Origin of the sequence: Pelotomaculum propionicicum, assembly GCF_048984525.1 — a bacterium.
GTDB lineage: Bacteria > Bacillota > Desulfotomaculia > Desulfotomaculales > Pelotomaculaceae > Syntrophopropionicum > Syntrophopropionicum propionicicum_A.
This window is the reverse complement of record NZ_JBMGJC010000013.1, coordinates 57,672-102,143: the sequence shown is the minus strand read 5'-3', so window position 1 is coordinate 102,143 and position 44,472 is coordinate 57,672. Positions and strand designations below refer to the sequence as shown.

The 44,472-nt window shown below is 46.0% G+C and carries 35 protein-coding genes and 1 riboswitch (1 of these 36 cut by a window edge); of the genes, 19 read left to right on the top strand and 16 right to left on the bottom strand.

Annotation, left to right across the window (positions count from 1 at the left end):
* Nucleotides 1–774: 774 nt before the first annotated feature.
* Nucleotides 775–2,214, top strand: coding sequence for a group II intron reverse transcriptase/maturase (gene ltrA / locus ACOBQJ_RS14300; protein WP_421072448.1), 1,440 nt, complete (start codon nucleotides 775–777; stop codon nucleotides 2,212–2,214).
* A gap of 115 nt (nucleotides 2,215–2,329) precedes the next feature.
* On the opposite strand, the gene ACOBQJ_RS14295 is transcribed toward ltrA, so the two are convergent.
* From ACOBQJ_RS14295 to ACOBQJ_RS14285, 3 genes are all read right to left on the bottom strand, one after another.
* Entirely contained in the window at nucleotides 2,330–3,292 is a 963-nt protein-coding gene (locus ACOBQJ_RS14295; RefSeq protein ID WP_421072447.1) for an alpha/beta fold hydrolase, read from the bottom strand.
* A gap of 72 nt (nucleotides 3,293–3,364) precedes the next feature.
* Nucleotides 3,365–4,483, bottom strand: coding sequence for a helix-turn-helix domain-containing protein (locus ACOBQJ_RS14290; protein ID WP_421072446.1), 1,119 nt, complete (start codon nucleotides 4,481–4,483; stop codon nucleotides 3,365–3,367).
* Nucleotides 4,484–4,580: 97 nt separating this feature from the next.
* Nucleotides 4,581–6,416: an APC family permease gene (locus ACOBQJ_RS14285; RefSeq protein WP_421072445.1), complete on the bottom strand. Its 1,836-nt coding sequence runs from the start codon at nucleotides 6,414–6,416 to the stop codon at nucleotides 4,581–4,583.
* 107 nt (nucleotides 6,417–6,523) lie between these two features.
* Nucleotides 6,524–6,761, bottom strand: a riboswitch (cyclic di-AMP (ydaO/yuaA leader).
* A gap of 463 nt (nucleotides 6,762–7,224) precedes the next feature.
* On the opposite strand from ACOBQJ_RS14285, the gene ACOBQJ_RS14280 reads away from it, so the two are divergent.
* Both ACOBQJ_RS14280 and ACOBQJ_RS14275 read left to right on the top strand, forming a co-directional pair.
* A complete protein-coding gene (locus tag ACOBQJ_RS14280) occupies nucleotides 7,225–8,550 on the top strand; it encodes a radical SAM protein (RefSeq protein ID WP_421072444.1) in 1,326 nt (441 codons plus the stop codon).
* A gap of 36 nt (nucleotides 8,551–8,586) precedes the next feature.
* Nucleotides 8,587–8,895, top strand: a complete 309-nt coding sequence (locus ACOBQJ_RS14275; protein WP_421072443.1) for a hypothetical protein — start codon at nucleotides 8,587–8,589, stop codon at nucleotides 8,893–8,895.
* 91 nt (nucleotides 8,896–8,986) lie between these two features.
* Here the strand turns inward: ACOBQJ_RS14275 and sfsA are convergent, their stop codons facing one another.
* Nucleotides 8,987–9,676, bottom strand: a complete 690-nt coding sequence (gene sfsA, locus ACOBQJ_RS14270) for a DNA/RNA nuclease SfsA (RefSeq protein ID WP_421072442.1) — start codon at nucleotides 9,674–9,676, stop codon at nucleotides 8,987–8,989.
* A gap of 413 nt (nucleotides 9,677–10,089) precedes the next feature.
* Between sfsA and ACOBQJ_RS14265 the strand changes: the two genes are divergently transcribed.
* The 4 genes from ACOBQJ_RS14265 (at nucleotide 10,090) to gatB (ending at nucleotide 14,735) form a co-directional block, all read left to right on the top strand.
* The gene (locus ACOBQJ_RS14265; protein WP_421072441.1) at nucleotides 10,090–11,253 is read left to right on the top strand and encodes a stalk domain-containing protein; all 1,164 of its coding nucleotides are present in this window, start codon (nucleotides 10,090–10,092) and stop codon (nucleotides 11,251–11,253) included.
* A 262-nt stretch (nucleotides 11,254–11,515) separates the two neighbouring features.
* Nucleotides 11,516–11,800: an Asp-tRNA(Asn)/Glu-tRNA(Gln) amidotransferase subunit GatC gene (gene gatC / locus ACOBQJ_RS14260; RefSeq protein WP_421072440.1), complete on the top strand. Its 285-nt coding sequence runs from the start codon at nucleotides 11,516–11,518 to the stop codon at nucleotides 11,798–11,800.
* 14 nt (nucleotides 11,801–11,814) lie between these two features.
* Complete coding sequence (gene gatA / locus ACOBQJ_RS14255) at nucleotides 11,815–13,275, top strand: Asp-tRNA(Asn)/Glu-tRNA(Gln) amidotransferase subunit GatA (RefSeq protein WP_421072439.1); 1,461 nt, start codon at nucleotides 11,815–11,817, stop codon at nucleotides 13,273–13,275.
* A gap of 17 nt (nucleotides 13,276–13,292) precedes the next feature.
* The gene (gatB, locus tag ACOBQJ_RS14250) at nucleotides 13,293–14,735 is read left to right on the top strand and encodes an Asp-tRNA(Asn)/Glu-tRNA(Gln) amidotransferase subunit GatB (protein WP_421072438.1); all 1,443 of its coding nucleotides are present in this window, start codon (nucleotides 13,293–13,295) and stop codon (nucleotides 14,733–14,735) included.
* 160 nt (nucleotides 14,736–14,895) lie between these two features.
* Here the strand turns inward: gatB and ACOBQJ_RS14245 are convergent, their stop codons facing one another.
* The 3 genes from ACOBQJ_RS14245 to ACOBQJ_RS14235 form a co-directional block, all read right to left on the bottom strand.
* Complete coding sequence (locus ACOBQJ_RS14245) at nucleotides 14,896–16,845, bottom strand: serine hydrolase domain-containing protein (protein ID WP_421072437.1); 1,950 nt, start codon at nucleotides 16,843–16,845, stop codon at nucleotides 14,896–14,898.
* A 21-nt stretch (nucleotides 16,846–16,866) separates the two neighbouring features.
* Entirely contained in the window at nucleotides 16,867–17,445 is a 579-nt protein-coding gene (locus tag ACOBQJ_RS14240) for a TetR/AcrR family transcriptional regulator (RefSeq protein WP_421072436.1), read from the bottom strand.
* 158 nt (nucleotides 17,446–17,603) lie between these two features.
* A complete protein-coding gene (locus ACOBQJ_RS14235) occupies nucleotides 17,604–18,959 on the bottom strand; it encodes a response regulator transcription factor (RefSeq protein ID WP_421072435.1) in 1,356 nt (451 codons plus the stop codon).
* Between the two features lie 228 nt (nucleotides 18,960–19,187).
* On the opposite strand from ACOBQJ_RS14235, the gene ACOBQJ_RS14230 reads away from it, so the two are divergent.
* Nucleotides 19,188–21,251: a hypothetical protein gene (locus tag ACOBQJ_RS14230; protein ID WP_421072434.1), complete on the top strand. Its 2,064-nt coding sequence runs from the start codon at nucleotides 19,188–19,190 to the stop codon at nucleotides 21,249–21,251.
* Nucleotides 21,252–21,513: 262 nt separating this feature from the next.
* Here ACOBQJ_RS14230 and ACOBQJ_RS14225 read toward each other — a convergent pair whose 3' ends face one another.
* Complete coding sequence (locus tag ACOBQJ_RS14225) at nucleotides 21,514–22,884, bottom strand: hypothetical protein (RefSeq protein ID WP_421072433.1); 1,371 nt, start codon at nucleotides 22,882–22,884, stop codon at nucleotides 21,514–21,516.
* Nucleotides 22,885–23,330: 446 nt separating this feature from the next.
* Here ACOBQJ_RS14225 and ACOBQJ_RS14220 point away from each other — a divergent pair, with 446 nt between their 5' ends.
* The 11 genes from ACOBQJ_RS14220 to ACOBQJ_RS14170 all read left to right on the top strand — a co-directional run bounded on the left by ACOBQJ_RS14220 (nucleotide 23,331) and on the right by ACOBQJ_RS14170 (nucleotide 36,935).
* Nucleotides 23,331–24,227 (top strand): YveK family protein, encoded by an 897-nt coding sequence (locus ACOBQJ_RS14220; RefSeq protein ID WP_421072432.1) that lies wholly within the window; start codon nucleotides 23,331–23,333, stop codon nucleotides 24,225–24,227.
* 18 nt (nucleotides 24,228–24,245) lie between these two features.
* Complete coding sequence (locus ACOBQJ_RS14215; protein ID WP_421072431.1) at nucleotides 24,246–26,084, top strand: polysaccharide biosynthesis protein; 1,839 nt, start codon at nucleotides 24,246–24,248, stop codon at nucleotides 26,082–26,084.
* Between the two features lie 25 nt (nucleotides 26,085–26,109).
* A complete protein-coding gene (locus ACOBQJ_RS14210) occupies nucleotides 26,110–27,465 on the top strand; it encodes a UDP-glucose dehydrogenase family protein (protein ID WP_421072430.1) in 1,356 nt (451 codons plus the stop codon).
* A 53-nt stretch (nucleotides 27,466–27,518) separates the two neighbouring features.
* Nucleotides 27,519–28,487: an NAD-dependent epimerase/dehydratase family protein gene (locus ACOBQJ_RS14205; RefSeq protein WP_421072429.1), complete on the top strand. Its 969-nt coding sequence runs from the start codon at nucleotides 27,519–27,521 to the stop codon at nucleotides 28,485–28,487.
* Between the two features lie 44 nt (nucleotides 28,488–28,531).
* On the top strand, nucleotides 28,532–29,677 hold the full coding sequence (locus ACOBQJ_RS14200) for a glycosyltransferase family 4 protein (RefSeq protein ID WP_421072428.1): 1,146 nt from the start codon (nucleotides 28,532–28,534) through the stop codon (nucleotides 29,675–29,677).
* Entirely contained in the window at nucleotides 29,659–30,291 is a 633-nt protein-coding gene (locus tag ACOBQJ_RS14195) for a sugar transferase (protein ID WP_421072427.1), read from the top strand. Before ACOBQJ_RS14200 ends, ACOBQJ_RS14195 begins: the two co-directional genes overlap by 19 nt.
* Nucleotides 30,292–30,327: 36 nt before the next feature.
* Nucleotides 30,328–30,906 (top strand): YdcF family protein, encoded by a 579-nt coding sequence (locus ACOBQJ_RS14190; RefSeq protein WP_421072426.1) that lies wholly within the window; start codon nucleotides 30,328–30,330, stop codon nucleotides 30,904–30,906.
* A gap of 34 nt (nucleotides 30,907–30,940) precedes the next feature.
* Complete coding sequence (locus ACOBQJ_RS14185; RefSeq protein ID WP_421072425.1) at nucleotides 30,941–32,050, top strand: lipid II:glycine glycyltransferase FemX; 1,110 nt, start codon at nucleotides 30,941–30,943, stop codon at nucleotides 32,048–32,050.
* On the top strand, nucleotides 32,047–33,003 hold the full coding sequence (locus ACOBQJ_RS14180; protein ID WP_421072424.1) for an NAD-dependent epimerase/dehydratase family protein: 957 nt from the start codon (nucleotides 32,047–32,049) through the stop codon (nucleotides 33,001–33,003). The genes ACOBQJ_RS14185 and ACOBQJ_RS14180 overlap by 4 nt, the downstream gene beginning before the upstream one ends.
* 196 nt (nucleotides 33,004–33,199) lie before the next feature.
* A complete protein-coding gene (locus ACOBQJ_RS14175; protein ID WP_421072423.1) occupies nucleotides 33,200–34,360 on the top strand; it encodes a DegT/DnrJ/EryC1/StrS family aminotransferase in 1,161 nt (386 codons plus the stop codon).
* A gap of 331 nt (nucleotides 34,361–34,691) precedes the next feature.
* Nucleotides 34,692–36,935, top strand: coding sequence for a stalk domain-containing protein (locus tag ACOBQJ_RS14170; RefSeq protein ID WP_421072422.1), 2,244 nt, complete (start codon nucleotides 34,692–34,694; stop codon nucleotides 36,933–36,935).
* A gap of 13 nt (nucleotides 36,936–36,948) precedes the next feature.
* Here ACOBQJ_RS14170 and ACOBQJ_RS14165 read toward each other — a convergent pair whose 3' ends face one another.
* The 8 genes in view from ACOBQJ_RS14165 to ACOBQJ_RS14130 are tightly spaced (at most 54 nt apart) and all read right to left on the bottom strand, a layout consistent with a single transcriptional unit that may run on beyond the window.
* A complete protein-coding gene (locus tag ACOBQJ_RS14165; RefSeq protein WP_421072421.1) occupies nucleotides 36,949–38,841 on the bottom strand; it encodes a hypothetical protein in 1,893 nt (630 codons plus the stop codon).
* Complete coding sequence (locus tag ACOBQJ_RS14160) at nucleotides 38,831–40,144, bottom strand: lipopolysaccharide biosynthesis protein (protein ID WP_421072420.1); 1,314 nt, start codon at nucleotides 40,142–40,144, stop codon at nucleotides 38,831–38,833. The genes ACOBQJ_RS14165 and ACOBQJ_RS14160 overlap by 11 nt, the downstream gene beginning before the upstream one ends.
* 29 nt (nucleotides 40,145–40,173) lie before the next feature.
* Entirely contained in the window at nucleotides 40,174–41,178 is a 1,005-nt protein-coding gene (locus tag ACOBQJ_RS14155; protein ID WP_421072419.1) for a GNAT family N-acetyltransferase, read from the bottom strand.
* Nucleotides 41,156–42,217: a polysaccharide deacetylase family protein gene (locus ACOBQJ_RS14150; protein ID WP_421072418.1), complete on the bottom strand. Its 1,062-nt coding sequence runs from the start codon at nucleotides 42,215–42,217 to the stop codon at nucleotides 41,156–41,158. The genes ACOBQJ_RS14155 and ACOBQJ_RS14150 overlap by 23 nt, the downstream gene beginning before the upstream one ends.
* A gap of 26 nt (nucleotides 42,218–42,243) precedes the next feature.
* Nucleotides 42,244–42,828 (bottom strand): hypothetical protein, encoded by a 585-nt coding sequence (locus tag ACOBQJ_RS14145; RefSeq protein WP_421072417.1) that lies wholly within the window; start codon nucleotides 42,826–42,828, stop codon nucleotides 42,244–42,246.
* A gap of 30 nt (nucleotides 42,829–42,858) precedes the next feature.
* Nucleotides 42,859–43,488, bottom strand: coding sequence for a PIG-L deacetylase family protein (locus ACOBQJ_RS14140; RefSeq protein WP_421072416.1), 630 nt, complete (start codon nucleotides 43,486–43,488; stop codon nucleotides 42,859–42,861).
* Nucleotides 43,489–43,525: 37 nt separating this feature from the next.
* Entirely contained in the window at nucleotides 43,526–44,191 is a 666-nt protein-coding gene (locus ACOBQJ_RS14135; RefSeq protein ID WP_421072415.1) for a WbqC family protein, read from the bottom strand.
* A 54-nt stretch (nucleotides 44,192–44,245) separates the two neighbouring features.
* Nucleotides 44,246–44,472, bottom strand: the final stretch of a protein-coding gene (locus tag ACOBQJ_RS14130) for a DUF354 domain-containing protein (RefSeq protein WP_421072414.1). Its footprint extends 865 nt past the window's final position; the window shows 227 of its 1,092 coding nt (coding positions 866–1,092); the start codon falls outside the window, past its right edge; its stop codon occupies nucleotides 44,246–44,248.

The window sequence follows — 44,472 nt, the reverse complement described above, 5'->3', positions numbered from 1 at the left end:
GCAGTATGCTCAACGATTTGCACAGTACACTTGATAATGTTAAATCACACTTGGTAAGCCGTATGCCTTAATAGGGCACGTGCGGTTTGATGAGGGGGAAGCCATAAGAGTGGTTTCCCTACTCTATGTGCGACAGGCAGTCGCACCTGTCCCAAAATATTTTGGGACAAACTCATGCTATAGAGGAAGCGGCCACGATACAGAAGTAAAAACGGGCCGGGAGTCTGGAAGCATGAGGGTTCACGGAGGTGGAAGTCCTCCCCTGGGGGTGCTGGCGCGAACCAGGAAGCTTAGTCTAGGGCAGTATCGCGAGGTGCTGTCTGAAGGAGACGTGGAAGCCGAGAGGCCCATAAGCGGCTTGGCAGACCGAAATGCGAAAGCGTGAAACACGGCGGCTGGGCAAGTTGGTGACTGTGCGCACATAACGGGAAGCCCGCCTAAAAAGGGTGACACCTGCTCAAATGAGCCAGCCGGGCAGGATGTAGCTTGTCAAGTGATGGTGTTTGGTATGTCAAGAAGGAAGGTGAGATGACCCTGTGAGATCTCCAGCCAGACCTGCAAAGGGTGGCGGCATATAAGGCTAAGCCGAAGTTGACGTTGCGGCTGGAGAAGTCAGACGGCCTCATAGTACGGAAGTAAGCCGCAGACCAAACTGCAGCCGAACGAAAGGGGGCCGACCTGTGTGGCTCCAACTGGACTCACGTGTAATGGAAACGGTAACGTAACCTCGGTAGAAACGAACCGGATGAACACGGGAAAGGTGAGGAATAAGACGTGAACAAGGAACTCAAACTCAAGTGGCACAGCATTTACGGACAAATCCTATTCGACCGGAAACTCACGGCGGCATGGCGGAAAGTTGAAGAAAACGGCGGCGCCGGAGGGATAGACGGAGAAACCATTGAAAGCTTCAAGGAACACGAAGAAGAAAAAATAGTAGATCTTCTGCAAAGGCTCAGAGCCAAGACATACAAGCCGACAGCAGTGCGCCGTCAATACATACCCAAGAAGAACGGCAAACTGCGCCCGCTGGGCATACCCAACATAGAAGACAGGATCGTACAACAAGCCGTAGTAAACGTGCTCAGCCCCAAATGCGAAGAGCACATATTCCACAAATGGTCCTGCGGATACCGGCCGAACCTGGGCATCAAACGGGTGATGCAGATAATCCTGTGGAACATCGAAACAGGATACAACCATATATACGACTGCGACATCAAAGGCTTCTTCGATAATATCCCACACAAGAAACTGATGAAAGTGCTCACCAAATACATCGCAGACGGGACAGTGCTGGACATGATTTGGGCCTGGCTCAAAGCCGGGTACATGGAGGAAGGAAAATTCCAACCCACTGAATCCGGCACGCCTCAAGGCGGCGTAATATCTCCTCTTTTGGCCAATCTTTATCTTAATGAACTCGACTGGACACTGGAAGAGCACGGAGTACGGTTTGTCAGATATGCCGACGACTTTCTCTTGTTTGCCAAAAGCAAAGAAGATATTGAGAGAGCAGCCGAAGTGGCCAGGACGGCTCTGGCCGGGTTAGGGCTCGAAGTCTCCATGGAAAAGACACGGTTTGTAGACTTTGACAAAGATGACTTCAACTTTGTCGGCTTTAGCTTTAAACACTGGAGAGAGCGCAAAAAAGACGGACAGGCATATTTCATCGTAAGGCCTACCGAAGCCAGCTTCAAAGACTTTAAAGCCAAAATAAAAGCCAGGACAAGGAAAACCCTCACCCTGAGCAAGGACAAATGGCTGGAACAAGTGAACCCTGTAATACGGGGTAAAGTCAATTACTTTCTCAATATCTATCAGGCGATCAAAGAGAACGAGAAATACGGGCAAAAGAGTCGCTGTTTTCACAATTCCTACGGCAAAGAACTAGAAGCCATAGACGCATACACCCGCCAAAGGTTAAGAGTAGCTATGATCCATGACCATCCGAGCCAGAGGAAAGGACACGTCATGAAAACCAAATGGAATAACGAGTTTTTCGCCCGCATAGGACTGATTCCCTCCAGGTGGCTCTATTACAGTAAACAATTCGGCTATACTTTAGAACAATATATCCAGCGTATGACAGAGAAGGCTAAGATTCATCTGGAACACAAAGTACAGAGGGCAAAAGAAAAAGGCCAGGAGTATTATACCCCTGACCTGGTTCGTAAAATGCAGTATGCTCAACGATTTGCACAGTACACTTGATAATGTTAAATCACACTTGGTAAGCCGTATGCCTTAATAGGGCACGTGCGGTTTGATGAGGGGGAAGCCATAAGAGTGGTTTCCCTACTCTATTTTTTTTTGTTTTGGGAGGCTGTCAAAGGCTTGGTTGTTTTAGGAAAGTACTTGTTGCATCATAAATCTCTGTAACATTAGTCTGATAAATAAAATGAGAGCCATCCATAATTTTTGATTCAGCGTTTGCTCCCAATCTATTTAAGTGATCTGTTTGATATTCTGCTCCTGCTTTTTGTGACGTTTGTGAGGATATAAGTTTCAATACCGGAATTTCTTGCGGGAAAGCTATTGCATTAACCTCGTTGATATTGTCAAGCATACGATAAGACTGATCAATAATAGTATCGTTGAGGACATGATTAGCAAACAATTTATAGTCACTGATTTCTTTTTCGGTGTATCCATTTTCGGCTTTTTGGGCAGGAGGCATCAATCCATATGCAATGCGTGTTAATCCACAAGCTTGCTGCAGCTTGCCTAATCCGTATAAGAATTTGGGCGGATTTTTAGCTCCTGTTTTTACTGTTGATGTTGTGTCCAGCATAATAATCGCAGACACTTCATCAGGATATTTGGCGGCATAATATTCGCTGTAGATGCCGGACGCGGAATGAGGCATTAAGACATAAGGCGCCTTAAAGCCGGCCAAAGACAATGCGGTTCTGGTTTCTTCCGTATAGTTTTCATTTGTCCTTGGCGTGTCTGTCTGGCCGCTGAAACCGATACCGAAATATTCGATGCAAACAACAGTATATTCTTTAGAAAGCTCTCTCATCAGCGGGCCAAAGTCCGCACTTGGCAGAGATACTCCAAAACCCGGCAGTAACACAATGGTTTTCTCGCCATTGCCCATAGAATACACATGCATCTTTCGACCGTTTACTTCTACTAACTGTCCGTATGGTGAGACAGCTTCAAGCTCATTTGAGAAAAATATTTTGTTGATTGCAAATCCGATTATATTAAGGCCGACTATGATTCCCAGGATAATTGCTAAAACAGTCATAACCTTTTTACCTCTTGTCGTTTTAATTTTAGCCATTTTGCTCACTCCCTGCAGGTGCTAATATAACATAAATATCTCTGGCTCTTCTTACGTTTGAAGCTTCCGGATTTACTTAATCTTCTCAGCAGTTGCTTGCAGCTTTTCGGCGATATTCTTAAAACGCTGCTCCTCAGATAGCACGGAGAAAGCCGGATTATGAACGATCACCTCAGCCATGCTTTTCCTGACCGTTTTTTCATCCCGCGGAAGACCGCTCCCAAGGTCAAGTTTATCAAGCCAGCCGTCCAGAAGATCAAAAAAGGCGTCGCCGTGCAGGGTCAGGGGATATATATCGCTTGTTGCGATCTGTGCATACTGCTGCAGCATATCAAGCGCCTGATCATGATTATTTTGAATAATATAACCCTGAGCGGCGGAAATATAAAGGCCGGCCAGGACGGCAGGGTGCAGACGCTTCATGTCAAACGCTTCCGCCACAACAAACGCGCGCCGCAGCGCCTCGTCAAATTTGGCAGGGTTATCCGTACACAGCATAAGGTAAGCCGGGAAAAAATTGAACAGAACTACGATATTCTGATAAATGCCGACCTGCAGCACTGCTTTTGCCTCGTCAGCGCGTCCCGTCATTTGGTATGCGGAGGCCAAAATTGATTCGGGCGGCAGCGCAGGCGCAAATGTTCCATCCAACAGCTCCAGCGCGGTATTTGGATCGCGGAGGGCAAGGCTGCACAGAGCTTCCATATACAAAGCCTGCTTTGTGAGCGATATATCGTCGCTTTCCTCCTTGACCCGGATAAAAAGGGTCCTGGCTTCCTCAATTAAAGATGCCGAGCCCTGCGGGTCCTTCACCAACTCAACATGGTTAATCATCAGTATTCCCATTTGCAGCAGCAGCGGAAAGCAGGAATAGTATTTTTTGTTGATAATGCGGCAGTCTTCCATCACTGAATCGAACGGCTTTTTTGTAAAATCAGAGGACAGTTTCCGGTACAGCTTTCGGATATCCTCTTTTGTCATTTGTGGCTTATAATCCATCAATTCATCAATGCTGATGTTAAAGTAAGCCGCCAGCTGCGGGAGAAAGGTTACGTCAGGATAACTCTGCTCTGTTTCCCATTTTGAAACGGACGCCTTGGAAACCCCGATGTAATTTGCCAGCTCTTCCTGGGTAATACCCTTTTCCTTGCGTTTTTTTACCAGCACTTTTGCAATATTAATCTCCTTCATATGCCTCACCTCTGTTTATATTTTAGTTGGCAGGCTGGAGTAAATCAATGGATTGGAAGTTGATTTGGGTTGAATAATTCAACCTGTGCGATACTTTTTATTTTTCAAGTTGATAAGGAACCACGGTAACGACTACATTTTTTCTAAACACCAGCAAATTTCTTAATAATAATCCAGTCTGGTTGTGAAGCAGGCGATGCCACCACCTGTGTGTCTCAAATTCCGGTACAAGTATAGTAATGTAATCGTTCGGCCCTTTTTTACTCTCGACCTTTGCAATGAACCTGAATAGCGGGCCAAAAATAGAGCGGTAAGGAGAATATAATATAATAAGCCTCACTCCCGGATTCCAGCTATTCCATTTCTCTTCAATTTTTTTGGCAGATTCTTTGTCAGTCGCGACGAATACAGCTATACTCTGATCGGAAATTTCTTTGGCATATTTCAGAGTGTTGGCTACGACTCGTGTGACCCCGGCTATTGGTACTATAACAATGTTGCGTCCTCCTGAAGGAGTGATTAAATCATAAGGCGGTAATGCAAGCTGTGACTGCATATCCTTGTAATGGCTGTTAATACGCTTAAAAATAAAAATAATAAGCGGTATAGCTATTAGGATTAACCAGGCCCCATATAGGAATTTGGCCACCATAATGATTAACACGACAATTCCAGTTATAATTGCTCCGAAGCAGTTTAAAAATGCCCGTGCGAACCAGCATGAATTCTTTTCCCTATGCCAATGTACCACCATGCCGGCCTGGGAAATGGTAAAAGACAGGAAAACTCCCAGGGCGTATAGGGAAATGAGATGTTCCGTATTGCCGTGGTAAATAACTATAAAAACGGCGGCGATGATGCTTAAAAGGATAATCCCGTTGTTAAAGGTCAGCCTATCTCCTCTGTTGGCAAGATAGCGGGGCATGTACTTGTCCCGGGCCAGCAGGGAAAGAAGGGGGGGAAGCCCGTTATAGGCGGTGTTGGCAGCCAGGTATAACACGAGCATTGTCGCGAGCTGGATATAATAATACATAAAGTTCCTGCCGAATGTAGCCTCGGCAAGCTGGGACAGCATCGTCACATTCTCTACTGGCAACAGATGATTATGAATGATCAATAGAGTTATGCCTGCGAACATAACAACAAGTATAGAGGACATCATATACGTGGTTAATTGAGCATTCTTCACTTCAGGCGGTTTGAACATGGGAATCCCGTTAGAAATCGCCTCAATACCGGTCATCGAGCTGCAACCACTGGCAAACGCCCGTAAAACTAAATATATTATCGTCCAGTCTAAGGGTTGCCTCTCCAGTGATGTCTGAGGAATAATCACTGTGGTGCTGCTGATAATATGAAATATGCCCGCAGCGACCAATGCCAGGATGCCGAAAACAAAAGCATAAGTTGGAAAGACAAATGCATTGGAGGACTCCCTGACGCCCCTCAGGTTGATGAGCATTAGTATTCCGAACAAAACAAAAAGGTTTAAAGTCATCCTGTGGTCAGTGAGAACCGGGAAAGCCGATATAATAGCGTCTGTACCGGAAGATATACTAACCGCCACGGTGAGGGTGTAATCTATAAACAGGGATGCTGCTGCCGTAAGTGCCGCTAATTCTCCAAAATTCTTTTTGGCTACGGAATATGAGCCGCCTCCACCCGGATTAACCTTGGCGACTTGAGAATACGAGAGTGTTACTATTCCCATAAGCACTATGATAGCAACCGCCACCAACCACGTGTACCCATAGGTTATTGCCCAGGGAACTGTCAGAATTAATACAATCTGTTCGGGGCCATATCCGATAGAGGATAGCGGATCAGAAGAAAAGATAGACATGGCCTTCCATTTAGGCAGTTTTTCCCTGGTTATTTCCTCGTTGTGTAATGGCTTACCGAACAATAATCGTTTTATTTTATTGGCCATCATTGGACCCTCCATAAATAATCCAATTTAATTTGGTTATTCAGTTGTCCCATAAAACAAAAAGCTCGGGAAATGCAAAGCAATCCCAAGCTAAAAAATTACATAATTAAACACCCTTCCTTTCAACGCTTACGAGGTTAGCTGACGGGTTCGGGCCGAAAGAGTTAGCCCTACCTTTTGAGTCGTGGGGTCGTGGGTCGTGAGATCCGGGCATTCCTCACGGGTAGCAGGCCCCATAAGCAATCCTTAGTTCTCACATCTCACGTCTCATCTCTCACGTCTCAAAGGGATTCACCCCAAAATATTGGGTCCCCCGCTTCCCTGACGGGAATTCAGCGATTATACAGAATGACTGTATATATTATATTCCTTCTCTTTAAAAAGGAAAGACAATTTTATTTTTTTGACTTAACTATTCGTCCAATTTAAATCATAGCAACAGTAACAGAGGACTCTGTCAGCATAACCGATTCGAACCCCTGGCCATTAAATCACCCGAATTCTGATATGATAGGTAATTCCTGCTATAGTCCATATACCCCGTATTTATTCTGGATCTTAAAAAACCCTCATTAAGCGCATCCCCTTAAAAAATTAATCACCCCCGTATAATCTGGTGAGGAATGATAAGCTTTTTTATTGTCCGGACCAGGTATGTTATTAACAACTCATGCAAAAAGTGCTATATTCAAATTAGTCAAATCAATTATTCATATAAAACCTAAATAGGTGTTTATAACAATAAAAAACTTACAATAATGTTGTCTCTAACCCGTGCGCTCATAATAGGGCCGCAAGGAGGTTAAATGTCTTGCGCACATGGAAATTATCAAAATATACAGTTGTATTTAGGGGTATATCCGGTGAAGGTATTTTCCATAACAGTTTTATGGGGGCCCTGGCCGTGGTGCCTGAAGCTGAATTTGAGGAAATTGAAGGCCTGCTTCGAACTGAGCTGACCGAGGACGATATTCAGAATAAAGCTCTGAATGAGCTTTGCCGTAACGGTTTTTTCGTTCCAACACATATTGATGAAAAAGTCTTTGTCGATAATATCTTAACAAAAGAAAACTGCAACCGTTTTTTTGATATTGTCATACTCCCTCATGAAAACTGTAATTTCAGGTGTACATATTGTTATGAAACACATGAGCGGGGCAGGATGGAAAGATCGGTGGTTGAAGGATTAAAAAAGTTTGTTGAATCTAAATCGGCGGAATACCCGGGCATAGAAGTCCGCTGGTTTGGTGGCGAACCTTTGTTGGCTATGGATCTAGTTAGTGAACTGTCTGCTTCATTTCTGCACAGCTGTCAAAAAAATAATGTTTGCTACCGAAGCAATATAACAACCAACGGTTACCTGCTGGTTCCCGAAACTTTTGATTCCCTTTTGAAGTGCGGGGTCCATGATTTCCATATAACACTGGACGGGCCGGCAGAAGCCCATGACAAGACCCGCAAGCTGGCTAACGGAGGAAAAACTTTTGAAACAATTTTCCGTAATTTAATTTCCGTAAAGAACCGGGAGGGAAATAATTTTAAAGTATCCATAAGGGTGAATTTCAATGATGACTCGTTAGCCCTGATGGATGGTTTCTTTAATCTAATGTCTCAAACATTCGGAGAGGACAGCAGGTTTGGTCTGTATTTTCGCCCGATAGGAAAATATGGAGGGCCGAATGACGAAAACTTCGAAGTTTGCGATTACAATGCCGCAAAATTAGTTGAAGTGGACCTTGGCCATAAATATGCCGGGTACGGAGCTTTGGATAAGTTAGTCAAACATAGCCTGCAGTCACACGGCCAGGTTTGCTACGCGTCCAGGGCTTCATCCATAGTGGTGGGATCTGACGGAACGGTATATAAATGCTCTGTAGACTTCGAGAACGAAAATAACAAGGTTGGTAAACTATTACCCGACGGGAGGCTTGATTTAAACTCATATTGGGATTTATGGGTCAGTAAAGATTTCAGTGAACATGAAATGTGCAATGAATGCCCTATTTATCCATTGTGCCAGGGTAAATACTGCCCAAAGAAATCAATCATTCTAAATAAGCCAATTTGCCCGATGACAATCTCCACTTACTCCCGATTGATTCAATTGGCAACAAGCGGCAAGGCCAAATTTCAATAAGCTTAAACAAAATACATGGAGGGAGGTGAATCCTATATGGATGAAAAAAAGCTGGACGAGATTAAAAAAGCCACCCAGAAAATAGTGGAAAATTCAATGATTCTATGGAATGCCCGTATTGATATGCTTTATGAAAAAGGGAAAATTGAAGACATTTTTTCCTATACCAATGTGCACGGGTGCGATGGGCCGATGAATGTATGCGGATGCGGAGGGCCAACCCCCAAGTGCGGCTGCCCTTCCGATACAGGTATTTTTGATTATCTTGACAAAATCAATGAAATTAAACAAACCGTTGTTGAACTGAAAGGTGAAATCTCTGCCCTGAAAAAACCAACAAAATAGGAATGTGTATATTGTCCGTTTTAAGCATGTGGTATTGCATTGGCGGGAAACCATCGTTCAATTGAATGGTGGTTTCTTTTACGTTTTTTTGTCACTTATCTGTTATCCGGACTTCTACCGAATTCCCGGCTGCGATGCTGTTTTCCGTGACCTGGCAGTCAAGCGCCAGCACCCGGACGCCCTGGCCGGCAGCTTTCCGGAGCGCTTCACCAAAGGCGCGGTGGGTGGCCCAGTTTGGCTCAAAATAGAACACATCTTTCATTTGTACAATAAAGACCGCATAGGCCTCAAATCCCGCTTTAACACAGGCCGCCAGCTCGTTTAAGTGCCTGACTCCACGTTGGGTGGGTGCATCAGGGAAACGGACCACGCCGTTATCCTCCAGTGTTACTCCCTTGACCTCCATAAATGCTTTGCGGTTATCGCCTTCCACATAAAAATCAAACCGTGAGCCGCCAAAATGCTGCTCGGGCTTTAGAAGCGTAATATTCTGAAACAGCCCTCCGTTTTGCAGCCATTCGGCAAACACCTTATTTGGAGCGCTGGAGTCTATATTTATAAGCCGCTGCCCCTTGTATACTGAAATAAGATCGTATTTTGTTTTACGGGTAGGTGAGACATTTTCCCGCACCAACACAGGGGCACGGTGGGTCAGCAGTTCCCGGCAGCGGCCGGTGTTTTTCACATGGCATATTTCCATCCGGCTGTCTATTTCGATATGGGCAATAAAGCGGTTGGGGCGGTCCAGGAAGAACCCCTGCCTGATATTGTCATAAATCATTGATTACCTTTCCTGTTAGAAGTTTTTTGTCACCAGTATATTACCAGCCTCTATAAATCTCAACTGTTCCGGCGCCAATCCATTGTGAGATCTCGTGCCCCCCTATAACCCTATTTAATTTTAAAAAGCGAGTTTCTAAAGCTCGCTTTTTGCCTGTTTAACATTGGATACCAGGGATTGTTAACAAAGTGCCGCAAAACGCCAGAAATAAACGGTTTGAAATAAAAGCAAACATAATGATCACAAATGTGTGAATCGATCTTAAGCTGTAATAGTTTAGACAAAATAATGCAGGAAATAACAAAGTGGCATGGAATTACACTATGTTACCAAAAAATTAAAGTTTGTTAATTCACCTATGTGATTAACAAAATTATCTGCAGCCATAATGTCAAAAAAAAGGAGGTTTTTTTATGAAGAAAGCAGTATTAATTGTTACCCTCAGCTTGTTGCTTATTACTGCGATGGGATTCTCGGTGTGCTCTGCCGCTATTAGTCCAGGGTTGATCACACCACTTCCCCCGGTGCAAATTATCGATCCGCCCATAAAAACAATAATTCTTGCCCCGTCCGATCTGGCTGCAACGCCTGATGCGACCTCTGTTGAATTAAAATGGAAAGACAACTCCACTAATGAATCCGGTTTTGAGGTGGAGCGGAAGAGTGCTGATGGTTCCTTTGAAAAAATAGCGACAATTGGGGCAGGAACCACTACCTATACGGATAGTGGATTGGCGCCGGATCAATATACATACCGGGTAAGGGCAGTGACTTCATCAGCCTCCAGTCAATATTCGAATGAAGCGACCGCCGCCTTATTATCAAGCGATGTTCTCATACGGCCACTACCCCTGCAGCCAACCCTGCCTTCTTTGCTCAAGCCGGCAGCGCCAGGCAGACTTAGTGCTGTAGCTCTGTCTGGATCTGAGATATCTCTTTCATGGGTGGATTCATCCGTTAATGAAAGCGGTTTCAAATTGGAGAGAAAGATGGGGAAAGGGGATTACGCAGAAATTGCCATAGTTCCCAAAGATACCACCACATACAAAGACACCGGCTTGCAGGATAATACGGTTTACAGCTACCGCGCCCGCGCTTTTAATAACAATGGCGCCTCTCTTTATTGCGAAGAGGTTACAGTTGAAACCCCCACCATTATTTATTCCCAGCCGGTAGAAGGTCTGGATAAAGTTATTAAATACCGCATCGGACAGAACAGCTATACAGTTAACGGAGTAGTCCACATAATGGATGTGGCTCCAGTCATAATCAATGACCGGACTTACTTACCGATTAGATATGTGGCTGAACCGCTTGGGGCAACAATTACCTGGGATGCCTCTCTTCAAAAGGTTACGTTCATTTTTAACGGCACAACGGTTGAGATGATAGTCAATAGCAATATGGCTATGGTAAATGGGGTAGATACCCCAATAGCCGCTGACCCTGCGATCACACCTTTGCTGATTTCCGACAGGGTGCAGGTCCCGGTAGCCTTTGTTGCTAACAGCCTGGGCTGTGATGTGGCCTGGGACGTGGCATTGCAGGAGATCACTGTCACTTACCCCAAGCAATAAAGTGGTATACATATTGCAATTGGTAAATCTAAGCGAGTTGTTGTTTCCAGAAATGGAAGGATATTAAGGAAAGCCTGCCGGAAACGAATGCCTGGCACAAATTAGAATCTAAAGGTACAAGAGAACATGTTCTCTTGTGCTTTTTTTCAGTCTTTTATCTCATTTGTGGATATGTTTGTCATAATTCATAATTTTTAATATAATTAAGGTTGTATAATTGTAGATCAGCACGAATTACCGGACAAAGAAGGATGTGTATGCTATGAAAATAAGCGAGCAGGACATTGAAAAATTGGCCTATATGAGCCGCCTTGATTTAACAGAGGATTATAAAGCAGCCTATACAGAGTCTCTTAATGCCATACTGGACTACCTGGATATGTTAAACAAATTGGATACCACTACCGTAGAGCCCGCCGCCCATGTCCTCCCTATCAAGAACGTCTTCAGGGAAGACAGACTGCAGCAAAGCCTGGATTTGGAACAAGCCCTGGCTAATGCGCCCGAAGAAGGGGTAGGGGCTTTTATAGTACCACGTATTGTTTAAGCAGGAGGTATTTTATGAAATTACATACGCTACCAGTTCACAAGCTCAGCGAACTCATGGAGAGGAAAGAGGTCGGCAGCGAAGAACTAACTACGGCCCACCTGGAACGGATCAGCCAGGTTGAAGATAAAATCAGGGCTTTTGTGACGGTTACCAAGGAAGAGGCTTTAGCCCAGGCCAGGTCAGTCGACGGGAAACGGGCGCGGGGGGAAAAGCTCTCTCCCCTGGCGGGAATCCCCATGGCTATTGAAGATAATATTTGCACAGAGGGAATAAAAACTACCTGTGCTTCCAGGATGCTTTATAATTACATCCCTCCCTTTGACGCATCCGTTGCTGAAAGGTTAAAGGGAGCCGGCGCCGTACTTATGGGTAAGTGTAATATGGATGAGTTCGCCATGGGCTTTACTGAAGAGAATTCCGGGTTTTTCAGGACCAAAAACCCCTTTGGCCCTGAAGCGCTGCCCGGCGTTTCCAGCGGGGGTTCAGCAGCCGCGGTTGCCGCGGGAGAGGCTGCTTTTACTTTAGGTTCAGATACAGGAGGCTCTATCCGCCAGCCGGCGGCTTTTTGTGGTGTAATAGGGTTTAAGCCCACTTACGGACGCGTTTCTCGCTATGGCCTGATCTCCTATGCTTCTTCCCTCGATCAAATCGGGCCCTATACCCGGGATATGACGGACCTTGCAATGGTCTTAAATACTATCAGCGGCCGCGATGCCAGGGATTCAACATCAGCTCAAGTCGATGTGCCCGATTTTAAGAAGTGCCTGGTAAATGACGTAAAAGGGTTGAGGATTGGCTTGCCCAAAGAATATTTCGCAGTTACAGACCCCCGGTTAGCGGCAAAGGTACGGGAGGCGGCCAGCAAACTGGAGGAACTGGGAGCTATATGTGAAGAGGTATCAATGCCTTATACCGAATACGCCCTGCCGGCCCATTACATTATTTCCTCCGCTGAAGCCAGTTCCAACCTGGCCCGTTATGACGGGGTCAGGTATGGCTTAAGGGTTGATGCCGACGATGTGTTGAGCATGTTCAAAAAAACCCGCAGCCAGGGCTTTGGAGACGAGGTAAAAACACGGATCATGCTGGGCACTCATGTGCTGAGCGTTGGTAATTATAATGACTATTATGTAAAGGCATTGAAGGTCCGCACTCTAGTCAAGCATGATTTTGACCGGGCTTTTGAGAGATTTGACTGCCTTTTAACGCCTGCCAGCCCTGCCACTGCTTTAAAAATAGGGGCAGAAGCCGACGGCCCTATGGGGGCATATCTGTCCAAAGCCTGTAACATACCGGTTAACCTGGCCGGTGTGCCTGCCATGTCCCTGCCTTTTGGCATGGTAGAAGGGCTGCCTGTGGGACTGCAGCTCATCGCCCGGCATTTTGGCGAGGAGATCCTGCTGAGGGCAGGCTATACTTTGGAGCAGAGTTCAGAACAAACCAGGCCGAAACCCGGGCCTGTTAATAATTAAATCTATAGGGGGTCAAGATGAGTAGATACGAAGCGGTTATCGGCTTAGAGGTCCACGTGGAGTTGAAGACGGAGACGAAATTGTTTTGCGGCTGTTCTACGGAATTCGGCCGGGAGCCCAATACCCAGGTTTGCCCTGTCTGCCTGGGGCTGCCAGGCAGCACAGGCGTCTTGAATAAAAAAGTTGTAGAGTTGGCTGCCAGGGCCGGCATGGCTCTAAATTGTGAAATAGGTACCTATACCTGGTTTGACAGAAAAAATTATTACTATCCTGATCTGCCCAAGGGCTTTCAGATTTCCCAGGTTTTTCGGCCTATCGCTTATAAGGGATATCTTGATATAGATGTAAATGGTCAGAACAAACGAATTAACATCACCAGGGCCCATATCGAAGAAGATCCCGGGAAACTGGCCCATTTAGGCGGATCTATTATGGTTTCCCGCTCTTCTTTTGTGGACTATAACCGGTCCGGTATGCCCCTTATAGAAATAGTGTCGGAACCCGAACTGCGCTCAGGTGAAGAGGCTAAAGCCTACCTGGAGAAGCTGAAGGCTATCCTGGAATACACCGGCGTTTCCGATGTAAAAATGGAGCAGGGTTCGCTGCGCTGTGACGCCAACGTCTCTGTGCGCCCTGTCGGGACAGCCGCCCTGGGCACTAAAACAGAGATAAAGAACATGAACTCCTTCCGTGCCGTACAGCGGGCTATTGAGTACGAAGTGGACAGGCAGATAGATGTTCTGGAGGATGGGGACAGGATTGTCCAGGAAACCCGAGGGTGGGTTGAAAACAAGGGTATCACGGTATCCATGCGCAATAAGGAAAACCCGGATTACAGGTGTTTTATCGAACAGGAAATTACTCCAATTGAGCTGTCGGCAGAGTGGCTTGAAGAATTGAGAGCCACCATCCCGGAATTGCCTGACGCCCGCAGGAAACGCCTGGTTGAGGAGCACGGACTGCCGGCCTACGATGCCGGAGTAATAACCAGTTCTTTTGCTCTCGCAGAGTTCTTTGACGCCACGCTGAACAAATATCCCGATGCTAAAAAAATCAGCAACTGGATTATGGGTGAACTTTTACGGCTGCTAAACGCCCGTGGTATGGAACTAAGCGAATCTAAGATCACTCCTGCCGGGCTGGCATCGCTGCTGAAGTTAATCGAAAAAGGTTCCATCAGCAATAAGATCGGCAAAGAGATATTTGAGGTAATGTTCGAGGAGGGTAAAGAGCCGGGACAATTAGTAAAAGAAAAGGGCCTGTCCCAGATATCCGACGAGGGCCAGCTGACCAGGATTATTGCTGAAGTTATCGATAAGAATCCAAAGTCAGTGGCGGATTTTCAGTCTGGCAAGGAGCAGGCTATCGGCTTTTTGGTAGGTCAGGTAATGAAGGCCACCAGAGGTCAGGCCAATCCAGGCGTGGCCAATACAATGCTGCGTGAAAAGCTGACTAAATAAGGATGGGGATTAAAATAATATATAAAGGGGCATCTTAGCATAAGAAGCTGGATGTCCCTTGTTTTAACCCTGTAGTCAAGTGCGGATGCCCTTCCGATTCAGGATAACTTGGTTGGATTTTGCACAGATATGCTAACAGTATTAACATTTAAAGTTGTAACTAATCAAATAAATTCCAATAATAAATGATCCATATCAATCCCAGGACTGCCAGGGTAAATATACTATAATGCACACGGGCAACCCGCCCCCAAAATCCCTTCCACCAGGCAATCAACGTAAAAGGCGCCAGCAGACAAATAAAAATCCACATTAACGCTGGGATAAAATCAAGTACCGGCTTTCCTTCAACAGGTATGTACGCTTCTGTTGGCAATTGGTACACGGGATCAATGCCTCCTGTAGAAAGGATGCCGGCAAATAAAATCAGGATGGTGGTACTCGCGCCAATTCCAACCCAAAGGGCAACGTCAGGCAACCCGGAGCTCTTATTTTTTCTCCTTTTGAACAAACCGGATATCTTTATGATAATCCAGTAAGCAAGCGAACTTATTGTGATTAATACTATGATTACTATAGCTGATGCCGTAAAACCCATAGTTGAATAAAACGGAGCTTTCGAATATGTCATAGGGCCGTCAGTGGTCAGCATTGTCCTGCCAAAGGGATCTGTTTTAAAAACAATTTTATGGAACGGGCCAAAGTAATCCTGGGTCCTTCCTTCTCTGAGATTCTGGTACACACCAGGCTCAATTTCAACAAATTTATTTGTTTCCCCGCCATGAGTTACCAGAAGATACCCATCTTCATCCACATCGATATTAATAATACCCCCACCTAATATGCTGTTAATTTTCTCATCAGTGGTGATGCTTCTCCGGTTCATCTGGTATTCACCTGTAAACTTTTTAGCCCTTTCCTGGCTGCCTTCACTGGGAGTTCCCATTATTTGAGCTTTAACTGGGTAGTAAAAATCCATAAACTCCTGAAAAACCTCGGAGTGAAGAAGATGGTTACCGCCACTGCTGGAAATAAAAATTCCCGTATTTACTTCGGGCAGCAAATAAAGGCCTGTGTTATAGAGCATAGTACTTCCACTATGAAAAAGCACGCCTTTGTCATTAAAGACACCCTCCATGAATCCGAGAGCCATACCTCCTAAAGCCGGGTCATGGGTAAAGTGCCCCTTATGCATTACATTTAGTGTTTCTTCTTTAAGGATTCGTCCTCCACTATAGGCGCCACCAGATAAATGGACAATCATGAAATAGGCCATATCTGAAGCGGTACTGCTCATACTGCCTGCCGGTTCGGGCAATATGTATTCGAAACTTCCTTGTGCATATGACCCATTAATAAACCTGTAAGGTTTGGCAATAAGAGCAGGCGGGTATAATGCCGGCTGTTGCCGAAAGCTGCTATTATTCATATATAAAGGGGTGAAAATATTTTTTTCAACATATTCTGAAAAGGGCAGGCCGGACAATCTTTCTACAATATAACCGGCCAAGGCAGTACCATAATTTGAATAGGCGGCAACTTCACCAGCCGGAAAAATCCTTGCAGGCAGGTGGCCCTTTACATATTCACGCAGAGGCATGAGTCCATCTTCCGAAAGCCTGAAAAGCATGTCGGGGTAATCTTCAAAGCCTGGAGTGTGGGTCATCAAATGGGTCATCGTGATCGGTCCTGTTGTGTTTTTTTTGAGGGTCTTTTCAAGCTGTTGGGGTATTTCAAAATCCAGGTATGAATTAATATCTGTGTTTAGATCCAGCTTGCCCGCTTCAACCAGCTGCATTACTGCGGTCCAGGTGATTAATTTTGAAGTGGAACCAATACGAAAAAGGGTGGTATCGGCATCAACCGGGATATTATTCTCAATATCAGCAAAGCCGAATCCTTTCTTATATACAATTTTACCGTCCTTCACAACCGATACTGTTGCATTGGGGATATGGTATTTCTCCAGCTTGGAATTCATTGTATTATCAAAAAAGGCTTCTAAGCTAATATCTTGAATGTTTTTTGCAGAAGCAACATTTACAGATAAAGCTAAAACAAATGCTATCAAAAAACCAACGGACGTAAGATATTTAATTCTTTTAAACATTTTATTACTCCATTTCAATTTTTATTTTAATTGACTTTTACTCAGCCTGGCTGACAGTATGACATCATCAGCCGTGCTTGCTAATATATCCATTAAATCCTGCATTTTATAGCCTTTTGGCAGTAAGCCGTTGGCGGCCATCACCGAAAGCCCTAATTGGAAAACCTTCATTTTTAATAATATGGTTTTTAACTCATACTCAGAAAAATCTTCCAACTCAGGATCCTTTCGCATCTCTTTAATTAAAGCGGGTATCATTTTTTCATCGTATTCTTTCATATAGCTGTTATTTTTCATCACCAAATCTCTGAAAAGCACGCTGTATTCCAGGGCAAACCTCAGGCTGGCCCTGCCCAGATCATAAAACGGGTTTCCAGTACTTTCCTCGATCAAAAGCTGTTGGCTGATACTTACAATCTTCTCTATTACAGCTTCAGTCAGCTCATCAGTGTTCTTAAAATTTACATAGATGGGGGCTACAGAGCTGCCCATTTTTTCTGCGATTTTTCTCATAGTTATATTGTCAATTCCTTCTGTTCTAGCTATTTCAAAGGCCGCGTCAATTATCTGCTCCTTCGAAAACTTATTTTTAGGTCCCACAGTGTACCTCCTCCAGTAACATATATTACATAACGTATGTTATATAATATATGTTACACCAAATAGCAATTTGCTGCAAGGGCTTTTTAAAAAATTTTTTAGCACACGAGAACCATCCCCGTGTGCTAAATGTATAAAACGATAAAGCATGGGCCGTATTAATGAGATGAAAGAAAATCCTCCCGATTTTCCGGCAGTTTTTTAAATAGTTCCTTGCGTGAACTGCATTTGCTTTTGCGAAGGATATTCCGCACATGGAATTTTACCGTGTTCAGGGAGATAAACAGCTCTTCGGCGATCTCCTTGTTTTTTTTGCCTTCCAGCAGCAGTTCCAGCACCCGTATTTCCGCCGCTGTGAAATTCTCCCCGCTTTCCTGTCCGGCGATCAGGTCCGGTTGATTACCGTCGTCCTTTGATTCGATGTATCTATTGTTTATAGGTTTGCCTGGGGAAGAAAGCGGCAGACGCGGGAGAATCATCGGGAGGATGACGAAAAGGAGAGCTGCGCCGGATAAGGCGGCCAGGGGCAGGTTAACCGGGCTGCCCAAATGTAAGAGATCAGCCGTAAGGCCGACAAGCCAGATAACAAATACATTTACCCCCAGGCCAAATCCCAATGCTCCGGGAAATCCCCGGTAGACAAAGTAAACCAGGGAAAGCCAGATAAAAGCGTCGGCAAAGGCGGCACCCACCAGTGTTCCGGTCAGTCCGGCCAATTTGGGTGCTGTATTCAGGGCGGGGTTTTCCATGGCCAGAGCCAGCAGGGCCAGTCCCAGAGTGCTCAGGCTTAAGGCCGCCAGGGGTTCGTAACGCCGGCGGGCCAGGATGCCGGCCGGGATCAGGGCGGCAATATATGGCCAGAAACTCAGCCAGGCGGCGCCTTTCCAATCGGCCAGGGCGGGCATAAAAGCACGGTGCAGCAACCCTCCCGACCAGGATGTAACGACAATAAAGAGCAGCAGCGGTTTTAGCCTGGGCCAGGGGAGCGGCATATCGGTCTTCACGGGGGTTTTGACTTTCAATCCCCATGGCGCTGCGATAAAAAGCAGGGATACTATACCGGCCATAAGGTAGTGCGCCCGGGGGTTCTGCCAGGGCAGGTAAGTGACGGCACACCAGATGCTTGAAAGTACCAGGGATGTTATGAACGGGGCGACCGGCTTTTCCATACCGCCCAGGTTCCCGGCCCAGGTGAGCATGGGTATTGATGCCGCCAGTCCGCATATAAACATCAAAGCTGCGGAAAGCGCGGGGTGCGGCACCATTACCGCCAGCCAGCACAGCACGGCTGCGGCCGGCGCGGCGACGACCGACGGGAATGGGATGTATTTTGGCATCGCAGAAACAAAAAAACCCGCCGCCAGCCCCAGGGCAAAGGAGTGGGTGCCCCAGACACCCCTGGACTCCAGCAGGTTATAGGCCAGGGAGCCATAGAAAGGAAAGCTGAGCACCCAGGTCAGGATGACAAAACCCGAGGCGATAGGCAGCAGATGTTCACCGGCTTTCCAATTCATTAAACCACCTCTCAAAAACAGGCCTTTTTCTTAATTCTACCGGAAATCCTCTGTTTCCTCCCCTTTGTTTTACTTTTAATTTCTTCACATCAACGGTTTCCTGCTCAAAACTACCCCTATACTACCCCCAAACCACCCCGGCCAGGTATGTTATTCCTGTAGGAGGAATGTTAAAATTGTACTGTGTGGAGAGTGCCTGAGTACTATGTGGCGTAAAGAGAGAGTAATATGAAGAGAAAGATATTGTTTGCTTTAATTGCTCTTATTATTGTCGTTATAGCTATTTCTGCCTACCAGTTTTTCTGGGCGGATAAAAAGGCCGGTGTTTTTACATATTACGTGGGCAGAGACGGAGGAGAAATAAGCACTGAGGACAACGGGATCAGGCTCATTATTCCCGCCCGGGCTGTGGAGGGAGAAACCGGGATCTCTATATCGGCAGATAATTCAAAGGGCCTGATGGGCGCGTACCAGGCCAGCGGATTATATACTATCGATGGGCTGCAGAGTTTCTATAAACCTGTGACCGTCCGGATAAAGACCACCGCGCCCCTGGCGGGAGAGACCTATGTGGCGCTGGGCAGGAGCGCCTATGTTAGAAGCATGGGCGAGTGGACCACCGGTTTTGAGTACCTGCCCTGCACCATAAATGAGGACACGGTGGAATTCGTGCTCAAGCCCGCCGCAACAGAACCATTTATGGGAATGATATCACAATGGCCGCCCTTCGCGCCCAAAGCCGCGTTCGCGGCAGATGGCCCCATAAGCGGTGAAGAGACTTCTGTCCAGGCGGTTGTGATAACCAACCAGCAGTCCACCCTTTCCAATGATAAAAAATTCAACCTTATCGCCTCGGTTGAGATAACCCCCGGAGAAAGACAGCAAATAATGGACGCCCTGGAGTACAGCTACCGTTTTTTTGCGCAGCTTGGTTTTAACCAGAACTTTGAAAAGAGGTCAGGCTACGAGCTGTTGGGCGAGACTTTGGTGGATCCGCCCAGTTGGCCGCTGGATATCTACATTAAAGATTTTAGGTTCTTGGATAATAATATTGCAGGATATTGGGTAAGTAACTGGACTGACACAGACGGCTGGATAGAAATCAACCCCCTGGTGCTGCGCGGCTCCGACAAAAACGAAATGTGGTCGTCCATTATCCACGAATATTTCCACTTCGTCCAGTTCCTCTACGGCAGCGAAAACGAATGGTTCGACGAAGCGACCGCCACCTGGGCGGAGGAGTACGCCTGGGGAAACAGCGGCGGACTGATATACAACCCCGGCAACTACCGCAAATACGGGACCGATAGCTTTCAGATCCTTGACGGTCCCATCGACCACTCCTGGTGGGGAAGCGACCGCGAGCACGGTTACGCGAGCTGGGCGTTTGTTAAATACCTGGTCCCCACGCCGGCCCAGGGCGGCGAGCTGGTAAAGGTGTACGATAATATTGCCAACTACAAGTCGGAAGTGCAAATCCTCAACGCCATCCGACCGGTCCGGGAATGGATTAACCATTTTTATCTTACCCTGGTGACCCCGGGAGGGCCTATACCGGGGTTTCCTCCGCCGTCTTTCCGCAGCCTGGAGGCAAACACGCCGGTGGTGACAGTGAGCCTGGCTGATGCCGGGCAGGCTCCCCCGCCGAGTGAGACGGTCACTATTCCCGGCCTGGGGGCCAGGGTGGTCCTGGTCCGGCTCGATGCGGCAAACGCCAATAATATTACTGACAGCACCCGCCTCGAGGTGCGCTCGGACATCGACGACTGTACGGTCAACCTGATCCGGATCAAAAAGTTCGAGGTCCTGGCGACCGCCAAGAACGCCGCTTCGACGGCCAAAGTTGCTACCCTGTCCGGAGATACTGTGCCGCAGCAGGTGCTGGTGCTGGTTACCAACACCAGTGAGCAGACCGTTACCTGCGACCTTGATTTTACGGTCAAAGCCGCAAAAGAATTTGAGGTTTGGAGTTTTAAACACAAATTCCAGGACCGAACGGATGGTTGGCTCGGCTCCAACGTGCTCCTGTACCGCAACGAGCAGGGACAGTACTACAAGATGGAAAGGGACCTCAGGTACACGAACGCGCCAAAATATGAATACGGTTTAAAAATAGAGGGAGACCGGGTCACTATTATCGATGACAGAGCAACGATTTACGATATATATGAAGGTGTTTTCAGCGCGGACAGGAAAAGCATCAATGGGACAGGAGTGACTAGAAAAAAAGCCGACAATAGCCGGCAGAATAATTATGTTTATGATTTCCGGATGACCCTGCTTGAAGAATAGTGCTGGCAAAAAGCACACGGGGACGGTTCTCGTGTGCTTTTTAAAATAAGATAGAATTACATAAGGTGTACAGCTGTGTACTCTCATGTAGGAGTTGGTATGCATAATTAATCTTATTCAATTAAAGGGAAAATGATATTCAATACTCTGGATAAAGAGCTTGCATAAATGACCACTCTTCGGTTAAGAGTGGTCGTTGTAATTTAAGAGAGATTCAAATATATATTAGGAAAATGCACACTTTTTTTGAAAAAGAATGGCATTACACCAGGCGGCTCAGTAGAACTTTGTCAATATCAATGGTGCCGCCGTTAGTGTCTCCAAACGTTTTTGTAAATTGGACCCTGGCTTTAGCTGTCCCCGGGGGAGCAGGCTCAGTAATGCCGGTGTAAACCAGCCACCGGTTCCTGGAGGTTTCGAAATTGGGAATTACCAGGCATAGCCCCAGGCCGATCTCCCTGCCGCCGTTGTCCAGCCAGTGCACTTTTACCAGCATGTTGCCCGATGAAGGGGGCTCGCCCGCCCTCCTGTAACCGAGACCGCAGTTAAACAGGAAGCAATGGCCGGCCGCATGGGCGATAGAGACTTCTTGAAATAGCGCGCCGCCGTCTTCACTCACCCGTGCCACCTCAATTCCCTCATAAGATTGAAAATATTGCGTTACCAATGTTGTGTTAACGGGGGTCCAGCCGTCCAAGCCATTTTTAAAACTGGGATTTTGCACCAGGTTTGTGGTTTTTGTCCTGGCAAATATAACTTTATCAATACTTAAAAAGCTATTTTGAGACTGGAGTGAGGCCTTAAACAGAATGCGTGCTTTAACAGCGCCGGTAGGGGCCGGCTTGGTGATATCCAGGTAGGTTAAATAGTTTATCTGTGTAATCATAGTTTCGCCGGGAATAATAAAATCCAATCCCCGTGGCAAAATCTCATTTTCTTCAGCGTCAAACCACTGTACCTGGATAGAGAGAGAGGCAACTACTTCAGCACGCGCGGCAAATGAAAGCAGAAAAGAAGAATTGGCCGGCAGTGCGGAAATCGGTATATCCTGGAATATGGTGCCTTCAAAACCGGTATAGGCCATAGCAAGCCCTTCGAAGGTATTACCAAAACTAGGGAAAAAACCAGCGGCTGACCAGCCGCTCAGACCCAGTTCAAAGCTTGGATTTTGCACCAGGTTATTGGTATTTACAGGAGTCAGGAGCACCTGGTCAATCTTTATAATATCTGTGAATCCTCCCTGTCCTTTGCTGAAAAATAGTCTGGCCCAGGCAGCGCCGGCCGGCGGCTGGTCGGTTATGTCGTAATAAGTAACCCATGGCCTGGAGTTGATCCTGCCGTTTGGACTGAACAACCTGAGACCGCTCGCGATGGCGTTATAGTCTTTGTCCAGCCATAAAACTTCCGCGACCAGGTTGCCGTTTGAGTTGTTGTCAGAAGTGTTGGCCGCGTTAAAACTTAAGAGCAAAGGGTATTGACCTGTCTCAGCCAGTGAAACGTCCTGGAACATACTGGCCACACCCTGCCCCAGTTCAGCCGCCTGTGTTCCCTCAAATGGATTGTTATCTGCATAAATGACATTGTTAGTATACCAGCCCGTCAAACCAGCTTCAAAACTGGGATTCTGCAGCAAATTATTGCATCTGAAGTGTTTATGCTTGGGTGGAGCAGCAGTAGGAAAAGGCTTGGTGACGGGGGCAACTGCAGGGCTCTCTTTATTTATATTTGCGGAATTCTCAGATGGGGGATTTTGTTTATTCATACCAGCCACCCTGTCTTATCATTTTTTTCCATAATATTCATATTGCCGGTTTTAGGTTACAGGGAAGCATAAGGGGACGCTGAAGCACATGAGATCAGTCCCCTTGTGCTTTTTTCCCTTTCCGCCGGTATACCATTTTTACGTAAACCGCCGGAAAGGGTTATTTTTTTTGGCAACTTTAAATGGTTTGATGCATAGAATTAAAACATGACTGTAAAAAAAGACCAATTCATAAATATAATGTAAATCCAATTGTATTGTTTATGGATATAAGCAGCAGCAGGCATGATGCTCAAATAATCAGAGGAGGTGTCCTGTTGGACCAAAACAGCGGTAATAGAAGCGATGCAGTGAACAAAGAGTCTGCAAACGCTGTCTGGAGAGCTATAAGAAAACAAAAAAAATTTGTCATCGCAGTTACTTTGGTCGCGGGCCTGATAGGTTTTATCCTGAATTTTATCGTCGCGCAACCAGTATTCGAGTCCAGTGCGTCCGTTCTTTTGACCCAGGTGGCGGGCCAGAGTTCCGGTTACACGCAGAATTACAGCATGGATTCAATAACATCGTCAGTTCCAAGAGTACCGCCCCTGTCCTTAAAAACCCATATGGGGCTTGTCGCTGATGAGGCGTTAATGAGGCGTGTAATTGAGGATCTAAACCTCGGTGAGCAGGGATACACCCCCAAAAAACTGGCCGGTGAAATCAAGGTATCATCACCTGGTGAAAATTCCAATGTCATAAAGGTCACCGCCAGGAGTAATGAACCCGGCCTGGCGGCCGAGGTGGTGAATTCGGTGTGCGGCGAATATGGCCTGATGCTGACTGATATCAATAAGAGATTAATTCATAATACCGTCCAGGTGATGCTTGCCGAGACGGAAGCGCTGAAAGCAGACCTGGCGAAAGCAGCAACCGCTGACGAAAGACAGCGCATAACCGATACACTTACTACTTTGTCCAGCAAAATCTACAATGCCAGGATTGCCCGTGATATTGACCTGGGCACTACCGGCGTCGTTTTGATATCCCCCGCGCTGCCCTCCCCGGCACCGGTAATGACCAACAAACTTCTAAATACGGCCCTGGCCTTGTTACTTGGGTTTGGCTGCTCGGCGCTGCTGGCTTTTTACATGAAACCGCGCAGTGTCGGCCAGTTTGGCTCCCTGCCAAATACCGGGAGCCCGGATCACCAAGGTCACCCAGAACAAAATTAATTTAAGCAGGTGGGCTTTTTGAAAAACTACGCCAGACTTATTTTCTTGCTGGTATGTGACGCGGTTTTAATTAACGCAGGCATGGCCATTCCATTGTTATTTAAATTTTTCGGCACCGGACAGCTCCGTTATTACCTGCATTACAATTACATCCATGCGCCGTACCTAACTCTTGTCTACCTTGGCGTCTTTTATGCCTTCAGATTGTACAACAGGGTATGGGCATATGCCAGCCTGGGTGAACTGGTGGCTATCCTGGAGTCGGTCACACTGGGATGCATGGGCGCAGCGGCGCTGATACTAGTCACCGGCTCGCCGCTCCCTTATAGTGTCGTCGCCATGTACTGGGCTTTTATCATTATTATGGTCGGCGGGTCCAGGCTCGCCTGGCGTATTATCATCAGCTGCAGAAGGGCAAAGTCGGGGGAACCATGCCGGCGGGCTTTGATAGTCGGCGCGGGTGACGCTGGAGCCATGGTGGCGAGAGAGCTTAATATACATCAGGGCAGCATCATCCCGGCCGGTTTTGCTGACGATGACCCGGCTAAAAAACGCCTTAGTTTGCTGGGCCTGCCTGTGCTGGGAGGGCGCAGCGAGATCCCCTCCATAGTAAACCGCTATAAAATTGATCTCATTATCATCGCGATGCCCTCGGTGGAGAGCGGCGTGGTGAGGGAAATAGTGGAGATCTGCCGGGGAACAAAGGCCGAGCTGAAGATCCTGCCGGGGATGTACCAGCTTATCAATGGTGATGTTTCCGTGAATAACCTTCGTCCAGTACAGCTCGAAGACCTGCTGCACCGGGAGCCGGTCCGGGTTGACCTGGAAGAAGTGGCCGGCTATCTAAGGGATGAAACAGTCCTGATTACAGGTGCGGGAGGTTCCATTGGATCTGAGCTATGCCGCCAGGTGGCGGTTATCGGCCCTCGCAAGCTGGTCCTGCTGGGGCACGGTGAAAACAGCATCCACAGCATCTGGCTTGAGCTGCAGGAAAAGTTCCCGGACCTGCCCCTGGCAATTGAGATCGCTGATGTCAGGGAAAGGGAAAAGATAGATATTGTTTTCAATAAACACTGCCCTGGCGTGGTCTTTCACGCGGCAGCGCACAAGCATGTCCCATTGATGGAGCTCCACCCTGATGAAGCCGTTAAAACTAATATTTTTGGCACCAGGAATGTGGTCGAAGCCGCGGGGACAGCCGGTGTTAAAGTCTTTGTCATGGTATCCACGGACAAGGCTGTCAACCCGTCCAGTGTGATGGGCGCGACCAAGCGGATAGCAGAGTTCATTGTGCAGAACCAGAACGGGGGCTGCGGCACGATATATACCGCTGTCCGTTTTGGCAACGTGCTGGGCAGCAACGGCAGCGTTGTGCCAATATTTCATCGGCAGATCGCCGGAGGCGGCCCGGTAACGGTTACCCACTCCGATATGAAGCGGTATTTTATGACCATCCCGGAGGCGGTGCAGTTGGTAATACAGGCAGGCGCCATGGCCAGGGGCGGTGAGGTGTTTATACTCGATATGGGCAGCCCGGTAAAAATTGTAGACCTGGCCAGGGATATGATCACCCTGTCCGGGTTGGAGCCCGGCAAGGATATCCAAATTAAGTTTACCGGTATGCGTCCCGGAGAAAAGCTGGAAGAGGAACTGTTAACAGCCGAGGAAGGCGCGGGGGCCACCAAACACAGGAGGATTTTTATAGCCAGGTCCTCCCAGGCGGAAATTACTCCGCTGGAGTACGTCTTGGCTAACCTGTACAAGAAAGGGGCTTTCTGCAGCACCCGGGATATCTTCGAATCACTTAAGCTGGTCCTGCCCGGACGCAGAGAGGTTGAGAGAGAACAGGTGGTTTAAATAAAGGTATAGGGGGATGGCTTGCATGAACGTTGCGGTGATTGGGTGCGGCTATGTTGGGCTGACGACCTCTGTGGCCCTGGCCTGTATCGGCCACCGGGTGCACTGCATTGAAAAGGATACCGACCAGATTAAAGCCCTTCAGAAAGGCCTTGTGTTGATACATGAAACCGGTGTGCCGGAGCTCCTGTCAGAAGTTAAAGAACGAGTTTCTTTCGGCAGCTGGGATTCTTTTGATGGAGACGTCGATGTAATTATCATTGCTGTGGGGACCCCTCGCAAAAAAAACGGGGACGCCGACCTGGTATATGTCGAAGCCGTCGCCCGCGAATTGGGCGCGAGGCTTACCGGCACAAGCCTTCCCGTTATTGTAAACAAGTCCACGGTGCCAATTGGCTCGGCCCGGAGGGTGGAGTCCATTGTCAGCCTGCGCCTGCGTGAGAGGGGGGTCGAAACCCCTGTCGCGGTGGCCTCCAATCCGGAGTTCCTGCGGGAAGGCGTGGCCCTGCTCGACACGTTTTACCCGGACCGCATCGTGGTCGGCGCCGACGGCGATGAGGCAGTCAGGCGTTTGCGCGAGTTGTACGCGCCGCTCCTGGAACAGAGCTTTGTGCCTCCTGAATTCATACCGAGGCCGGACGGTTATAGACTTCCGCCTTTTATAGTAACCACACCGACCAGCGCTGAGCTGATTAAATACGCGGCTAACACCTTCCTGGCCATGAAGGTCTCGTACATTAACGAGATCGCCTGCCTGGCTGAAAAAGTGGGAGCGGACATCAGGGAAGTCGCTGCCGGCATAGGGTTGGACAAAAGGATTGGCGCTTATTATTTGAGAGCGGGGGTAGGCTGGGGCGGCAGCTGTTTCGGTAAAGACGTCCAGGCGCTTATTCATACGGCCGGCCAGTACGGGCTGGAGATGCCTTTAAGCAGCGCCGCGGTATATGTCAACCTGCGCCAGCGGGAGGAGATCATTAAGAAACTGCAGACCGCGCTGAAGGTAATTCGCGGCAGCACAATCGGGCTGCTCGGGCTTTCTTTCAAGCCTGACACCGATGACCTGCGTGACGCGCCTTCTATAACAATCGCCGGCAGGCTGGTCGAACTGGGAGCGAGGGTACGCGCCTACGACCCTGTCGCCATGGACAACTGCCGCAAAAATTACCCGGACCTGGAAGTGGAATATACCTGCGGGCCGGATGAACTGGCCAGCGGCGCGGATGCGCTGGTGCTGCTGACCGAGTGGAAGGAATTTCTGCAGCTGCCTTTCAGCCGGCTTAAAAATCTGATGAAGCAGAAAGTTATAATCGACGGCCGCAATTTGCTTAACGCTCAAGAAATGGAGCATCTCGGGTTTAAATACTACGGTTTTGGCAGCTGACCCAAAGCGTATAGCTTTGTTAAAGATAAAACCCCAAAAACGGAGGTAAAAACGTGCAAACAGTGCTTGTTACCGGCGCCGCCGGGTTTATCGGCAGCAGGGTCGCGGAAATGCTGCTTGAACAGGGGCAGCGGGTTATCGGCGTTGACAATTTAAATGAATACTACGATGTCAGGTTGAAATTATGGCGCCGGAGTGTACTTGAGAAATACTACCGTTTTTCATTCTTCCACGCGGATATTGAGGACTTTGCATCGATGCGGACGATATTCCGGGACTACCGCCCGGAAGCTGTAATTAACGAGGCAGCCAGGGCGGGTGTGCGCTACAGCCTGGAAAACCCGTTTGTCTACCTCTCCACTAATGCCGGAGGAACATTAAATTTGCTTGAGCTTTGCCGGCAGTGCGGCACAGCCAAGTTCATACTGGCTTCCACCTCGTCGCTTTATGCCGGGCTGGAAATGCCGTTCAGAGAAGAGCTGCCGGTCAACACCCCGATATCGCCCTACGCTGCTTCCAAGAAGGCCGCGGAAGCGCTGGCCTACACTTACCACCACCTGTACGGCATTGACGTCAGCGTGCTGCGGTACTTTACCGTATACGGCCCGGCAGGGCGGCCGGATATGGGTGTGTTCCGCTTCATCAGGTGGATTCAGGAAGACATTCCCCTGAGGATATACGGCGACGGCACCCAGAGCAGGGACTTTACTTATGTGGACGATATAGCCAGGGGGACGATTATGGCCCTCAAACCTGTCGGCTATGAGGTTATCAACCTGGGAAACAACAGCCCCAGCAAGCTTATGGAGTTAATCCGGCTGATAGAGCTTTTTACCGGACGGCGCGCGGAGGTCCAAAATTACCCTCCGCACATAGCGGACATGAAAGACACATGGGCTGACGTCAGCAGGGCGGAGGCAATACTGGGCTGGAAACCTGAAGTCAGCCTGGAGGGAGGTGTGGAAAAAACCGTTGACTGGTCAATGAAGAATTGGGAATGGCTTAAAAATATTGAGATCTAATGTGCTGGTCAGTTGATAAATATACACGGAAGAAGGCCTTCTGGTTGGCTAAAATACTTATTTTCGGCGGGTACGCCAAGTCCCTGACAAACTTTCGGGGAGAACTGATCAAAGACATGGTCCGCCTGGGTCACCAGGTTATAGGTATGGCGCCGGAAACCGGCTTTGAAGGGGAACTGAATGCAATTGGCGCCCAATACCAGCGCGTCCCGCTTCAGCGCACGGGTTTAAACCCGCTTAAAGATCTCGCCGCGCTGCGGCTACTGGTGAAAGAATTCAGGCAAATGCAGCCGGACATCCTTTTGTCCTACACCATAAAGCCGGTTATTTACGGTTCGCTGGCAGCCCGGGCAGCCGGTGTGCCCCGCGTATATTCAATGATCACCGGCCTTGGGTACGCGTTTGCCGGCAGGTCGCTTAAACAAAAGCTACTCCTCAGCCTGGTCAGGATACTTTACAGCCAGTCCCTGCGTAAAAATGCGAGGGTTTTCTTCCAAAACCCGGACGACATCGCGGTATTTAGAAAATTCCACCTGCTGCCCAATGGTGACAGCGCAGTCCTGATTAACGGGTCCGGTGTGGATATTAGGAAGTTCTCTTTTGTTAAGGCCAAAACCAACCCGGTTATATTCCTGTTGATGGCCAGGCTGATCCGGGAAAAGGGCATCGCGGAATATGTGGAGGCGGCCAGGCTTTTAAAGCCCCGCTTTCCGGAGGCTCGCTTTCAGATCCTGGGCCCCCCCGACAGTAATCCCTCGGCCATCCGGCAGGAGGAAATAGCTGCCTGGCAATCTGAAGGAATCGTTGAATACCTGGGTCAGACAAACGATGTCCGCCCGTATATATCTGAGTGCAGCGTATTCGTACTGCCATCGTTTTACCCGGAAGGGACGCCCCGGTCGATTCTCGAGGCAATGTCGATGGGGAGGCCGGTAATTACCACTGATGCGCCGGGGTGCCGTGAAACCGTGCGGCGGAATATGAACGGGTTCCTGGTCCCGGTCAAAGACAGCCTGGCCCTGGCCGACGCGATGGAGCGTTTTATCGTAAACCCCTCGCTGGTAACCGAAATGGGTATCCGGAGCAGAGTAACGGCTGAGGAGAAGTACGATGTGCGCAAAGTAAACAGGTCGATACTGGAGGCAATGGACCTGCTGGAGGTGGGTAGATCATGCGTTCAACAAAATTAAAAAGGTCATTGGATATCTTAATTGCCCTGTTTGCCCTGTTGCTGCTGCTGCCGCTGATAGCTTTAACCGCGCTTCTGGTGAGGTTGAAGTTGGGAGCCCCGGTAATTTTTCGTCAAAGGCGGCCTGGTCTTGGCGGCCGGCCATTTATCATTTACAAGTTCCGGACCATGCTTAATTTATATGACGAAAACGGGAGAGAACTTCCAGCGGAACAGCGGGTAACTACCTTTGGCCGCCTCCTGCGGAGAGCGAGCCTGGACGAATTGCCGGAATTGGTAAACGTGATCAAGGGAGAGATGAGCCTGGTCGGGCCTCGCCCCCTCCGCATGAGGTACCTTTCCCGCTATACCCCGGAGCAATACCGCAGGCACGAGGTTAAGCCCGGTATTACAGGGTGGGCCCAGGTTAACGGCCGCAACGAGCTAACCTGGGAAGACCGCTTCAAGCTGGATATATGGTACGTGGATAACTGGAACAACTGGCTGGACCTGAAAATCCTCTGGTTGACCGCTATTTCTGTTTTGAAACGCGAAGGAGTGAGCGCCAGGGGATCGGACAGCACGGTAATGAGCGAATTTATGGGAAGTGCGGACCAATGTAAATCTATGAACTAAAGGCAATCCCGGCCCTGAACTGGAGGGAGATTATACTTGCTCAGGATATATGGCCTTATCCTCATTGTCGTCATTATAACGATTGTGGTTATAATGACGTCCCCTGCATTTTACAATCCCTGGCCTGCGCTGTACGGTTTCCTGGTTATCAGTGAAGATCCCCGGACCTCTGATGTCATAATCGCGCTGTCGGGCGGGCCGGGAAGGGATATCTACGCCGCCGAGCTTTACAAAGCCGGGTTGTCCAGGAGAATTATCATGTCGGGCATCAGTCCCTCTGCCGGACAAATGGCTGAAAGAGCCGTGGTGATGGGTGTAAAAAGAGAGGATATCATCCTGGAAGAACGTTCTGTAAGTACTTTTCAAAACGCCTTATTTACGCGTGAGATTATGGTCGGTAAAGGTTTTCAGTCGGCCATCGTTGTGAGCTCTCCTTACCATATGAGGCGGACAAAAATGGTGTTTGAAAGGGTGTTTAAAGGCTCCGGGGTCAGGCTGATATACTGCGCGGCGCCGCCCGGTCTTGATATAAACACCCCACTCGGGGCTGAATATGCAAGGCGGACTGTGATCATGGAGTATATAAAGCTGCTATATTACTGGGCCAGGTACTGACAGGCACTGAAGTCAATATGAAAGGCGGTCTGATATGGGCCGGTATGAAGTGATAAAGGCGGACAGCCGGGACAAATGGCTGGAAATACTGGAGCAGTGGGAAGGCCTTAAGCCGGACATCCATTACCGGCCGGAGTACTGCTGCCTGTACAGGGGTTCGGGGGAGCCCAGGCTTTTTATATACCGTGAAGGTCCTGATGTCGTGGTGTACCCTTTCCTGCTCAGGCGGGTGAATTCAATTGCCAGTCCGGCCGGTCAGTTTGAAACAGAATTGTATGACATTACGACTCCTTACGGCTACGGGGGGCCGCTGTCCAACCGGGGAGCGGGGAACAGCGCCTGGGATAATTTTTATCGTTCTTTTGACGAATACTGCGCTGATGAGAACATAGTCACGGAATTTATAAGATATCATCCTTTGCTGGAAAACCACCGGCAGGCGGACAAACATATGGAAGTGGAAAGAGTGTCCTCGGTTGTATATGTGGACCTCCAGCGGCCTTACGAAGAAATATGGGCAGGTTACCAGCGCAGCAACCGGAAAAACATTAACAAGGCCCGCCGGGAGGGACTCGAGGTAATCCTGGAGGAAGAACCGGCGCATTTTGAGGATTTTCTTTCCATCTACCACCATACCATGGAAAGGAACCGGGCCAGTCCTTCCTATTATTTCGGGAGGGATTTTTACAGCCTGATCCATGAAGACCTGAAAGGATGCTTCTTATATGCCCATACCGTGAGAGATGGCGATGTTATTTCATCTGAGCTGCTTTTATATAACGAGACCTATATCCATTCTTTCCTGGGTGGGACCGTGGAAGAGTATTTTGAATACCGTCCAAACAACATTTTAAAGCATGAAGCAATCCGTTGGGCTAAAAACAGGGGCATCCGGTATTTTGTGCTGGGGGGAGGTTACCACGACGGTGACGGGATCTACCGTTATAAGAGCTCATTTTCCAAAGACGGTGTACTGCCTTTCTATATAGGGAAAAAAGTACATAACCGAAAGGCGATGAACATACTCGACCAGCTGCTGGCGCCGGAAGGCTGCCCGGAGAAAATGAATTTTTTTCCCCGCTACCGGATGGCGGAAAGGTATTATCATCCGGATCAGGCTGGAAAAAAGGTGAGTACTATATGAGGTTAAAGGACAGAAACGTTTTGGTTACCGGGGGTGCCGGTTTTCTTGGCTCCCTGTTGTGTGAAACGCTGGTCGCGGAGGGCGCCGGGGTATCTGTTATTGATGACTGCGGCGCCGACAGGGCAACAAACCTGGAGAAAATTTCACACAAAATTGAGTTCTGCAGGGGCACCATCGCTGATGAGGGCCAGGTCTGCCGCGCCGCTGTAAGTGCTGACACTATTGTCCACCTGGCGTTCCCTATGGCCTTGCGGCAGCGGGCGCTGGATACAGCCTTAATCGCGGAAAACCTGGCGGGGGTCTGCAACCTGATCAAGGCCGCTTTGAAACGTAACGCCTTGCTTGTTTACGTTTCCTCCATAGGTGTTTATGGCAACGGCAGGTACAATCCTATTGATGAGGACCATCCCCTGGAGCCAGTCCTCATCCACGGGGCGGTTAAACTGGCGGGTGAAAACCTGTGCCGGGCCATGGCCAGGGGCAGCGGCCTGCGCTGTGTCATATTAAGGGTTGCGGACATCTATGGGCCAAGAAATTCCAGGCTCAGCGTACCTATCAAGTTCCTGCTCCAGGCAGTCAGCGGCCGGCCCCTGACAGTCCACGGAGACGGTTCCGACAGCCGCACCTATACTTATGCCGCTGACTTTGCGGAAGCGGTTGTTTTAAGCATCTCCCGGCCGGAAGCCGAGAACGGCGTATTTAATGTCGCCGGGGACGACTGTGTTTCCATGAGTGAGCTGGCGCGGGAAGTGATCCGGGTTACGGGCAGTAACAGCCCGGTCCTCCACCTGGACGCCCCTTGTTCAGGACGCAGGCTTTTTATAGACAACTGCAAGTCGAAAAAAATGATGGGATTTAAACCACGTTACAGTATAGCGGCAGGCCTTGACGCCACCTGCGCCTGGCTGAGGGAGAACCCGGGATTTTACAGCAACCTGGGAAACAACATTTGATACATTTAGTATTACATAAGTCCATGGTGTTGCCAGCCATCTTCTCCATTGAGACGTGAGAATTGTAAGTGCGACTTCAGTCGCACATTGGCCGGCTGAAGCTGACCCTACACCTTCCAATGCCCACGACCCGGATGCCAGGCAAGTTTAACACCATGGAGTCTTGTCTGCAACCTGTGATATAAAATTGAAGGAGATGTTCGTTTTGGGTAAAAGCAAGCGCATCTACCTGTCATCCCCGCACATGAGCGGTAACGAACTTAATTATATAGCCGAGGCGTTTTCAACTAACTGGATAGCGCCGCTCGGGCCACATGTCGACGCCTTCGAAAGTGAGCTGGCTGATTACGTTGGAGCAGGCGGCGCCCTGGCCCTGAGTTCCGGCACGGCCGCCATTCACCTGGCGCTGCGCCTGGCAGGAGTATCCCCGGGGGATGTTGTGTTTTGTTCCTCACTGACTTTTATCGCCAGCGCCAATCCGGTCCTTTACCAGGCTGCCCGGCCGGTGTTCATAGACTCAGACCCCGAAAACTGGAATATGTCGACGGCGGCGCTGGAGCAGGCGTTTTCGGCGGCTGAGGAAAGAGGCAAGCTGCCAAGGGCAGTGGTGGTTGTGAACTTATATGGCCAGAGCGCGGACTTCACGCCTTTGTTAAAGATTTGCGGTCGTTACAATGTGCCGGTTATTGAGGACGCCGCCGAGTCGCTAGGCGCCACATACAAGGGCAGGGCTAGCGGCACCCTGGGCAAGTTCGGGATATATTCCTTCAACGGCAATAAAATTGTCACCACTTCAGGCGGCGGCATGCTGGTCTCGGATGACCTGGAGGCGCTGGAGAAGGCACGTTTTTGGTCGACCCAGGCCAGGGACCCGGCCAGACATTACCAGCACAGCGAAATAGGTTTCAACTACCGGCTGAGCAATGTGCTGGCTGCAATCGGCAGAGGGCAGCTTAAGGTTTTAGACGACCGCGTCAGGGCGCGCCGCGCTGTCTTCAGCAGGTATTATGAGGCCCTGTTGGAATATGACGGGCTGGAGTTTATGCCGGAGGCCCCTTACGGTCAATCCAGTCGCTGGCTTACAGCCCTGCAGGTGGATCAGGACCGGTGCGGCGTGTCAGCGGCGGATATCATTGACGCCCTGGCGGAGCGGAACATAGAGGCGCGGCCCGTTTGGAAACCGCTGCACCTCCAGCCCTTGTTCAAGGACTGCCTTTACTATACCCATGAAACAGACGGGGACGTATCAGCAAAGCTGTTTGAAAAAGGGCTTTGTCTGCCGTCCGGTTCGAACATGGACAGCGATGAGGTTGACCGGGTGATAAATTGCATAAAAGAGTGCCTTAATAATAGATAAGGTCTTTGTAATCATTGGGGACGGTACTCCTTACCAACTGGGGACCGTCCCCATTGTTATAAAAAAACACTTCTCTTTTCAATAGCCCTCTTCAGGCGCCGGGAAGCCCGGGAAGCATGGAAGCAGCCCTATTCTTCCCGGGCTGCGTGTCAATGAACGAGGGTTATTTTTTTAGGTAACTTATGAAATAAGTGAAACATAAATTATTTAAAGACAATGGTTTTGAATTCTTTTTACACCCTGGGGGAACCGGGGATTTTGATTTATTTAAAGTTAGGATTGTCCATATAAACTGGCACGTATATGCGAATTTATAAGGAGTAAATTGATAATGAAGAGAATAATTAAGATAATCTTATGTATTATCATATTAATAACAACAACTTTATATTTCCTTAAAAAGGAGAGTGCCGCTGTTATTTATGCAAATATAAATATAGAACTTATTGAATCTAAAGCAAATGCTGCGGTTATATCTGCAAATTTTATGCTGAAGAGAATGAATATCGCGTATCAGGCATGGGCTGTCCCAAAACAGTCTTATCTCATGATAAATGCCGTCAACGCCAAATCATCGGGAGTAAAAGGTGACGGTATAACTGATGACACGGTTAGTATTCAAAAGGCGATAAATTCACTTCCTCCCGGAGCGGTATTATACTTTCCTGCCGGTAATTATAAATTAAATGGTCAGATTAATATTTCAAGAAGCATCACTTTGTCAGGTGAGCCCGGCACAGTGTTTGACTGTTCCGCGGTCCCAAGCGACGTGTTTACGGTCAACACTGGTGGATATGCAGACAGTACAACGGCTATAGACGGAGACATTTACCCCGGCAGCAGCTCCGTCACGGTCGGCGATGCTTCAAATTTTTCTGTGGATACATATATAAAGATTTATGACGATCAATCAATTAACGGATTCAAAAAAGGGGAGATATGCAAAATTAAGAGCATTAACGGAAATACCATTAACTTGGAAACACCTGTTAATTACACTTACAGAGCCGCTGCTGGCGGCATGATCAGAAAATTAAAAATTATTGACGATGTGGCTGTGAACAGCATTGAATTCATTGGCCCAGGAGAAGAAACTGAACCATATTTAATACATGCTTTTTTAATTAGAAATTTTTCTTTTACCGGTTGCAAGGTCGGCAATTTCGGCAGGGCCGCAATCGGCATGACAGATTGTATTGACAGTGCTGTTAATGGAAATTTATTTGAAAATATTTTTATGACTGGTTTTGGCTATAGTGTCGAGATTACTAATTCCTGCGATAACATAAAAATCAATGATAACTACTTTATAAAAAAGGGCAGGCATTATATCGCAGCCGGAGGTCAGACAGGGACCAATTTAAACGGTGGGTTTCCTAAAAAAATTGTTATTAAAAACAATTTTTTTGAAGACAGCGCCGATGAAGCTATCAACACTCATTCGCCATTCTCAGGGCCGGTAACCGTTAGTGAGAATATTTTTAACAGGTGTGAAAAGGGTATAGAAATAACAAACGGAAAATCATCAATAATAAATAATAAATTTATAAACTGCGTTAATGCCGTGGAATATTATGAGGATAATGACATTTATCCCGGTTTCCACAGCGCCCAGGAAAATGTTTTTATTAACAATAACCTGGCGCTAAAATCCTTTGCGCCTCGTTTAGCATTTACAGATAACATTATGATAAATAGTGGAATGGTTATAAATCAGATAAGTTATGCTCATATTGAAGGCAACTATATTGCAGACTTACCTAAAAAAAGAAATCCTATTGAGATTACCGGCGGTGATAACTATGAAGTACAGAGTGTCATCATACAAAACAACGTTATTAAAGATTGTGCAAGCACAAATGCAATCAAGACAGATAATATAAAAAATATAATAATAAAAAATAATATTATTAAAAATAGCGGAAGTATTTTATCAGCATTGTCATCGAGGGCCACCATATCAGGCAATTATTCCCTTGGTTCAAATGATTATGGTATTCAAATAGAAGATGCGGCAGAAAATTATGTCATTAACAATACAGTTAAAAATGCAAAGATAAGGCCCCTTGTAATTGAAACATCACCCAAGCATGATTCACTTGTGGCAGTTAACACAAATCAATTCTTTGGCGTCATTTTATCAGAAATTAAGAACAATAAAAATGTGGTCTTAAAAACAAATGAAGACATCGTTTTAAGTCTGGCCAGCAGGTTAACCGAAAATTCGCCGAATATAATTGTAAATGAAAAATATCTGAGTTTCGATACGCCCCCTGTCACACAAAACGGCCATCTGCTGGTGCCTGTCAGGGCTGTCTGTGATGAGTTGGGAGCCAATTTGAACTGGGATGGGCTATATCAGCTAATTTCTCTTGACATCGAAGACATCACCGTTACGTTAAAAATTGGCTCAAGCGCAGCTTACTTAAATGGTAAAGAAGTAATCATAGATGTTCCCGCTCAATTAATTGATAACAGGACCTTTGTACCGCTCCGTTTTATAAGTGAAGCTTTAGGAGCACAGGTCAGGTGGGACGAAACAACTCAAACCGCTTATATCTCGACGCAAAACTAATAATCCCGCTGATTTAGTATAGTACCAGTGTGCTGTTTGACTCATAAATTTTATTATGGTTTTTCATACTTTCCCAGATTGCTGAGTCATTATAATAATAATCGAGATTTGCGCCGCCGGCCCATGGCGGGTCTCTAAAGAACCTATCTGAATTATTGGAATAAAGTTTAAGCGGTCTTTTTTCAAGTTCATTTTTCCTGATTAAAAATATATCGCTGTCTATATTTTTTAAAAATTTCTTAGTGTCTGTATTTGCCTCTAGAATATGGCTTCGTTCACTGTATTTGGAATAAAACAAATATTTAGTAGCAATAAAATCCGAAAAAACATAGCCTTCACTGGTACTGCATATATGATTAAAAGAGTTTACTTCGCCTTCAGACAAATAATAAGTATAAAAAGGCCTTTTTACCAGTGGATTATCCGAGGCTGTAAAATCATTTGTTACGGACAGGAAGGCCATGCAGGAAAACGCCGTTATGACGGCAATCTTGCCATACACCCCGGTCTGACTAAGCAGTCCGAACAACCCCACAGCCGCGGCTAAACTGACAAAAAAGAATGTATATTCTCCAAATCTTAATAAATTAAAATTGTTTGAAAGTTTACTGATCAACAGACTTGGGCCTGGAAATGTTAATGTTATGGACAACAAGGCAAATAAGAATAATATTTTAGTTAAGGAATTAAACCTGTTTGCTTTTAACGACCATAAATAGCCATATATAATAAAAAATATTAATGGTATGAATTGCAGATAATTAAACAGCTCACTTGTGGGCATAAGAAAAATTCCTTTTGTTTTAATGCCTAATTTATCAGGGCTGAGAATATTGCCAACTATAGTCTCAAGAATATAATTCGCGTTATATATCCAATATGTTAAAGTGGTTATTAAAATATATAACAGATAGTTTTTTGTGATAAATTTGGTATTCGTATGATAAAATTTATCTAACCCGTATATAATTAAAAATATTAGAAAAATGAATGGTATTGACACAGGATGGTAGATTATTACTATGAAAGTAAAGAATAATAATAATATCCTTTTGCCAATATTGTTTTCGCTGATTAATAATAACAATATGATTACTATTTCAAAAAAAGATATCACGCTTCTGGCGATAGATGACATGCCATAAATAATAAAGTCCGGATTAAGACAGATAAACAAAGGTATTAATAGAGACAATACTTTATCTTTAAAAATTTTTAAGGATATTAGATAAACGGCTAAAACCAAAAAGCTAAATATTAAGCCGTTAGTAAAATGCATTACCTTTTGTACTGGAACAGATACTCCTGATATCATATAAATATTTGAACATAGAATATGCCACAAAGGAAATGATATGTAATTGCCAAAGATGTCCGACGTGACATGGTGGCTTTCTATTAAATTTTGGATAAACCACAGGTGCGTAATTGGATCAGTGCGGCCGATAAAAAAATAGTACTTTAAGTTGGCGCTCCAGATTATAAGCAGAGATAATGCCATGAGCTGGATTAAAATAACAGGGGTTTTTTTCTCCAGATTAAATAGCATTATTTCAAGTAAAAGTGATGTTGACATGATAGAAAGTAGTATAAAAAATATTAACGGCCTTACCTCAAAGGCTTTGAGCAAAAATAAAGAGACCATAAGGCAAAGGACAAATACAATTAAGATCAAGAGAAAATATATGTTATTTACGCTTATAGACTGAGATTTAATATTTTTAAATTTTAAATATATGACAGGGGAAAAAAACATGGGAACAGCCAGGTAACTGCCCAGTAAAGCAAGGTTGTTTTTGCCAAAAGCCAGGGGTATGGCAAGGCCGGCGACCGCGATTGCCGGAAGTAAATATAACATGATATTACCGGTTATCTGTAATCTATGATTAAAGCTGTTATTCAGCAAATGTCTTTCCTCCTACGGAGGCCGAGGTTTCTTTAAAAGGATTTTGGCTTTCTTCACGCAGGACTTGTTTAAAAATAACCGCTATAACAACAGCGATTATTATAGACGTTACGATCCTGGCATACCCAACACCGGCCAGCCCATATTTAACGCTAAACATATAACTTAGTCCCAACAGAATGGCGGACATTAACATATTGAGTTTTAGAACTGTCCCCATTTTCATTTTTATTCTTAAGATAGATACAAATAATGTGTATATTGAAGTTAATAAACTTGATATGGAAATTAAACACAAAAGTTTGTATGATTCCATGTAGCTTTCACCAAACAGGCCCAGAAAAAAGTTGCCGTACAAATAAATAATAAAGATAATTGGGATTAATAAAGCATAAGTCACTTTGATAGCTTTAACCAGATTATTTTTTGTGTTTTCACCATGGCTTCCTTCAACAAACAGCGACGTTCCCAGGACGCCTGGAATAATCAACACCAGGTCCCCGATGGCCGACGCGATATAATAATTAGCCGCTTCCACTTTTCCAAGGAGATTAAAAACCATTATAGGTATAATTAACATGGAAGCCTCAGACAGGTTGTTGGCAAAATAATGATATAATGAGAATTTGTATGTTTTCTTTATAAAGTTCTTGTCAATTTTAAAATTCAGTCCAGGATTTTTTCCTAATAGATATAAAGAGAAGAGAGAGGACAATATGCAGGCAATCCCCAGCGATTGAAATATACCAAGGCTCCCCATATAGAACAGGGGGATCAACAGGGGGATTCTGACAGAACGGATCAGGTTTTGCAGGAAATAATTAGCGCTCTGGCGCATGGCGATAAACGTGGTCCCGGTTATTTGATTAAATGTATTGGCTGCACCGAATAAAACAAACATGGCAAAATAATATGGAGATTTTATGACGGACAGTCCCGCAGAAAAAAAATCACACCCCAGCACGAAAAAAACTCCTGTAATTAATGAGAAAGATATGCTTATAGATAAGCAGGTATTGAAGACCTTTTTTTTATCGTATATGGGAAGATAACGAATTAATAAAAAGTCGGTGCCAATCACTGAAAAGAGCAGAACCAGTTCCAGGTAAGAGAATAACGCTGAGGTTAATCCGACATCTTCTTTGGAATAAAGCCTGGCCGCCAAAAGCCAGAATATAAACCCGCCTGACGCATTTAAGAACCTGCTTAAAGCCATAAAAAAGGAATTGATATAAAGAGGATCTTTTAAATGCTGCCTGATTTTCTTCCAACCAGCCGGCGTGAACGCATTCCTATATTTCATTCCCTTTATGATCAACCCCTTAACCTGTGTTAAAGCCACCTTTTTTTAATTAAATTTCTATATGTCCATTCCCCCAATTTTCCGTATATGTCTTTTTTACAGAGTGAGAATGACAATTCCAAAGAAGGATTATAAAAACATCTGTTCTTACACAAATTTTTTACGTTCGCACCTAAATATTCCAGATCTTTATAGCCCGCCGCCTTAGCCCTTTGAATCATTTCCCACACAAAGTAATCATTAACTCCGATAAGGTCCCCTGTGCTCATACCGCCAATCCACATGATGCAGCGCTTGTAGTCATAAATTATATTGGTCTGTACAGCCTTCTCCGCCCCTTTGGCATATACGCTGTAGCACTTTAATTCATTAGGAAAGCACTCCAACAGGTCCTGAAGATATTGGGCGCTGACGATCGCGACGTTCATGCCTTTTTCCCGGTACCTTTCCTTCATCATGCTGTATACATTGGAAGCGTCACTATCAGGTAATATTTCTAATCCTAATTTCCTTCCCTTCCGGATGTTTTTTCTCAGAAGGCTATTGAAACTGTTCCATATATCATCCAGTTCCCTGTTTAAATCTACTACATATGTAAAATGTGTATCCTGGTTGTAGCCGCGCCAAATAAACGGCCTGGTGTCAAAATTGCTCTTATCCAGGGAAATGAATATATAGTTAGGCGAAATATTCTCTAACTCACTATTGACATCTTCAGCTACAATATTTAAATATTCCTCTTTACGGTCTTGTTTAAGGCTGTCGTATTCCTGGTACATCACGAACCCTAAATACGGGACGGAGGACATGGGGGGGGGAGAGAATAAAGTTTTCAGCCCCATTATTTTTTTATAGAACAAAGGGAAAACAGCTATCAGAAGGTCGCCCTTGTATATCCCGTAAGGCAGCAACTGGTAGCCGGTGTGTTTTTCTATTATATGCAGGAAGTCCCACTTATGAAACAACAAACCATAAGGGCTCTCGTCGACGAACTTATCCCAAAGAGCCTGATCATTTATCATTATCACGGCCATTGGCCCACCACCTCCAGATATCCTCGCAGGAAGTCATCCAGGCGTTTTTTTGGCGGCAGTATTCAAGAATCTTTTTATACAAGATCGTCCAATCTTTTCTGAATGGACTGAACAAATCATCATTATGCCAGTTGATAGTTAGCACGCCGCTGTATTTTTCAACCGTATCAATTAATGCTTTGGTAAATACCCACGCCTTTTCGTCGGATTTTGCATACTTATATAAGGCACACGCCATAATGTTTAAAGGTATTTCAATAATATCAATTTCTTTATTGCTATTTAAATTAAACGGCTTGAAAGGATGGCAAAGGCCATTTTTAAACCCGGGTATATTATTATATCCATAGGTTGTATCATATTTGAATCCCGCTGTTTTTAAAAGCTCCCAGGTTTCAGGCACTTTAAACCTGAGGTAATGGTTCCTGTAGCCGGTAACCTCCTTATTTATTAATTCTTCCAGCTTATTTTTCTGCTCTTTAATATCGTTAAAATCATTATAGGTATAGTATCCGCCGTGCAGTCCAATGTCCCATCCGCTGTCGATAATATATTTCAGATCACTTGCCAGGTCTCCAATATTATATCTGAATCTTTTTGGGTCCTTATTAGATACTAAAAAGTAAAAAGTGGATTTAGCTTTATACTCCTTTTCCAGCTCAATAATTTTTTTAAAATTAAGGTAGGGAGAAAACTCTTTTCCTCTAAAAATCCATGACCACTGTTCGCGCAGCCCGTTCAAATCAAAATCTTTTAAACAGTGTGCGGAAGAGAGTATTCTATGCGGAAAAGGAGGATAAACATCATCGACATCATGAGTTATACATAACGCAAACTTTTTATTATCAGGATAAACTAATTTTATATGTTTATTTTCCACCAGATATTTAGATATTTCAGGCACCAATATCTCAAGACATTTATTTTTAATATCAGCGCCTGTGCATATTTCAGGCCTTTCACTATAATATTCGTCTTCCCTTATAAACAATTCCCAAAGGTATTGTTTGTCTTGTAACAGCTTACTGGTTTCTATCATAGTGTTTACACCCGTAATGTGTTATTTTATAAATCTTTATAATATTGAATGCCAAACATTTTAACAACCTTTTTTCGCTTGATTTCAATAAACCCGGCTTTCTCCACTGTCTTACGGGAAGGGAGATTGTTTTCATCGACCATAACATAGATGTGATTTACCTTGCTTTTCAAATCTGAAATTATCCTGCTTAAAACCGCAGGGGCAATACCATAACCTCTGGCTGACGGAGCGGTTTCACCAAAATGGCAATAAGCTTCATCAGCTTTTAACGTCTGAGGGGGCAGGTGATACCATTTTTCAATTCTTTTAGGCCCGACTTTAACCCAGGAGCGATGTACCCATTTATTATCCAGGTAAGCGTAATATCCCAGATCGCCCTGCAGCAGCATTTTCTTATATTTTTCAATGATAAAACGATCCCCGTTATAAACTGAAGCATCACCTGCATTTTCAATAGTAACAGGACAAATGACTGCTTCTGTACTAAACGTTTTATTTGTTTTGTGTTCGTATTGAATAACCACTTTTGAACTATACTTGAATATTTGATATAGGCTGATTAATTTATTAAATAATTTTTTCTGTATGTTTTTTAAAACAGTAATCATATTGTCGTCCTTTTATTAAAAATAACTGATTTAAAACAACATCCTGACGCATTCAAACGACTCCGAAAATTTTACACCTGCATTCATACCCCTGGTATAGGCGCAGCCCCTGATATATTCCTCTTTAAAGTAGTCTCGGAAAGATTGAGAATTGTACTTCTCTAAAGCGCAGATTTTCTTTCGGATATGCCTATCCGTCAGCGCGACCATTATATCTGTTTTAAAACTGATATTATTCCAGGGATGTTCCATCCCCCATATGGACGTCGTCCTTAAAAACGCCCTGGTGCCTTCGGCGTAGATCACAGCATGGTCCTGGTGGGTATCAAACGAAGACGGACATATCACCAGGTCCGGCTTAATCTCATTCCTGATCTTGATCATTTGGTCCAGAATTTCTTGCCTGAACTCAGGAAATACCCTGACTTCAAAATCAAGAAGTATCACATTGCTTTGCGGGATGCCCAAAGCGTGAGTTGCCTGCAGGCATTCAACCTGTAAGATGTTTTTTGGCAGAGTATCAGGAACTGATTTTTCACAGGACGAGAATGCGACATAATAAACTTTTTTGCCTTCTTCAATAAACCTGGCTATAGTCCCGCCGGCCGATACTTCCCCGTCATCGGTATGAGGGGACAGGATTAAAACCCGCTTTATCATCGGAATCACACCATTACCAATAGTCCCGGACTAATGCTCAACGCAGCTTATCCTGAAATTCTTTGCAGTTAAAAATAAAATCAATGGCGGATAAACCTTTTATAAACTCCTTGTTTCTTTGAGGGTAGACCGGATGCTCGAAGTCATGATAGCTGACTCTTATACTGTTTCTGGCAAATAAGTCATCGTCCATATAATTTTTAGCTCCTTGACCCGAGAGATAGGTGTCGGCCCCAAATGCTTTACAAAGGCCTATCATCAGTTCTGATTTCTTTGCTTGAACGCACGTATCTGATAAATATACAATCCTGGTATTAATATTTAAGGTTGTTTTAATAAAATTGATTAATTCCATGTTGATTTCAATTAATTTGCTGTATTTTTTACTATATATTGAAGATATTTTATCTTTGAACGGAGCAAAATTGGGCGCTCTCGCGTAAGCGTGGCGTATTGATTCAAAATGGCTATTAAGGACAAAACTCTCATCAATGGTAACTTCACTGATTTTTTGCCTGGAATTAAAATTGACTGGAACGCTCAGATAAAACCAGCCGTTAGGCCCTAAAATCCTTGTCCTGTTAATATACGATCTCCTTATGTACTGCACGTCGTCCAATATTACAAAAATATCCGAGTTTTTCATCTTGCTGAAATAACCAAGCCATGGCAGGTAATTAGGCTGATGAGCTGCCAATATCATATAAAAGCACCTCTCCTTCTGGCGCATAGTTAAATTTCAATTTAAAACCACTGATTAGCCGCCAGTAAGTCTTATTTTGGTTAGGCTATCCGGATAATTCTCGATGAACGTCACCATGAAATCAGTAACATTAATTTTTTCTTTTAAAAATTTGGCTCTGCGGACTTTCCATTTCTCATTGGCATTTTTAATATCAGCGACCATTTCATCTACCTTCTCCAGCAGCGCGTATTCATCGTGGTAACTGTGAAGCAGCCGGTATTTATCCTGCAGTTCTGATA

Bases quoted from the DNA above. Each gene is read 5' to 3' on its own strand.
- ACOBQJ_RS14295 (WP_421072447.1), bottom strand. From the start codon at position 3,292: ATGGCTAAAATTAAAACGACAAGAGGTAAAAAGGTTATGACTGTTTTA.
- ACOBQJ_RS14290 (WP_421072446.1), bottom strand. From the start codon at position 4,483: ATGAAGGAGATTAATATTGCAAAAGTGCTGGTAAAAAAACGCAAGGAA.
- ACOBQJ_RS14285 (WP_421072445.1), bottom strand. From the start codon at position 6,416: ATGATGGCCAATAAAATAAAACGATTATTGTTCGGTAAGCCATTACAC.
- ACOBQJ_RS14275 (WP_421072443.1), top strand. From the start codon at position 8,587: ATGGATGAAAAAAAGCTGGACGAGATTAAAAAAGCCACCCAGAAAATA.
- sfsA (WP_421072442.1), bottom strand. From the start codon at position 9,676: ATGATTTATGACAATATCAGGCAGGGGTTCTTCCTGGACCGCCCCAAC.
- ACOBQJ_RS14265 (WP_421072441.1), top strand. From the start codon at position 10,090: ATGAAGAAAGCAGTATTAATTGTTACCCTCAGCTTGTTGCTTATTACT.
- gatC (WP_421072440.1), top strand. From the start codon at position 11,516: ATGAAAATAAGCGAGCAGGACATTGAAAAATTGGCCTATATGAGCCGC.
- gatA (WP_421072439.1), top strand. From the start codon at position 11,815: ATGAAATTACATACGCTACCAGTTCACAAGCTCAGCGAACTCATGGAG.
- gatB (WP_421072438.1), top strand. From the start codon at position 13,293: ATGAGTAGATACGAAGCGGTTATCGGCTTAGAGGTCCACGTGGAGTTG.
- ACOBQJ_RS14245 (WP_421072437.1), bottom strand. From the start codon at position 16,845: ATGTTTAAAAGAATTAAATATCTTACGTCCGTTGGTTTTTTGATAGCA.
- ACOBQJ_RS14235 (WP_421072435.1), bottom strand. From the start codon at position 18,959: ATGAATTGGAAAGCCGGTGAACATCTGCTGCCTATCGCCTCGGGTTTT.
- ACOBQJ_RS14230 (WP_421072434.1), top strand. From the start codon at position 19,188: ATGAAGAGAAAGATATTGTTTGCTTTAATTGCTCTTATTATTGTCGTT.
- ACOBQJ_RS14210 (WP_421072430.1), top strand. From the start codon at position 26,110: ATGAACGTTGCGGTGATTGGGTGCGGCTATGTTGGGCTGACGACCTCT.
- ACOBQJ_RS14195 (WP_421072427.1), top strand. From the start codon at position 29,659: ATGCGTTCAACAAAATTAAAAAGGTCATTGGATATCTTAATTGCCCTG.
- ACOBQJ_RS14185 (WP_421072425.1), top strand. From the start codon at position 30,941: ATGGGCCGGTATGAAGTGATAAAGGCGGACAGCCGGGACAAATGGCTG.
- ACOBQJ_RS14180 (WP_421072424.1), top strand. From the start codon at position 32,047: ATGAGGTTAAAGGACAGAAACGTTTTGGTTACCGGGGGTGCCGGTTTT.
- ACOBQJ_RS14175 (WP_421072423.1), top strand. From the start codon at position 33,200: ATGTTCGTTTTGGGTAAAAGCAAGCGCATCTACCTGTCATCCCCGCAC.
- ACOBQJ_RS14170 (WP_421072422.1), top strand. From the start codon at position 34,692: ATGAAGAGAATAATTAAGATAATCTTATGTATTATCATATTAATAACA.
- ACOBQJ_RS14160 (WP_421072420.1), bottom strand. From the start codon at position 40,144: ATGAAATATAGGAATGCGTTCACGCCGGCTGGTTGGAAGAAAATCAGG.
- ACOBQJ_RS14155 (WP_421072419.1), bottom strand. From the start codon at position 41,178: ATGGCCGTGATAATGATAAATGATCAGGCTCTTTGGGATAAGTTCGTC.
- ACOBQJ_RS14150 (WP_421072418.1), bottom strand. From the start codon at position 42,217: ATGATAGAAACCAGTAAGCTGTTACAAGACAAACAATACCTTTGGGAA.
- ACOBQJ_RS14145 (WP_421072417.1), bottom strand. From the start codon at position 42,828: ATGATTACTGTTTTAAAAAACATACAGAAAAAATTATTTAATAAATTA.
- ACOBQJ_RS14140 (WP_421072416.1), bottom strand. From the start codon at position 43,488: ATGATAAAGCGGGTTTTAATCCTGTCCCCTCATACCGATGACGGGGAA.
- ACOBQJ_RS14135 (WP_421072415.1), bottom strand. From the start codon at position 44,191: ATGATATTGGCAGCTCATCAGCCTAATTACCTGCCATGGCTTGGTTAT.